Genomic DNA, 57671 nt, shown 5'->3' on the forward strand with positions numbered 1-57671 from the left:
GAAAATGATTTTTCAGCTACGATTGTTATAATTTCAGAAAATAATGAAAAGAGCACGAAAACATGGAAATCGATCATATTTTTATACGTGCAAAATACGGCGCACCTGAAGCAGAAGCATTGAAAGCATTTGGCTTAACTGAAGCAAGTTCAAATACTCATACAGGACAAGGCACAGCCAATCGTCGATTTTTCTTTCAGAATGCTTTTTTAGAGTTAATTTGGCTCAACGATGAAGCAGAAACAAAAAGTGAAATCACACGTCCGACCCAATTATATGAACGCTTAAGCGATCTTGATGTCGCTGTTTCACCTTTTGGCGTATGTTTTAGACCTTCAAATACCACGCAACACAACACTTTATTTCAAAGTTGGCAATATCGACCTGCTTATTTACCACCTCAGTTATATGTTGAGATTGCAAAGAATAATACGGTAAAAGAACCAATGTGGTTTTTTCTTGATTTTGCCTCAAGACCTGATCAAGCAAGTCCTGAACGTAGACAACCTTTTACTCATACAAGAGGATTATCGATGCTTACAGAAACACGGATCAGCATTCCTCAACTTAAGCAAAATTTAACAGTGAAAGCTATACAAGACATTAAAAACATCAGTTTGATTGATGCTGAAACACATTTACTCGAAATGACTTTTGATGATGGCAAACAAGGTTTAATTCATGATTTTAGACCACTGCTTCCACTGATTTTTTATTATTAGACTGAATCTATCATTCGCACATTGCTTAACTTTGCATTAGACTAAAATTCAGACAGGGAACACAGACAATAAAAATATGATGAAGCTCTCGAGCCAAATGCTTTTATTATTGCCTCTTGCGATGGGCATTGGCATTGCCATGACCTTTCAAACTGCACTGAATTCACAAGTACGAGAATATTTACACTCCCCGATTCAAGCTGCCCTTTTGTCCTTTTTAGTTGGTACAATAGTCCTCGCTATTTTTGTGTTTTTTCAGTCTGCGCCCAAACCCACATTGCAAAATTTGGGGCAAATTCCGTGGTATTTATGGCTGGGTGGATGTCTAGGTGTGTATGCCATCAGTATCAGCATTTACACCGCGCCCAAACTCGGCTTTTTAACCTTGTCGGGTCTGATTATTTTTGGGCAAATTTTGATGTCGATGGTTTTTGATCAATTTGGTTTACTCGGCGTCGAAAAAACACAACTCAATTGGCAACGTCTTTTAGGTGGCGTGGTGATTTTTATTGGTGTGCTTCTCACTCTACAACGCTAACCGTTTTTTATTCTAAGCACATTTAAAACGAGTAATTTCTGTGTCTGAATCCATAAAAGCCACAACTACCCGCTTTGAATTAAAGCAATTGTTTCACTTGATGCTCCCGATTTTGGTCACTCAGTTTGCCTACGCAGGTTTCGGACTAATTGACACCATCATGGCAGGACATATGTCTGCCGAAGACCTCGCCGCGATTGCTGTCGGTGTGGGCTTGTGGATTCCGATCATGTTGCTGTTCAGTGGCATCATGATTGCAACCACACCTTTGGTGGCTGAAGCCAACGGCGCACGTACACCTGAAAAAATTCCGAGTATCGTGCGCCAATCCCTGTGGGTGGCTTTGGTGCTTGGTATTATTGCCATGCTGATCTTACAAGCCATGCCCTTATTGCTGCCGCTGTTTGGTGTGCCTGACTCATTATTGCCTAAAGCAAGTCTGTTTTTACATGCCATTGCTTTTGGTATGCCTGCTGTCACCATGTATGCAGCGCTGCGTAATTATTCAGAAGCATTAGGTTATCCACGTCCTGTTACATTGCTCAGTCTGATGGCTTTGGTGGTACTGATTCCGCTGAATTTTATTTTTATGTATGGCATTGGCCCCATTCCACACTTAGGCAGTGCAGGCTGTGGTTTTGCTACCGCCATTTTACAGTGGCTGATGTTTATTGTTTTAGCCATCTATGTGTTTAAAGCCAAACGCTATCAAAAGACTCAACCACTCACGCATTTTGAAAAAATTAATCCTGTTTTAATCAAACGAATTTTAAAGTTGGGTTTCCCGATTGGACTTGCGATCTTTTTTGAAGTGAGTATTTTCAGTACAGGGGCTATTGTCCTGAGTACTTTGGGTGAGGTCACTATTGCAGCACATCAGATTGCAATTTCGGTGACATCACAACTGTTTATGATTCCGATGTCATTGGCACTTGCCTTAACGATTCGGATCGGAACCTATTATGGTGAAAAGAATTGGGTGGCTATGCGTAAGGTGCAAAAAGTCGGCATGTTGACTGCTACAGTATTTGCATTCATTACCATGTTACTCATGTGGTTGCTGCGCAATGAAATTGTGGCGGTCTACACCTCAGATTATGAAGTTGCTCAGATTGCAGTGTATTTAATTTTATTCGCAATTGCCTATCAACTGATGGATGCATGGCAAGTCAGTGCCGCAGGATGTTTACGTGGCATGCAAGACACTAAAGGTCCAATGTGGGTGACGATGCTTGCCTATTGGGTGATTGCTTTCCCTGTCGGAATTTATCTAGCACGTTATACCGAATTGGGTGCTGCAGGTGTATGGACGGGCTTAATTGTCGGTTTAAGTATCGCTTGTGTGTTATTGCTGATGCGTTTGTTTATGAATAATAAAAGACTCAGTCAGCAGACCCATTAAACTTGTAATATGATTCACTCTGTGTTGTCGGATGTGGTAGCAATTATAATTTTGCCATCGCATCCTTCAATCCTAGCGGAACTTCACTGTCATCCCCCACTTCTTTCACAATGGCTTGCCCAACAATCACATTCTGACCATTAAATGTCATGGTCGGTGAACCATACAGTTCATAACCCTCATTTAAAGCCTTGGTGACTCTGGCACAAAAATTCACATCATCCTGACCTGTTAAATAACGATAAACTTTCATAGTCACTCACCACATTTTCAACTAAAATCATTGTAACGCGAAACAAGGCGTACACAATGAAAAATCCAAGCAATGCTGCTTTTAGAAAAATAGCAAAGTAGAAACAATATCTTAACAATTTAAAGTAGGCAGTTTAAGAATAGTCGCCTATGATCAAAATGAGAAAAAACTTCATCAAAGTTTAAGGATTTGTCTGAATGTCTAAAAATTCAAGTACACCAGGTCGTCGTTTTATGAAACTTGCAGGGATGACCGCAAGTATTGCGACCAAAACTGTGTCCAATTCCATTCGCAACTTTAATGCTGATGAAGATCAAAAAAATGAAGCTCGCAGTAAACTGTTTCAAGACATTGGTTTACAAATTGCTGACACCTTAGGTGAAATGAAAGGTGCAGTCATGAAAGTTGGACAAATCGCCTCACAGTACAAAGATATTTTTCCACCTGAAGTGGCAAAAGCCATTGCAAAACTGCAACGCCAAGCCCCTGCCATGCCCTTTGCTGACATCAAAAAACAGGTCGAAAAAGAATTAGGCAAACCTTTAGAGCAAGTCTTTACAAGTTTCGAAGAACAACCTTTTGCCGCTGCATCTATTGGGCAAGTGCATAAAGCAACCCTACCGAATGGCACAGAAGTTGTGGTTAAAGTGCAATATCCGGGTGTAGATGAGGCTTGTGAAAGTGACTTAAAACAAGTCCGTTTGGCGCTGCGCTTAATGGGTGTGTTAAAAGTCGATAAAAAACTACAAGACCGTTTATTTAAAGAAATTCAAGACAGTTTGCATGAAGAACTGAACTATGAAATTGAGGCACAGAACTTACAAGTCTTTAAAACATTCCATCAAAGCTTAGACAACAAAATTATTATTCCTCATGTTTATCCTGAATATTCAAGTAGACGTATTCTGACGCTGAGCATGGAAAAAGGCGACAATATTGAAACTGCAAGTACATGGGACTTGGCGATTCGCAATGAAATCGGTGAACGTTTAATTCGTGCATTGGGACAGCAAATGTTCTTTTTAAAACGTTTTCACTGCGACCCACATCCTGGTAACTTTGCTTTCCGCGCCGATGGTAGCGTGATTATTTATGACTTTGGTGGCGTAAAAACCCTTTCTACAGAGATCATTAGCCATTTTAAAACTTTAGTGCGTGCAGGTCGTAAAGCCGATATTAGCACCATTGAAAATGAATTAATCGCTTTGGATGCCCTTTCTGAAAAAGGTAAATTCCCTGAAGATTTATATAAAGAGTGGCTTGAAGTGTTATTACGTCCACTGACTACACATTATGATTTTGCTGAAAACTCAGCACATCATGATGGCATGAAACTGGTGAAAAAATCACTGAAATATTGGGATGTTTTCAAGCCCTCACCCGATACACTCATGGTCAATCGCACAATTTCAGGACATTATTGGAACCTGATCCAACTCAAAGTCCATGATGATTTAAGCGATGTCTTTGAAGAATTAGTTCCTCAGTAAAATTAAGATTTTATTCATGTTTAGTTAATTATTTTTTAAGCAGCTCCTATTAAAGTAAAACCATATTTTGAAGTCTAAGCAAACTATCCTCCTGCTTAGACTTCTTTTTTTGCCTTATTTTTTGACCCATCTTTTCAATATGGTTTTTAACACACTTAGAATGCGCTTTACATTTCAATTGTTATGTTATAACATTTCTTTTATAAAAAATTCATTGGAGAATAATATGCGTCCTAACATCCATCCTGAATACCGCCAAGTTTTATTTCACGATACCAATGCCAATGCGTACTTTGTGATTGGCAGTACGATTCAGACCAAGCAAATACGTGAATACGAAGGGCAAGAATATCCTTATGTGGCCTTGGATATTTCAAGTGCTTCGCATCCGTTCTACACAGGTGAAGTCCGTCAAATCAACAATGAAGGACGTATTGCAAGCTTTAACAAACGTTTTGCACGTTTTAAACGCTAATTTTCACCCACATATTTGAGTTTAATTTATTCACTGTAGCCTAAAGCACTCCTCCCTTTAGGCTTTTTTTTATTTTCCATTTAACATCATTTGAAACAGATAAAAACCGATGGCTAAACAAATAAGACCAACAATGACGCTTGAAATGGTATATGCCAAAGCAAGTGGAAATTGTCCTTGACGAATGAGCTGAAATGTCTCCAAACCAAAGCTAGAAAATGTGGTAAAACCACCCAAAATTCCGACCATTAAAAAGAGACGCGTTTCTTGCTGTAAAATTGGATATTTCTGTGTAAATGCAAAAAACACCCCTGCTAAAAAGCAACCTAAGAGATTAATCGACCATGTTGCCCATGGAAATAAACTCTGGGGTTTAACAATGATGAGTCCTGCACCATAGCGTAAGCTTGCACCGATTGCCCCCCCACATGCGACCAATAACCAATTCATTTCAATCGTCCCACGTGTGTATAAATCCAATGTTATCCACAGAATAGCACTTGGCTCCTCAAGAATCTAATCAGGTTATTGGTTTAAAACCATGCAACTCAAACAATAAAAATCATTTAATTTTAAGCTGTCATACCCTTCTCATTATTTTTCTTTCTTTTTCATATCTACTGATGCATTGACCTTAGTTTCATTCGATATAGATTCAACAGGATTTTCGCCCAATACATGAAAATCTAAATGTGGAATAAAAAAGCATAAGGCTTTACTTTGAGCATCAATCCCAAACTCTGCAAGCAGTGGACAATCAATTTCTTGTATTTCTAATGGGCGAATTTGTGCAAAATCACTGACAATTTGAATATTGCCCTGAGAAAGCTGTTGTGGCTGATCAACACACTCTACCCAAACATGCTCTTGTGGCACAAAAAATTCTAAAGCGTCATCCCATGTTGGAAAAACATTAGCCCAATCCCCTTGTAACGGCTGCTCAACCGTATTTTTCAGTTTTACATCTAAGCAATAACGTTCATCCATATTGATTTTGGCATGAATCTTTAAATGCGCCTCTCCTTGCTCAACATGGTGTACAAAGTTTGGATCATATTGTGCGGGCATTGCATCACTCAACATACGCCCACCCATAACGTGCAACATTTTATCTACCACGATTTGCTCAAAAATCACTGTTTTAGGGAGTAAATCTGCTGCCAAATAAAAGCGCCAATTACTCTGATGTGGAGAAGGAAATATTTTCCGAGCAGGACCAAAACAATGTAAGCCAAAGTGATGGTGATGATAAAACAAAATACTAAAAATGGTTTTTCCTTGATGCTCCCATAAACGAATCGGCTCAGGAAAACGTTGCTTCACCAAATCAACATCCACCAACCATGACATATAAACGGTATCTGTTGCTTGGCTTTCTAAACGTAAAAACGGTGAAAAACACATTAAATAACGGCGTAAAATCAACAAAATCGGAGATTGCAATAATCGTGAAAATAAGCGGAAAAATATTTTTTCTTGTTTAAATTTAAATAAATGGCGATTCATAGGGTAATTTAAAATCTTATTTGAGCGATTGCTATCCTGTTTTGATATTAACAAAAAAAGCAACGTCTATTCATTTTAATCGCAGAGCATGTCGATTTTAATACATTTTCGCTATCATAGCGCAGTATTCAATTTTAGACCCTTTTGGAAATTAAAAAATGACCCACCCACTTTTGACACAACTTGCAGCAGGCGAAGCCCAATTTTCAGATGTATTGGCATTTATTGAAGCACGCTATACACACACCCCAACTGCCTTTCAAAATGGCCAACATCACAATGCTTCAACAGAAAACCAAGGCAGTGCAAAGGTCTTTTCATTTGCTCAGCTAAATGGATTGGATCAGGCACAAACCTTGAGTTTATTTGCTGAACATTATGCTGCTGTGTTGGCAAGCCCTGAAGCAACAGATCACCAAAACATTCGTCAGTTTATGCAAAATGGTTGGGAAGGCATCAAGTTTGAAGGTAACGCTTTAACTGCAAAATAACCCTACACAGGTTATTCCTCCCTTTTTAAAAGGCGAAAAACACTGCTTTGCAAGGGATGAATGTAATTAAAATAAATGATGATTATGATGTGATTTGACTCTTTAATTCACCCCATTAAGGTCGTTCATCATACTGTGGCAAACCATCACAAATCGTGTCCCACTCTGCTTTATAAGCAGCAAAAATGTGCATAGTCGGCTTATGCTCAAGTGGGGTATCTAACGTCCCAATTCTTAAACGATAAGTATCAGGCGTTTCGGCTTTAATGCTGATAATCGGTGAACCACACTCAGCACAAAAACAGCGTTCTGTGGTTGGTGTAGAAGCAAACTTTTTCAGTAAAGCTTCACCTTTGACAATTTTAAAATCAGCTTTTTGAATCGGGGCGTTGGTGGCAAAGGCTGTCCCATTGGCTTTACGGCAACGCTTGCAATGACACTCGATAAGGTCACCAATTTCACCATGAATTTCATAATGAATCCCGCCACACAAACAACTTCCTGTATATAATTTTTCAGCAGACATGCCTTTCTCTCTTCATATCAAACCATTTCAAAGTAGCATATATTTGGAAAGTTAATCTAAATTTAATCTTATACAATTGTTGCATCATGGCTTAAATATTGATGTACACCTTGCCCTGCTGCACGCCCTGTCGCAAAACAAGCCGTCAACAAATAGCCGCCTGTAGGTGCATCCCAATCCAACATTTCCCCACAACAAAATACAGATGAATTGGATTTGAGCTGTAAATACTCATTCAATCCCGTTTTTCTGACACCGCCAGCACAACTGATCGCTTCCTCAATGGGACGAAAACCTGACAGCTCAATTTTCAAATGCTTAATCTCATGCGCTAACGTTTCGACTTGATTCCACAATGATTTATCGACGATTTCACGCACTAAACTGGCTTTAGCAACATCCAAACCTGCTTTACGCCAAATATTCGCAGTAGATTGTTTTCTTGAGGGTTGTAATTTTTGTATCAATTGCGCAAGGCTTAAATCAGGCAATAAATCTAAATATAGTGTTAAAGCCTGCTCCTGCTTTTGTAAAGCACGCAAAGCCGGACCTTGTTTATAAATCAACCCACTTTCCAAACCATAATGGGTGATGACAATATCACCCTGCGTCTTAGACTGTCCTTTTACCCATGCTTCAACACGTTTCAACGGTTGTCCTAATACAGGTTGCATAAACGTCGACCATGCTCTTTCAACGCCCGCATTGCTTGCTTGAAAGGGTTCTATTTCATTCGCATCTAACCATTTTTGCCATGCACCGTCACTCCCTAGGCGTGACCATGACAGTGCGCCACAAGCAAGAACAATTGCATCAAAATCTTGTTCAAATATCTGTTCTGATTTTAAATTTTGAATGCTTAAAGTCTGGTGTTTTAAATCCAAAATTTGATGACGATAATGAAATTTAACCTTCTGTTCCATCAAACGTTTTAACCATGCTCGAAGCAAAGGTGCAGCTTTCATTTCAATCGGGAAGATCCGCCCTGACGTCCCGACATAAGACTCAATCCCTAAATCCTGCATCCATGCTTGAATCCAATTTGCATCCCATTGTTTGATCCAAGGACTTAACCATTGCACCTGATCATAACGTTGTAAAAATTGTGCTATAGGCTCGGCATGGGAAATATTCAGCCCTGTTTTCCCTGCCATCAAAAACTTACGTGCTGCTGAAGGCTTTTGCTCAAAGACATGCACGTCATAATCAAATGCACTGAGTACTTCCGCAGCCATTAAGCCTGCAGGTCCTGCCCCAACAATGGCAATTCGCTTATTCCCCATCGGTAAGCTCAGTCACTTGTACATTTTGACCTTGTAAAGGCTGAAAATCATCAAAGCGAGTGACATAATTTTCAGGCTTAGAAATGACCAACTGTTGACACAATTCACCACGCGCTAAATATTTCACTTCAAAATGCGTACGTGCTGAATCCTGTGCAATCACCTGTTTTTCATAAGGCAATTTCCAAATATCCTTGAGTTGTTGCTCTGCTTCTGCAATATATTCGGGAATATTACTTGCCAATGTCACTGTACCTTTATACTGCAAGCGTGAAATGAGAAATTCAAAAAATGGCATATTTAACCAACGCTGAGCAGGATTATGTGGCTCAGGATTCGGATATAAAATAAAGAATTGTTGTACTTGTTGTGGATACAAGGCATGTACCACCCACGGTAAAGCATCTGCATGAATTGTGGTTAAATTGGCTTGTCCTTCAAGCTGATGCTGTTTTTGCATGGCTAAAAATTTTTCTCGTGTCCTTTCAACCGCAATGAGTTTTAAATCAGGATGTTGTCCTGAAAACAGCAATGCATGTTTACCCTTGCCTGCGCCAATTTCTATACAAATAGGATTATTTTCAATCGGTTGAAAATCACGGGGAGCATGCATACGCTGCGCTTGAAATTGACGAATCGGCATAATCAGATCAAACTAAGAAAAATCGGCACAAGTCTAGCAAGTCTCACGCACTTTGCCTATTTCACTTTTCAAAATGAGGAACAAATCATGCCACGCACTTTTCCATGCCCACGTTGTGGTGAGCCAACGACTTGGGAAAATAATGAGTTTCGTCCATTTTGTTCAGATCGTTGTAAACTCATTGATCTGGGTGCTTGGGCTAGTGAAGATTATAAATTACCGACAGAAGATGCCCCGCAAGCTGAAGACTCATAAGTACGGGCAATATTTCATTACAATATAACAAGAGCAACTGATGCACTTTGTATTATAACTTAACCATATTTTCAAATTATTGCTGTTTTATTTTAAAAATAATGTGACTTCACTCGAGAAAAATTATGTCTTTCGTATTAAAAATTATTTTTATTCTTTCGCTTATTTTAAGTTTGCTTTTTATTGTCCTCGGCTTTTACGCTTCTGATGGACTCTTCTTTGTCATTGCCATACTTTTCATCATTGCAGCAGTTTTAATCGGCTTAGAGATTCGTAAAAAAAATTCCAACCCTTTTGAATAGCGTAATAGATGATAAAAAAGCTTTATTCACTCAAGGTTTATTACCAAAAGGAATAAAGCTTTTTTACGGCAAACGTAAAAGAAGAGTTTAACCTGCTTTACTTGCTACAAATGGATTATGCTGTTTTTCAAAACCAATTGTACTCATCGGTCCATGCCCAGAAATAAATTGGGTTTCATCAGGCAAACTAAAACATTCACGTTGAATCGAGTCTAATAACTGTTGATGATTGCCTTTCGGAAAATCTGTCCGCCCAATCGAACCTTTAAATAAAACATCACCCGTCCACAGTACGCCATACTTTGCATTGTAAAACATCACATGGCCGGGTGTATGTCCTGGTGCAAAGCGTACTTCAAATTCTTCTTCCCCTATTTTCAGCGTTTCACCACCTTCTAACCATTGATTGACCTGCACAAGTTCAGGGATAGGAAAACCATAGCGCGCTGATACTTCTTGAATCATATCCAACCAAAAAGCATCTTCTTTATGTGGACCAATCACAGGTACATTCCAATCTTTCACCAGAGCACCGACAGCGCCTGCATGATCTAAATGCCCGTGTGTCAGCCACAACGCTTTTACTGTTAGACCTAAAGCTTCGACTTCTTTCTTTAATTTTTCAGGCTCGCCACCTGCATCAATTAATACCGCTTCTTTAGTTTCAGAATCCCACACAATTGAGCAATTTTGAGCAAACGCAGTGACGGGTACAATTTTGACTTGTAACATATTTTTTCCTCAAATCGCTTTAAATGTGGTACTGAGTGGATCTAAATTTGCTTGTAACAATTCAGCTAAAAATTCAATATGGGCAGCATCACTATTTAATGCAGGAATATATTGATACGACTGCCCGCCTGCTTGCATAAATAATTCTGCATTTTGCAATGCCAATTCTTCTAAAGTTTCCAAACAGTCAGCTGAAAAAGCAGGACTCATAATTTGTACTGACTTCACGCCTTGTGCTGCCCAATCTTGTAATACTTGGTCGGTATAGGGTTTAACCCATTCTTGTTTACCAAAACGAGATTGGAAACTAATTTGCCATTGATCATCCGTTAAATTGAGAGCATCTGCAACGTTCTGTGCCGTCACACGACAACGCTCTGCATAGGGATCACCTTTATCTGCATAAGGCTGTGGAATACCATGAAAAGACATCAATAATTTTTCAGCGTAGCCATGCTCTTGTTGAAACCGAATGACGCTGTCTGCTAAAGCCTGAATATATGCAGGATGTTGATAATAATCACGAATAATGGTCAGTGCAGGCAAATTACGTTGTGTGGGGATCCATTTTGCAACAGCATCATACAAGGGTGCAGTCGATGTTGCTGAATATTGTGGAAAAAGTGGCAACAAAATAATTTGATCATATTTTTGCTGCTCGGCATCTTGCAGTACTTGCGTAATCCCAGGTTGACCATACGTCATCGCAGGAACAAGATGCAGATCAAGTGTTGGATTTTGTGCGATAAGTTGCTGCTTTAATAGGCTGGTTTGCTGTAACAAAATTTCTCGCATAGGAGAATCTTTTAGCCACACTTGTGCATAAGCATGCGCAACGCGTTTAGGACGAAATGGTAAGACAAAAGCATGTAAAATAATTTGCCAAATGAACTTGGGAATTTCAATCACACGCCCATCAGACAAAAACTGTTTTAGAAAGCGCCGAACAGCCACCTCAGTCGGCGCATCAGGCGTACCTAAATTTGCAACAATCACTAAAACTTTCGGTTTTGCAAGCTTCATTGTATTTTCAAATTAATTGACTTCACTATACCTTACCGAATATCTAAGCAAATGTCCTTAATTTTAGATAATCAAAGAACGTGCACCTAACATTTGTGAGTTTTCTAGAAGTCTTAAAGCTTTGCTAGTAATTTGCCATAACATACGCTGACGATCATCACGACCAATCGGTACAATCCAATCATTCTGCCGCATTTGCTGTTTAATGGTATGTAAAGCACGCACATTAATTTGCGCGCGTGCCACAGCATGTACTCTTGGCATCGAAACCTGAACATCAGCTAAACCAGATCGATTCAGATATTCATTTAATACTTTAGAAAAGCTATCTTCAGGGGTCTTTTGTCTAAACTCTACAGATAATACTTTTAAAATTTCAATCCATGTCATTTCACGGACGGGATTCATTTCTTTAAAATTGCCATCTTGATAAGCATGAACCCGATAGTCAAAATTAAACACATCATGAATAGACACTTTCGGTAGAGTCAAGAAAGGGTCTGCTTCTTTCGGCGCTTGACTGTGTTTTACCTGTGCCAATTGCGTTTTTAAACGATCAATTTCATCTTGCAACACTTGGATATTTTGTGGGCGCACCCATCCCACAACAGGATAACGTTCTAACATTTGTGGCATATAAGAACGTACGCTTAATTCTAAATCTCTTAAGGTTCTATACGTCACCACTTGTTCAACTTCTCTTTGCAACTGGTTTCGAAACTCATAAAACTTTTCTTTTAATTCTGCACGTGATTCCTGCAAAGTCGCATCACGTGACTCAGGCGCTTCATGCAAAAAGACAATTACAGGTTTTTGTTTGGTCACAGCATAAATATATTCTAAATGCATATAGCTGACACCTGACACGGACTGCTCTCCGTATTGGCTTCCTAAAAGCAATAAAACGTAATCACAATCATCAATCTGACGACGTGCAAATGCTGTGCTTAAAGGTGTACGTTGCTCTAAACCCCATGAAAAAAATCCCATTCCAATGAGTGTTTGTGACACGATCATTCGTTCTGGCTGCATTTCTTTGCCAGATGTTGTAATAAAGACTTGATAACGTTTGTCGAGCATAGGTTAACCCATCCTTCTCATATAGCTTAAATATTGATCTGCCCCAAACAAATCATGAAGTTATATGCCCTACACTTATAAATATAAATAAATAAAATTAAAGTTTTCTTAATTTTATATGTTGGACTGATCTTGCAGTTTATCAAATAACATCATGAATTGACCATGATATTTTTTCTGGAATTAAATATTTTAGGACGGGTTGTAAAGTATGTGCATTATGACCACTGACATTACACATCAACTGGATTTCATGTTGCAACGGGATTTCGGATAATAACCCATTTTTAATTAAAATTCTTGCCGTTTGTCGTGCAACTGCAAAACCAGAATCCACCAAAGTCAATTGATCTGCATAAATCTGCTGAATCGCTTCTTTTAAAAATGGGTAATGCGTACATCCCAATACCAAATAATCTGCATGTTGTGCGATCACAGGGTCTAAAACTTTTTTTAAGGCTTTTTTACACTGTTCACTATTTTGTAAACCTGCTTCCACAAAAGGTACAAGTTCTAAGCACGTGACTGTGATCACATCAACGCCTGAAGGCTCAGCAAAACGTTGCACGACATCTTTAATCAATTTACCCCGAAATGTCGCAGGGGTTGCCAACACAGCAACAACTTTAGATTTAGTTTGCAATACCGCAGGTTTTAATGCAGGCACTAAACCCACGATTGGAAAATTCTCCCCATAATGTTCACGTAAATAATCCAAACTAAAAGCTGAAGCAGTATTACACGCGACTACCGCAATTTTACAACCTTGGCGATATAACCATTCAATGGCATGAGCTGTAAGCTCACGAATATTTTGGTCATCACGCGCACCATACGGCACATGTGCGGTATCTGCATAATATAAAATACGCTCATTCGGTAAATAGTTGGCAATTTCTTGAGCAACCGACAACCCACCTATGCCCGAGTCAAAAATACCAATGGGGGCATCTGCAGATGCTTTGGGCATTGGATTTTCTAAAGGATATAAAGGAAGAATGGCGCTCATCTGATCCACTACGATATGAGTCAAAAAATTATAGACTAGCTTAAACCTCAAGTGCCCAATTGCAAGTGAAAATCACCACTTTGTAGCGATAAAATCGTATCACCTTGCGCATTTTCGAGCAATGTACCGTACTCAACGAGATGGAAAAATGCGTGACGTTGAATCAATGCATTTATTCCAAAGCGAATATGCACATAAGGTCTTAATTCACCTTGATATTGTCGCATAAAAATCGGATGTTCTGCATCGACCAAAACCACATCTTGATTGCTCGTTGTGACTTGTAAATATGTTTGTCCGCCAATCTCAACTTGATCGACTTGATTCACCAATAAAGGTTCATCTTCCACTTCAATTTCAATTTGCTCAACAGGGGTTTTTAAATAAAACTTCCCGTCTTCCTTCCACAGCACTGTACTGAACAGATCTAAGAGTGCTTGACGTTTGATCAATTGACCTTCGTGCCACCATTCTCCATTGGCTTTTACCTTTAAATCCATTTTGCCACAATGCTTTGGTTGCCATTGCTGTAAAGGGGGTATTGACCTTTTGTGACCCGACTGTACACCTTTTAAGTATTGTGCAATGCTGATTAAGTTTTTATTATCAGAATCAGGCTGATTTTGAGCCTCTGATGTTGAATTATTTTGATTTACCATGGTTTATGCCTTGCTGACTAAAAAATAATACGACTCAGCCAATTGGCTAGATCAAGGTTTATAACTATACTAGCGCAAAATATATTAATGATACGAGTCCTAATTCGTATCACGGAAGTTTAGAACACTCACGGCAGCACCGATTTATTGTTGTTCGATTTAAAATTAAAGCAATGATGCACACGGTTGCCACCCTTAGAAATATGAGGAGTCCTACATGGAACACATCGAACGTGAATCGATGGAGTTTGACGTAGTGATCGTAGGCGCAGGTCCTGCGGGTCTTTCTGCTGCGATTAAAATTCGTCAATTGGCTATTGAAAACAACCTCCCAGACCTTTCCGTCTGTGTTGTTGAAAAAGGCTCTGAAGTTGGTGCGCATATCCTTTCTGGTGCTGTACTTGAACCTCGTGCTATCAATGAGCTTTTCCCAAACTGGAAAGAAGAAGGCGCACCTTTAAACGTGCCTGTCACAGAAGACAAAACATTCTTCTTAATGTCGGCTGAAAAGTCTCAAGAAGCACCGCATTGGATGGTACCTAAAACCATGCACAATGACGGCAACTATGTCATCTCTTTAGGTAACGTGGTTCGTTGGTTAGGGACTAAAGCTGAAGAATTAGAAGTGTCTATTTTCCCAGGCTTTGCTGCTTCTGAAGTCCTTTATCATGAAGATGGTTCTGTAAAAGGCATTCAAACAGGTGATATGGGCATTGGTAAAGATGGCGAACCGACGCACAACTTTACCCCAGGTTATGAACTTCATGCCAAATACACCATTTTTGCGGAAGGCTGCCGTGGTCACTTAGGTAAACGTCTTATTGCAAAATACAACCTAGATCAAGATGCCGATCCACAACATTATGGTATTGGGATCAAAGAACTTTGGGAAATCGACCCTGCAAAACACAAGCCTGGTCTTGTCATGCACGGTTCAGGTTGGCCATTGGCTGAAACAGGTTCTTCAGGCGGTTGGTGGTTATACCATGCTGAAAATAACCAAGTGACTTTGGGGATGATCGTAGATTTATCTTACGAAAACCCACACATGTACCCATTTGCTGAAATGCAACGTTGGAAAACCCATCCACTGATCAAGCAATATCTTGAAGGTGGTAAGCGTATTTCATACGGCGCACGTGCAGTCGTAAAAGGTGGTTTAAACTCACTGCCTAAATTGACGTTCCCAGGCGGTTGCTTGATTGGTGATGATGCAGGTTTCTTAAACTTTGCAAAAATCAAAGGCTCGCATACCGCTATGAAGTCAGGCATGCTCTGTGGTGAAGCTGTATTTGAAGCGATTGCTGCGGGTGTTGAAAAAGGTGGTGAAGTTGGCTATGCACGTGTTGCTGAAGGCGAAGATTTCTTCATCAAAGAATTAACCTCTTATACAGACAAATTCAACAATAGTTGGTTGAAAGAAGAGTTACATCGTTCACGTAACTTTGGCCCTGCAATGCATAAATTCGGTTTATGGATGGGTGGTGCATTTAACTTTATCGATCAAAATATTTTTAAAGTGCCATTTACATTGCATGACTTAGTGCCTGATTTCAGTGCATTAAAAACTGTAGATGCGTCTACATTCAAACCGAACTATCCAAAACCAGATGGTAAGTTGACTTTTGACCGTTTGTCTTCTGTATTCGTTTCAAATACGGTTCATGAAGAAAATCAGCCTGCGCACTTGAAGTTAACGGATGCCTCTATTCCTGTAAATGTAAACTTACCAAAATGGGATGAGCCTGCTCAGCGCTACTGCCCTGCGGGTGTTTATGAAGTCATGGAAAATGATGACGGCTCTAAGCGTTTCCAAATCAACGCTGCGAACTGTGTTCACTGTAAGACTTGCGATATTAAAGACCCTTCACAAAACATCACTTGGGTAACACCTGAGGGTGGCGGTGGTCCTAATTACCCTAACATGTAATTTCTTTTTGAGATAAAGATAAACCCGCCGAGTGCGGGTTTATTTCTTTGTATATTTAATTTAATTCTAATAACCCAACATCAAATAAAGATTGAGTAAAATTATCCCAAAATTTCTCAAAATTTTTCGGAATATGCTTACTATCAGTAAATCCAAACTCACTTTTTTCAGCTTTCCATCGCTGAGATAATTCTCTTCGAGCATCAGCCAAAATCAATTTCTTCGGGCTTAAATAGTCTTCTAAAATGATTCCATCCCGCTCACACTCAGCTTTTAAAGTTTCAATTGTAGAGAGTTGTGAATTAATATTTTTAAAAGATGAGTGCTTTAACAAATAGGTTAAATCAAAAATATCTTTGAAACGAGGATTCACAATACATTGATGCAACTTCCATGCAATTTGTGTCGCTAAAGAAGGCGTTTGTGATAAGTTAAAATTCTTTCCAACCAATGGAATATATGTCAGATTGTACTGAAAATCAGAAATTTTTAAATTGAATGAAACATCAATATTAACATCAATTTTCTGCCCATTAATCCATGCAAGTATAGAAGTACTGACTGTTGGAAAATCATCAGACATCACATAATCTAATTCCCACCAATAGTGCTCTTTTGAAAATGCTTCATAGCGAATACCATCATTGAAATCAACGGTCGTTAAATAATTCATCCACTCATTTAAATGATCTTCTACAAAACTTCGATCTACAAGCGGTTTTAGACATACCCAATCTAAATCTTGAGGCTTCCGTTCAATATATGCAGGAAAATATTGTCGAGTTAAAAAACTACCTTTCAACATAAAAGGGAAATAGTGATGACTTTTAGCAAAACGTCGAATCAGCCCTTCACATGCAAGTTGTCTCATTTCATTCATTTTAGTCTTCTTTGTTATTCAAATACTGAGCCAACCTTGATCTAAAGCGATATTACTATCATAAATACAGCACTCTACTCTTTCTTTAATGAGTTTTCTATTTTGATTGTATAATTCCGCTTTTAATTGTATTAATCTTGCCAAAAAAATCGAGGCATCACCATATTCCCGCAAGGTTAAAAATCTATATTTTTCAAAATTTTTTAATGAATTATAAGACAAATGAACTCGATGAATTTCACAGAATATTTTTAATTCTAAAACATGTTTATATTCAATTTGTCCATGCCATTCATAATAATCGATTTTAAAATCATCGCTTACATCTTTAAAAAAAGGAATTTCATATTTTTTTCGAATGATGGCTATTTGATTTTGTTCAAAAAGATCAATCCAACGTTGTACGGCTTGATGTACTCGTGTTAATTGATTTTCTTGCATTTCCTTTGAAAGCATAATTTGACGTGGGTGATCACCTCTAGCAAGAATGATTTCAAGAGGCTTCGCATCCAATTCCAAACAAACTTTTTTAAATTTGAAAAATGATTCCTCATTTTTCAAATCAGCAGTCAGATGCACTTCTATTTTTTGTTTTTGCATCTATTTTCCTTAAAAAATCATCAGCCTTTTTGCACCAAATAATGAAATTCTTTATTGCCCTGCTCATCAAGTTTTTCTTCTTGCAAAAGTAGCTCATGTCCCAAATGCATACAAAACTTTGGAATATCCCAAGAGGTTGAATTATCCGTTGCAAAAACCTCAACAATATCACCTGATTTGGACTTACGAATCGCTTGATGCAACATCATCACAGGCTCAGGACAACGCAAACCACGAGTATTCAACTGTATGCTCGGTGTAGGCAACTGTTCAGACATATTCATTCTCAAAATCAGGAAAAGAGTGATCTGATTTTAACATAAACTTCCTTGATGAATCAGCACTGTCTCGTCTCTACAAAATGACGCATAGTTTCATCGTCTCAATGCATTTATTCGATAGACATCTGTATTTTCTAAGGTATGATAAAAATTCGATTATTTGATATTTAGAGTCTTTAGGAAAGATCATGCACGAGGAATCAGGCACGTCGTGGGGAATGCGTGGCTTACGCAAATGGTTAGGTACAGCACCCGAAACTCGCGATGAATTGCTAAAATTAGTACAAGATTCACGTCGTTTTTTAGAACCCGATACCGTTGCCATGTTAGAAGGCGTTTTAGACCTTCCTGCAACAAAAATTCGTGAAGTCATGACCCCACGAACTGCAATGGTTAGCTTACAAGAAGACGACCAATTACTTGATATTTTGCATGTTTTAATCGAATCTGCACATTCTCGTTTTCCTGTATTTTCAGCCGACCAACCTGAAAATGTTGTGGGTATTTTACTTGCAAAGGACTTATTACCTTACTTAACCGATCGCACCATTAAGGTTGATGTGCATAGCATTATGCGTCAGCCTCTGTTTGTCCCTGAAAGTGCGCGTTCTGACCAAGTTTTGCGTATGTTGAAAAATACGCAAACCCATATTGCCATTGTGATTGATGAATATGGTTCTACAGCAGGTTTGGTCACTTTAGAAGATATTTTAGAAGAGATCGTGGGTGAAATTGAGGATGAACATGACAATGTCGATGAAGAAGCTCAATTTATTCTCCCCGACCCTTCACATAACACAGCCAATGCGTGGATCGTACAAGCACTTACACCAATTGAACACTTTAACAATGTTTTAGATGCTGATTTTTCTGACGATGAAGTAGAAACTATGGGCGGTCTATTGCTTCAAGAAATGGGCTTAGTAAGTGACTTACAAGGACAAGTGATTGAACTTGAATCATGGCAATTTACCATTATTGAAGCAGATGCCCGCACTATTCATCTGATTCGAGCTGTACGTAAATGAGAGCCTATTTTGACAAATTACTAAATCCGTCAGAACAACAAAAGCAAATTCCTTTTATTATTCCACTTTTAATTTGTTTGATGTCAGGTGCGGTGTTTAGTCTCGCACTTGCTCCTTTTCACTGGTGGTGGCTGGCTATTTTATCGCCTGCACTTCTTTATGCGAGTCTTAAAGGACGTAATCCCAAACAAGCATTCATTTTGGGTTGGAGCTATGGTTTTGGTCTATGGTTCGTTGGTGCTTTTTGGCTCTATACATCCATTCATACTTATGGCGATACAAATGCAGTTCTAAGCGTCCTCATGATCATGATCATGGCGCTATTAATGGGTTTATTTACAGCCGTTCAAACATGGTTATATCGACGCTTCTTCCCAGAAACGCCTTTAACCTTTGCACCGCTTTGGGTCGCATTTGAATGGGCAAAAACATGGGTATTTACAGGCTTTCCGTGGTTATTTGCAGGTTATGCCTTCACTGAACGCTTCTTAGATGGCTATGCACCGTTATTTGGTGTCTTTGCAGTGTCATTTGTCGTGATTATTCTTGCTTGTGCACTCGTTGAGATTTTGCATAAAAAACTGATTTGGATCATTCCTTCAGCCATTTTATTACTGGGTGCTTGGGGTGCTTCATTTATTCATTTTGTGCAACCTAAAGCTGAGAAACCACTTTCTGTTTCACTCATTCAAGGCAATATTCCACAAGACTTAAAATGGCTGACTGAATATCAAATCAAGACCTTACAAATCTATGTAGAGTTAACCCGTAATGAATGGGGACGTGATCTGATTGTTTGGCCTGAGTCTTCTATTCCTTTATTCCAAAGTGATATTCCTGACTTTTTACACATGATGGATGAAAAAGCCAAGCAAACAGGTTCAGCATGGGTCACAGGGATTCCTTATTGGGACTTACAAGAGTCCAAACAAGTGGGACATCCCATGTATTACAATAGCATGATGGCTTCTGGTACAGATTCATCAGGTCTATATAAAAAGCAACGCCTTGTTCCTTTTGGTGAATACATTCCATTATCAGGTTTACTGAGTTGGGTGCTTCCTGCTCTACAAAATGACCCATCTATGAGTGGTTTCTCTCGTGGTGAAAGTGATCAAAAACCTTTTAAAATCAAAAATCATGAACTTGCAGCAGCAGTTTGTTATGAGGTGGCATATCCGAACTTGACACGTCGTAATGCGACCAATAGTGATTTTCTGGTGACTGTATCTAATGATGCGTGGTTTACAGGTACAGCAGGACCTCAACAGCATTTACAAATGGTACAAATGCGCGCCAAAGAAAATGGACGATGGTTTATTCGTGCGACGAACACAGGTGTTACTGCTTTTATTGACCATAATGGTCATATTGTGAAACAAGCACCTATGGATCAAAAGGCGGTTTTACGTGGTGATTTACCCGCAATGCAAGGTGAAACTTTGTATACACGCTTAAGTGATTGGCCAATTTTAATCTTCTCTTTGTTATTATTGGTTGTGGGTTGGATATATCGTCCACGTAAAGTTGATGTAAGTTTTAAGTCTAGACGTTGATTTCACTACATCAGCAACTTTATTTTAAAAATAAAAAAACCGAGCATCCAAGCTTGGTTTTTTACGTTATCGTCATCTTATTAAATTTGAGTTGCTAAATAAGACAACATACTCGCTAAAAATAGCATAGGCATATAACGATAAACTCGAACTAAAATGCCATCAAATTTAGATAAATGCTCAACATTTAATGTTGAAACTGTTGCATTTAAAGCGTGATAAAAACTAATGATTGCAACTGCGCTAAAGACGCTCAAACCTAAAAAGCCCATCATAATTTGGCTACTTGCATCTAGGTCTTGCCATACATTGAATAATACTCGACTCATCGGCAATAAACTCAAAATCAAAAGAACAGATTTGAGCATAGAACAATGAAATTGATTAATTTCATCTGACAAAAATAATGCTTTCATCTTATTCTCCTTGCAATTTAGTTGCCTTTAAAGAGCATTATGCAAGCTTTTAAATAAATAAAAAGTCTATTTTTATCCATGATTTAACTTTCTTGTAACTATTAAATATGGGAATAATTCTTATTATATATCTCAATAAAATAATTTATTTATTTTTAATATTTATCATCAAGTTACATTTAAACATATAATCAAGAAACATAATCACTTCACTTCATATTTATTCATTCAACTAAGTAAAGTGATTATTTCCGTCACAACAAAGCAATTTAATTAAGGTTGATAATAAATATCCGCATCATTGCCTTCACCACCTTGCTGACCATCTGCACCAAACGAATATAAATCGAATGGACGACCTTCAGAACCTGGAATCACATATTGCACATCATTTTCCCAACTGTCTTTTGGATAACCGCCTTTCAAATACCCCCCTGGCATCCAATTTTTCGCATTGGCAGGTTGATTCACTAAAGCATCTAAACCACCTTCTTGAGTATTAGGGAAATGTCCATTGTCCAATTTATATTGGTCTAAAGCACCCGCAACACCTTTTAAAGTAATTTTTGTGGTATCCACCTTGGCTTTTTCGCCACGTCCCATCACATTCGGTACGATCAGTGCAGCCAACACACCTAAAATTACAATCACCACCATCACTTCAATCAGTTTAAAACCCGATTGTTTATTTCTATTCATTTTCCGTTGCATTTACTTACTCTCTAAAATTATTTATAAAAATAATCAAAATATGTTGCTTAAATCATATTGTTCATATTGACGATTGGCAACATCACAGCGATCACAATCACCAAAACAATACCTGCCATAAACACCAACATCAAAGGTTCAAGCAGTGCCAATAATGTTGAAATAAACGTACTCACTTCACGATCTTGCATATCTGAAGCACGCTCTAACATACGATCTAACTCACCTGATGCTTCGCCACTTTTAATCATTTGCACCATCATCGGTGGGAAATAACCACAACGCTCTAATTGAGTTGCAAGATTTCCACCTTCCGTGACTTTTTCTGCAGCAATATTCACAGCATCACGAATGATCCAATTATTACTGACGGCTGCGCCAATTTTCAGCGCATCCACCAATGGAACCCCTGATTTGGTTAAAATGGACAAGGTACTGGCAAAACGTGCCGAATTTATACCACGGGATAATTTACCAAATAATGGCAACCTGAGTGCTAAACGATCAAAAGCATAATGACCTGCGGTTGTTTTTAAAAACCGTACTAACAAGAAAATCCCCATCACACTTGCAACCAACACAAAAGGCCATGAAGTACGAATAAAATCACTGGCTTTCATCAATGCGACCGTAATCCAAGGTAAGGCTTGTTTACTTTGATCAAAGGTTTTAACAATGTCAGGGACTACATAAGTCATCAATCCCATGACGATGCCAAACGACATGAGCATCAAAATGATGGGATAGATCATGGCACCTTGTACTTTCTTTTGCATGGCAAAACGGTTTTCGGTGTAATCTGACAATTGATCTAAAATTAAATCCAAATGCCCTGAACGCTCACCCGCAGCAACTGTGGCAATGTATAAGTCTGGAAAACTTCCCGATTGTTGCATCGCTTGTGCCAAAGAATGCCCTTCAAGCACTTTAGAGCGCACAGCTAACAGTAAGTTTTGTACATGTGTTTTTTCACTTTGTTTGGCAACAGCACGTAAAGCCTCTTCAAGTGGAATAGATGCCGCAACCAACACTGATAACTGACGCGTCATCAGTGCCAACTCATAGGCTGAAAATTTCTTTTGAAATAATCCCGTACTTTTACTTTTATCCTTTTGCTCGACAGCGTCAACGGTCACTGGAATCCATTCTTTATCCCGCAATTGTTGTCGAATTTGGCGTGCTGAATCTCCCTCTAACACACCTTTTTGTTGCTTTCCTGAAGCATCAATAGCAGTAAATTGATATGCTGGCATTATAATGCTCTAGTTTTCCCAAATTCTTGTCTCTTAGCAGTTGCATAAGACCCTTAAAATCATTCATATTCTAAGACATTATTCAAAGATCATCATGACTGCTACACTCTATCATACGCTCAACGCTACACGATACTTTTTCATTCAAGTGTAATTCATCATTTATGCCAAACTCTGTAAATGCCACCTCGCCTGTATCCGAACCCACCATCTACCGTGTACGCGTTGCTGTACCCGTATTTTTATATGACCACTTTGACTATAAAGTAACGGCAGAGCAATATGCTCAAGCAGATGTAGGTATGCGTGTCGCTGTGTCTTTTGGACGGCAAAAGCTTGTTGCCATTATTACTGAAAAATTAGCAATAGATGAACCACTTGACCCTCGTTTTCAACTTAAATTTGTCACTGAATTTTTAGATGATCGTCCAATTCTAAATGAAAAAGTTTTAAGTTTGTTGACATGGGCAGCACAATATTACCAATTTCCAATTGGTGAAGTCATGCACACGGCTTTGCCGACATTATTGCGCCAAGGTAAACCGTACAACTTACTCGCACGTGTTTGGAAAGTATTAGATTTACATGCCGAAGATAAAGTTAAACGCTCTGAAAAACAGCAAGATGCTTATAAAATTTTAAAATTACACCCTCAAGGCACACAAGAAAATATTTTAAATCTGAGCGGTATAGAAACGGCAACCTTAAAAGCGTTGGAAAAGAAAGAAATCATTGTCTGTGATTTAGAGTCACAAAACTTTAAACCTGAGCCTGTTCGTTTGGCACAAATGCCACTCACAGCAAATGATGAGCAGAAAAAAGCCATTCAAACCATTTTAAAAGCTCAAAAAAAATATCAAGCATTTTTACTCGATGGTTTGACAGGCAGTGGGAAAACTGAAGTCTATCTGCAAGTTATGCAAGAGGTCTTAAAGCAAGGCAAACAAGTACTCGTATTAGTGCCCGAAATCGGTTTAACACCGCAAACCGTCAGCCGTTTCCAATCTCGTTTTCACTGCAATATTGCGCTGTTACACTCAGGTTTAAATGATAGTAAACGCTTACAAGCATGGCAGCACACTGAAACAGGAAAAGCCTCGATTATTCTAGGAACACGTTCTGCAATTTTCACCCCCATGCCCAATCTGGGTTTGATTATTCTGGATGAAGAGCATGATCTTTCCTTCAAGCAACAAGAAGGTTTTCGTTATCACGCCCGAGATGTTGCCTTGTATCGTGCACATTTGGAAAATTGTCCGATTATTTTAGGCTCTGCGACACCAAGCATTGACAGTTATTGTTTAGTCCAACAAGGCAAACTCACTCGCTTAGAGTTAAATCAACGTGCAGGTACAGCAGTCATGCCTAAAATGCACGTCATTGATTTAAAAATCAGTAAAAAAACCGCAGGTTTAAGCGAGCAATTGATCAGTGAAATTGGTAAACGTCTAGAGAAAAAAGAACAAGTTTTAATTTTTTTAAATCGACGTGGCTATGCTCCTGTCCTGATTTGTGAAAGTTGTGGATGGCAAGCCAATTGTCCACATTGTGATGCACATTTCACCCTGCATTTAAAACCTTATTCGCATTTACATTGTCACCATTGTGGGACGATTAATCGCTTACCTGATGCTTGTCCTGAATGTCAGCAAGAGACCTTAAAACCGATTGGCATGGGTACAGCCAAAGTGGAAGAAGCACTTAATGAGCTATTCCCTAAATATCCTGTACTCCGTGTCGATCGTGATTCGACGAGTCGAGTTGGCAGTTGGCAAAAAATCTATGATCAGATCCAAAAAAGTGAACCCACCATTTTATTAGGCACACAAATGTTGGCAAAAGGACATCATTTTCCTTATGTCACTTTAGTGGCGATTTTGGACATCGATGCAGGTTTATTGAGTGTTGATTTTCGTGCTACAGAACGCACAGCGCAGTTAATTGTACAAGTGGCAGGACGTTCGGGACGTGGTGAGAAAAAGGGCGATGTTTATTTACAAACATTAAGACCTGAGCATCCACTATTAAATATATTATTGAATGAAAATTATCGGGCTTTTGCCAAACAAACATTGGCAGACCGAAAAATTGCTCAAATGCCGCCCTATCGTTACGCGATTTTGATCCGTTGTGAGTCAAGAGTTCAACAGGATAATCAAAGCTTTTTAACGGAAATGACCCAACAATTAAGACAACAGTCAGCGGAAAATTTAATCGATATTTGGGGACCTATTCCTGCCCCTATGGAGCGTAAAGCAGGTCGTTATCAAGCTCATGTTGTTTTACTCTCGCATGACCGTGCCAAAATGCACTTTTATGTTCGTCAATGGTGGCAATATGTACTTCAACAAAAACCTTCTCAAATGAAACTGACCATTGATGTCGACCCACAAGAGTTAAGCTAATGTTGATTTGCACACTATATAGGGTAGAGCAACAAGATAACGTTCAGCTTTATCAAGTCTAATATCTTTATGGCCATCATGTTAGAAATTTTTTTGTTACTTCTGCCCTATGAAAAATAAATTATGACCGCTCCCTCTCTCAATTGTTCAATAACATATGGGTGCTATGCCAAAAAGCCATAATTAATTTTATAGAATGATGCAAAAATACAGTACAGGTAAAACATGCAGTCTCAGTAAAACTACTGAGTGCATTTAAAAATCAAGGTACAATTTCTAAAGTAAAAAAATCAGGACAGGTCAATGTCACCGTTATTACAAATAACGCTTTTTCTAGGTGCAGCATTAATACTCGTACCTTTAGGTAAAAAATTTGGGATCGCTACAGTTCTCGGCTATCTCTTTACAGGAATCTTACTCGGCCCTAGCGTTTTTAATATTGCCAGTGATCCCGAAGAAATTATGCACCTTGCCGAATTTGGCGTGATTTTACTGATGTTTCTCATCGGGCTAGAACTACGCCCACAGCGTTTATGGGAAATGCGTCAATCCATTTTTGTCATGGGTAGCTTGCAAGTTGTTGTGACAGGTATCGTGCTCATGGGAACCGTGTTTTTACTGTTACAACAATCACTTTCTGCAAGTTTTGTCATTGGTTTTGCGCTAGCCCTGTCTTCCACAGCTTTCGTTCTACAGCTTTTATCAGAAAAACAACAACTCAATACCACACATGGTCAGCAATCTTTTTCTATTTTACTGTTCCAAGATATTGCAGCGATTCCCTTACTTGCAGTAATACCACTGCTCTCAGGGAATGAATCTACCCATCATGGTATTGCTTATTTTGCAGCGATTATTGCAACCTTTACAGGACTGTTTTTATTTAGTCGCTATGTCATGCGCCCTTTTTTCAGATTTGTGGCAAAAAGTGGCGCCACTGAACTACTGACTGCTGTGGGTTTATTTATTGTCCTTGCAGTCGTTTTACTCATGGATACGCTTGGCATCAGCACGACGCTAGGTGCATTTTTAACAGGTGTGCTGTTGGCTGATTCAGAATTTCGTCATGAAATTGAAGCCAGTATTTCTCCATTTAAAGGGCTGCTTTTAGGTTTGTTTTTTATGACCGTGGGCATGACTACGCAATTAAATTTGCTGGTGGAACATCCTCTACAAATTATCGGTGCTGCCCTGCTCTTAATCATTATTAAAATGATTGCCATGACCGCAATCGCTCGTTTTAAAAAAATGAATTGGCAAAATAGTTTGATGGTTGCAACCTGTCTTGCTCAAGGCGGTGAATTCGCTTTTGTTGTGTTAAATGTTGCCAAAAGTGAAAAAGTCATTCAGGCGGCCATTTCAGAGCCAATTACATTGGTCGTAACCTTGTCGATGGTCTTTACGCCTATCGTGTTTTGGTTGGTTTCAACATGGGTTTTACCTTTATTTAATAAAGATCAAACACCTGAATATGACGATATTCCAAATCAGCATCCACCGTTAATTATTGCGGGCTTTGGTCGTGTTGGGCAAATTGTGGCTCGTTTAGCCCATATGCAACATTTTCCTTTTACAGCCATTGACCATAACTTACAAAAAATAGACTTTGTACGGCGCTATGGCGGTACATTGTATTATGGTGATGTGACTTTGCCTGATTTATTACGTTCGGCAGGCATTGAACAAGCAAAAGTATTTGTGCTTGCCATTGATGACGTAGAAGATTCAATGAATGTGGCACGCCATATCCGTTTAAATTATCCAAATTTAACGTTATTGGTCCGTGCACGTGACCGTTATCATATGCACTTATTACGTGATTTAGGTGTTAAGCATATTTGGCGCGAAACCTATTTAACGTCTTTAGGCATAGGGTACCGTACTTTATGTGAATTGGGTTTAGACAAGTCAACTGCTTATGACAGCGTTGAGTTATTTAGAAATTATGATGAAGAACTCTTAGCACGCCAACAACGTATTTACACAGATGAACAGAAAGTATATGAAAGTTATCGTGATTTCATATCAGAACTTGAGCATTTATTTGAAAGCGATGCGCAAATCACACAACATGATGCAGACCAATTTGAAGACAATCCTGATATTGATGAGTCAGGTTTAGAACGCAAAGAGGTATTAAAACACACCGATGATCGTATCAATGTAACCCGTGATCATCAAAACTAAGCGGATATTTCTAAAAAAGTATGCTTGTGATTTACAATATCGTCACCATTTAAACAGGGATTTGGAGAATTTTATGTCTGATTTACGTCAACGTTTTTATATTGAAGATAGCCCTGTTCGTGGTGAAGTTGTGCATTTAGAAAATGCTCTACAGGCAATTTTGGCACAACGTCAATATGCACCAGCAATTCAAATACTATTAGGTGAAATGCTCAGTGCAACCGCTTTGCTTGCAAGCACATTAAAAATTAAAGGGCGTATCAGCTTACAAATCCAAGCACAAGGCAGCTTTAAGTGGGCAATGGCTGAATGTAATCATTTAGGCGAAATCCGTGCGCTGGCAGATTATGAAGAAGATCCACGTTTTGCTGATGCAAAAGACAGTAGTACCGTACTCGCTACGCTCACTTCACCTGTATTATTTATTAATATCGAGCCTGAACATGGTGAACGTTATCAAGGAATTATCGCATTAGATCAACCTACTTTGGCAGGTTGCTTGATGCAATATTATGACCTGTCTGCACAAATCCCCACCCGTATTGTTTTAGCAAGTACCGCAGAGCGTTCGGGCGGCTTACTCATTCAACTCTTACCTCGTAATGATGATGAAGAACAACAATGGGTCGATGAAGACTTGTGGCCACGCCTCACCATGTTAACTGAAACACTAAAACATGATGAACTGACTGACTTAACAGCGCAAGATATCCTCTATCGTCTCTATAATGAAGAAGAAGTTCGTTTACCTGAAGCTGAGCAACTCAAGTTTTCATGTACTTGTTCACGTGAAAAATGTGCAAACGCACTGATTCAAATTGGTTTAGAAGCAGTAAAAGAAACCTTAGAAGTCAACAACCCAATCGATATGGATTGTCAATTTTGCAATAAACGCTATCAATTTACTGCAAAAGAAGCCCTCAGCTTATTTGGTGAACATTTAAGTTAGTAAAAATAAAAAATAAATTAAGTGACACTAAGTAATTTAATTTATTCAGAAAATGTGTCTTGCCTTTCTTTAAAAAAAGAGTAAATCTAGATTTACTCTTTTTTAATTATAAGATTAGGGGACACAATAATGCTAACAAAATCACTTATTCTATCAAGTCTCATTTTTTCCACACTCTGTTTTGCAGCGCCTGATTTGACGGGAAAATGGCGAACGGTAGATGATAAAACAGGTTATTCCAGAGCAGATGTAGAAATTACCAAGAACAATCAAGGAGTTTATACTGGTAAAATTATTGAGATCCGCCCAATTCCAAATAAACCTTTAGAAGAAAATTGTAGTCATTGCAAAGGCACTTTAAAAAATGTGCCTTATATGAATTTGGAAATTTTAAGTGGTTTTCGTCAATCACTTAAAGAGCCGCTGTTATTTACAGATGGTCAAGTTTTAGATCCACTTTCAGGCAATGTCTATCATGGAAAGATTAAACTCAATGCCAAAGGTACACGCTTAACGATGCGTGGCTATATTGGTATTTCATTACTCGGGCGCTCTGCAACTTGGATTCGCTTAACAGAATAGAAGTCAGCGTGTCGTCACAAAATGCCTTTTCTTTTTCCTAAATATATGCACTAAGCTAGTCATTTTTATCATGATTAGCTTTAATCTATAAAAATACACATCAACCCATTGTTTTGAATATCACATTTAAACAATAAAATCATATAGATATAAAATAAAGAATATCGAATCACATATTATCATCTTTATTTTGACAGTTTTTGAAACAATATCTTAACCAAGTAACCCTTTTAACTTTGCTCAAAATGGCATATTAATGAATGAAATCAAGATCAAAAATGATATCCAAATATGGCAAAAAATTATTATGAAGAACTTGGTGTTGCAAGAGATGCAACAGCAGACCAAATCAAAAAAGCATACCGAAAATTAGCACGTAAATACCATCCTGATGTCAGCAAAGAAACGAATGCTGAAGAAAAGATGCAAGCCATCAATGTCGCATATGACACGCTAAGCAACGAAGAAAAGAAAAAACAATATGACTTTGAACTTGACCATCCACAAGGCTTTACAGGGGGTGGTTTTGGTGGTCAAGCAGGTACTCAAGGCTTCGATGGCAGTCAATTTTATCGTAGCAGCAGCACAGGTGATGCACAAGATTTTAGTGGTTTTGAAGATTTGTTTGGACGCTTTGGTGGCGGCTTCGGCGGTGGTCATCAACAAGATTTTGGGCAACGCCAATCTCGTCAACAGCGCAGTTATCGAGGTGAAGATCAACACGCAAGTATAGAAGTCCCCATTCAAGTGGCTTATGAAGGTTCAACACAAACTATCACCCTACAAATTCCAACCTATAATGCTTATGGTGAACCTGAAGTTCAACGTAAAACCTTACAAGTTAAAATTCCTAAAGGAATGAAAGAAGGTCAGCAAATTCGTCTGTCTAAACAAGGACAAGCTGGCATCAATGGGGGTGAAAATGGTGACTTATATATCGAAATATTGTACCAAGACACTGACCGCGTTCGTGTTGAAGATGCTGATATTTATTACACTATAGATATTACACCTTGGGAAGCAGCATTAGGAAAAAGTGTAGAAATCAATACACCTGCTGGTAAAGTTCAAGTGAATATTCCTAAAAATAGTAAACAAAGCCAACAATTACGTTTAAAAGATAAAGGAATACCAAGTAAAACTGCAGGACATTTATATCTTATTTTGAATATTGTTTATCCTAAAGCGGATACCCCTCAAGAGCAACAAGCATATCAAGACTATGCCGATGCTTTTCCAAACTTTAAAGTACGATAAGCTTGCGAGATCCTAAAGGAGCACATTCATGACTACTATACATTATCGGGAAATTATCTGTAATGGCTGTCAAGACGTTGAGATCGTTGATGAACGATTGTGTTTTGATTTAACTCACTTTGCTCAAGCATGCGGTCAAAGCCCTGAATGGGTACTGCAACTTCTTGAATATGATATTTTACCAGCAAGACCACAAGACCGCATTCATCAATTTTTTGGTGAAGATGTCACTCGTGCACGCCGTGCATACCGACTTCAACGTGATTTTGAAGCGAGCTTCTCAGCTGTTGCAATGATGATGGATTTAATTGATGAAGTTCAACAATTACGCAAGCAAGTCAAACATGTTCACCATTAATTGGATTAATTCATTTCAAATTGTTAAATAAGGATGACAGGTGAAGATTTAACCTGTCATCATAGTCTTCTTATCAAATCAAAACTGGTATTAAGAGGTTATTTGCACCGATGAATTCCAAAATTATGAATAAGAAAATCAAACACATGTTTCCTGAACACAGTGAACTTGTAAATACGCTTAAAGATGAGAATCCACGATTTGCCAAGCTCTTTGAAGAGCATGATGAATTAGACAGAACCATCACGCATCTAGAGCTCGACCCAATTAATCATGTACATGATGATATCGAAGTTCTAAAGCGTAAAAAGCTTAAAATTAAAGATGAACTCTATCTACTTTTACAAAAAGCATCTGTAGTGACACCTAAATAATCTTATCGTGGCTTATTTCAGTTTCGTGATTTTTTCAACTTCTTTCATGGTTTGTTTAATCGGCTCATAGTCCAAAAACCATAACAGATTGACGTGTTGATTTTTATGTTGTTGCGCCAACATGTCAATCACACTTCTTTCACCACGTCCCACCAAATGTCTACGATAAAAATAAACTAGCAATGCAACAGTACAAATCAACATGGCAGAAAGCATCAACCAAAAACCGATCGGACTTTTTAAGCCTGGAATAAACTCAAAGTTCATTCCATACACCCCTGTCAGCAATGTTAATGGTGCAAAAACAGCGGTAATAATCGCCAAAATACGCATATTTTCATTGGTTTGGTTGGATATCGCTGAAAAATGTAAATTAATTGCTGCTTGTATTGCACTGCTTAAACGTGATGTATATTTTTGAATTCGCTCTACATGGCTACTTAAATCATCAACGCGTACTAACATTAAATCTTGTTTATCTGATTTTTTCTTGCCTTTAAAATGGGAATAATTATCCACGATCTCATCGCGTAACTCCTGTAAAGCATCCATTTGTTCTTCACATAAATTTTCAATCTGTTGAAAAACCATCATTTCTTGAAAAAGCTGATGCCATTTAGAAAAACGTCGATTACCCTGTAACAAATCTTGTTGCCAATACTCAACCCGTCGCGTCAGTGGCTTTCTTAAATCTAAATAGCCATCAATCATACTATTGAGTAAACGCAATGCTAAATCTAAAGGCGTCGCAGGTAGTTTTCTAGGTTTATTTTGTTCCTCAAAATCTTTAGTCATAATATTCATAATACGGTTTAAATAACTTTCAAAAGCATAGTTACCCTTTTCATGAATACTGACCAACACATGCGGTGTAATGACAAAACTGATCGGAGAAGATGTTAATCCAAATACACTTTCATGCTGTTCAACCGCGGCTTCCCCACTCAAAATATGGTCATCTGGCGTAATAAGTTTACGAAAAATCAATAAATCATAATCTTCCATAGCATCAAAAGCACATGGATGCTCAAGATTTAAAATGTCACGAATATGATATTCATTTAAATGAATCCCTGTTAATTCAAAAATCTCTTTTTGCCAATCCTCACTGCGATTCACCACATCTTCACGCGTACAATCAATCCAAATAAATTGTTGCTCTGCCAAAGAGACAGGCTGATTTTGAATACAAATATAGCTTTGTTCTAAAGGTTGAAAAAAATAAAAAGTTTGCATAAATCATATTCTCAAACACAATTTTATTGACAAAAATTGGCGCTATTTTTAGAAAATTAATTCGCATATCTTACTGTAAATTAAACACTGACTTTATGCTGAATCCATGATTTTTTGTAGAGCAATAGTGCATGTTATAAAGGTTAAAAATACAGATACCTTAAAAATCTAGACGAATCCGCCATAATCCCATAATATATTTATGGGATAAAGGAAATCTGAAACCCACTCCAACATTCAGTCCATACGCGTCAGGCACAATCAAAAACAGAACAATATTTTTAAACCTAAGAGGACGATATATGTTTCCAGAATACCGCAATTTAATTAGTCAACTTAAGCAAGATGATGCCCATTTCTCTAGAATTTTTGATGAGCATAATAAGTTAGATCATGAAATCATTCGCTTAGAACAAGATCCTATCACTCAAGGAATTGATACGATTGATGTTTTAAAAAGAAAGAAACTCAAACTTAAAGAGGAATTATATGAAATTTTACAAAAAGCAGATCAAAATTAATTTTTTGAGATAAATTTTAAAAAATAAAAAGTCCGCATCAAGCGGACTTTTTATTCAACTTACACATTAAGCTTGTGCAATGTCTTTCATTGTTAATTTGATACGACCACGATTGTCTACATCAGCAACTTGTACTTTGATTTCTTGACCTTCAGCAAGAACATCTGACACATTAGCGACACGTTCATTTGAAATTTGAGAAATGTGAAGTAAACCGTCAGTACCTGGAAGGATATTCACGAACGCACCGAATTCAACGATACGAATCACTTTACCTGTATAAATTGTACCTGGTTCAACTTCAGCAGTCAGTGCTTGGATCTTAGCAATCGCAGCTTGTGCAGCAGCTTTAGATTCACCAAATACACGTACTGTACCGTTATCTTCGATATCGATTGCAGCTTTCGTTTCTTCAGTGATTTGACGAATGGTCGCACCACCTTTACCGATCACATCACGGATCTTATCAGGATTGATGTTGATTACTTGGAATGTTGGAGCAAACATTGAAATTTCAGGACGCGCACGTGAAATCACTTGGTTCATTGCATTGAGGATGTGCATACGACCTGCATACGCTTGATTCAATGCAACTTCCATGATCTCTTCAGTAATACCTTCGATCTTGATATCCATTTGAAGTGCAGTAATACCGTTTGCAGAACCTGCCACTTTAAAGTCCATGTCACCAAGGTGGTCTTCATCACCTAAGATGTCAGAAAGAACTGCGAAACGTTCGCCTTCTTTCACTAGACCCATTGCGATACCTGCAACCGGTGCTTTCAATGGAACACCTGCATCCATAAGTGATAGAGAAGCACCACATACAGAAGCCATTGAAGATGAACCGTTAGATTCAGTGATGTCAGACACGATACGAATCACGTACGGGAAGCGATCAGCTGCTGGAAGAACAGCTTGAACGCCACGACGTGCTAGACGGCCATGACCAATTTCACGACGCTTAGGACCTGACTCACGACCTGTTTCACCTACAGAGTATGCAGGGAAGTTATAGTGAAGCATGAAGTTATCAGTTTTCGTACCTGCAAGGGTATCGACCATCAACGCATCACGTGTATTACCTAATGTCGTTGTCACTAATGCTTGAGTTTCACCACGAGTGAACAATGCAGAACCGTGTGCACGATCTAACACGCCAACTTGTACGTCAAGTGCACGAACAGTTTTCGTGTCACGACCATCGATACGTGGCTTACCTGACAAGATATTGTCACGTACTGTACGGTATTTAAGATCTTCGAATAATTCGTTTAATTCATCTGCAATACCAGTTTCGTCACCTTCTGGAACGAACTGAGCTACTGCTTCAGCATGAAGCGCATCAAGTGCAGCATAACGGTCTTGTTTCACTGCAATGGTGTAGGCTTCTGAGATTTTCGCTTCAAATGCTTCTTTTAATTTTGCACGAAGTTCTTCGTTTTTCGCTGGAGCAACCCAGTCAGATTCTTTCGCGCCAGCTGCTGCAGCAAATTCTTTAATCGCTTGAATCGCGATTTGCATTTCGTCATGACCGAAAAGTACTGCGCCAAGCATTTGGTCTTCTGAAAGTTCTTTCGCTTCAGATTCAACCATCAATACTGCAGATTCTGTACCTGCAACAACTAAATCTAAATCCGATTGAGCTTGTTGTTCAAAGTTCGGGTTAAGAACATATTCACCGTTGATTAAACCAACACGTGCCGCACCGATTGGACCACGGAAAGGAGTACCTGCAATGGCAAGTGCAGCAGAAGTACCTAACATTGCAGCAATGTCAGCTTCCATAGATTTGTCAGAAGACACTACAGTTGCAGTCACTTGAATTTCGTTATAGTAACCTTCTGGAAACAATGGACGAATTGGACGGTCAATCAAACGAGAGATTAAAGTTTCAGCTTCTGAAGCACGACCTTCACGCTTACCATAACCGCCCGGGATACGACCCGCAGCATATTGTTTTTCTTGGTAGTTTACTGTAAGTGGGAAGAAGTCTTGACCTGCTTTTGCAGTCGGTTGAGCAACAACAGCAACTAAAACGGTTACGCCCCCCATAGTAATGACAACAGTATTTGCTTGACGCGCAACACGACCCGTTTCTAGTACAACATTGTACTGACCATATTGAAATTCTTTACGAACGATATTAAACATTGACATGTATTTTTGTTTCCTGGTTCTTTTGAACAGTTATTCTAGTGGAGACCCCTAAGGTTTGGCATTCACACCACCTCAACAGCTGGCAAATGACAAAGCTTAGAAGCCGACCTCACTAGACAATCATTTTATAAAACTTACGTTTTAGACACGAAGAAGGAGCGAATATTCGCCCCTTCCATTATCTAGCCAAAGCTAGACAGACTTTAGTTTTCAGCAATACAGCATTGCTCATGCAATAATCCGAAAATAAAAGTTTAAATCGAATTAACGACGTAAACCTAAAGCAGCAATCAAATCGCTGTAACGTGTAGTATCTTTACCTTTAAGGTAGTCAAGAAGTTTACGACGTTGGTTAACCATACGGATCAAACCACGACGGCTGTGATGATCGTGTTTGTGATCTTTGAAGTGACCTTGTAAATCATTGATTTGAGCAGTCAATAAAGCAACTTGTACTTCAGGTGAACCAGTGTCATTTTCTGCACGAGCGAATTTTGCAATGATTTCTGCGCGATCTGCGTTTGTTAAAGCCATTCGATTTCTCCGAGATGCTTAAATAAGTATTTGATAAAAATCAATTTAATATTAAAAATTAAATTTGACTGCCGTGCATCACTACAGCAGTCGACTATTTTAAAGGAACTGCCCTGAGATTGCAAAATTATCGTCAGGATATTTCAGTTTTATCACGTTCTCTTTGCACATTTATGACAAGGTTAAGGCAGTTCGGACACTGACAATAATGGCACACAAAGGCAGACTAAACGTTAGAAAAATAAAATGGATCCAGTCGTGAAAACATTTTCAACCAACACCTGTTATGTACCCAAAGATTTAGGCCAAATTATACAGTCCAAATATGAGGTCTCAGCCGAACTCGGTGGTATGACCGAAAAGCAAGTCGATAAAATTTGGTCAAGTATTGAATCCCTTTATAAAACAGGTAATCACCCCTTGATCAGTATATGCCTTCGACGTAATGGACAAGTCATGCTCAATCGCAGCATTGGTTACGCACAAGGCAGCACAGCTCAAGGTTTGGCTGAAAATGCCATCATTGCCACACCAGACACACCAATCTGCCTATTTTCAGCATCGAAAATGATCACAGCAATGTTGATTCATATGTTAGATGAAACAGGTGAAATCAATTTACTTGATCCGATTAGTTACTATATTCCCGAATACGCTCAAAATGGCAAACGCCGTGCCACTATTTTTCACTTATTATCACATCGTGGTGGTATTCCTCGAGTAGAAGCCGAGGTCACTCCTGAGTTACTCTTTGATAAAGAAAAAATTTTACAACAGCTCTATGCATCGAAACCGATTTCACCAGCAGGTGCACACCTTGCTTATCATGCCGTGACCGCTGGCTATATTTTAGGTGAGCTGATTGAACGAGTAACAGGACAAGATATTCGACAATTTTTACATGAGAAAATTGAAAAACCGATGGATATGCCCTTTTTCAATTATGGCTTAAAACCAGAATTTCGTGATCAAGTTGCCCTCAATAGTGCAACAGGTATCCATCCAAAATTTGGAACTGACTTATATTTGAATCATGTTTTAGGTGGCGGTTTAGAATTAGCGGTGAATGTCACCAATGATCATCGTTTTATGGACACTGTTTGTCCTGCTGGCAATATTTATACCAATGCCGAGCAAGCCAATCGTTTTTTTGAAATGCTACTCAATGGCGGACAATATCGTGGTAAACAGATCATGAGCCCACGCACAGTTTTCCGTGCCACGCTACCGACATCCACGACAACCATTGATCGTACGATTTTAGCTCCCATGCGCTATGCACTCGGTCCTATGCTAGGCAGTAATCCTGTGGGAATTTTTGGGCCACATACTGGACAAGCATTTGGACACCTCGGTTTTTCAAATATCTTATGCTGGGCAGACCCTGAACGTGACATTAGTGTCAGTATTTTAAATACTGGCAAATCTGTGGTGGGTACTCATTTGGCGGCGCTTGCTAATGTACTGTTTCAAGTTTCTACACAATGCCCAAAAATTCGCAAAGAACAACGCCGTGGTTTGTTTGGGACAGATGCAACAGAAACGGATCAGGTCTAAAGTACAAATTCATGTGAATATTTTATTGAAAAAATATGAGAGCTTATTCATTACATCTAAATGATTTAAACTTCAATTAAGAAAAAGCCCTTAGATTACTCTAAGGGCTTTTTTTGCGCTGTAGTTTCTTATTTTGTCTTTCTTGTTTTTTTATTTATTTTTATAGTGATCTCATTTCACTTATAACTATATAGTGAGTCCTTTTGTTTATATATTTCCTTATGTACATATAATGCCACAATCAAAAATATGATGAAAGTCGCATTTATCTTATATTTTTGTAAGATATAACGTACATTGTGTATGTTTTATAACATTATTGTAAATACAGAAGATATAAAAAAGCCCTGTAGTCTCTCCCAAAACTACAAGGCTTAGCGGCTGTAAGTTTCCTCTTTTATACTTACATCATGTAAGTTCGCAGTCTCTCGACTTTAAATTATTGTTATTGTGCAATTTTGCTTAGTGTTCCTTACCAAGCTTCTTTATGTAACCATCATCTCAAAAACTTTGATCTAGCTCTATGCGTCAATCTCTTGAATTAGTGTAAGCAATTTCTTACAAAACCAACATTATTTAATTAAGATTAATAATTAATATAAATTTTTAATTTTTTTAATCAACCCACTCTGTCTTTGTGTTGCTACAGTTAATGCTTGATGAAAAGCACCTGCCTCGACTAATAAGCTCACTACTGATTTTGCACGGGTAATGGCGGTATAAAGCAATTCTTGACTTAACGTTTTTTGTGCTGCGGCATCCAAAATGACCATCGTATGCTGAAACTCAGAACCTTGTGATTTATGAATGGTTAAAGCAAATGCTGTTTGAATTGATTTTGGTAAACGTGAAGCGACAATCCATTTATCTAGACTTGGAAAATACACTTCAAACTGCTCCAGGTCCTGACGATGTTTAAAGCAGATCCCAATATCACCATTAGATAAGCCCAATTGATAATCATTGTAATCCATCATCACAGGTCGACCTACATACCAGTCCCCTTGTCTATAAATCTGTGGAATGGCAGACAATAAGGTATTTTCCATTTCAGCATTAATGGCTTTCAAACCAAGACCACCATGGCGAACTGCAGTTAAAATACGATACTGATCAAAAGCTTGAATTACTTTTTCTATTTGTTGAGGTGATTCAATATCCTCTAAATATGCCTTTAAACTATTAAAATAATCTTGAAAACCAAGTGCTAACTTTTGGTAATACGCCATATATAAATCATGGGAAATCTGTTCAGGTAAGTATTCCAATTGCACCACATCACGCATCTGTGCACTGAGTTCAATTTTTTGTATCGGCTTTTGAGTCACAATATGCTGCTCAAAATCTTGTAAAAGTTGTGATTGAGAGTGTTCTACAAGGTGACTTTGTTGAATAAAATGCGCAAATTTTCCAATGGCTGCATCTTGTTTAAAACGGTGTGTGGTCACTAAATTTACCCGATTGTCTTGTAACATCGGAACACGTTGTAAATCCGCCAAGACTGAGCCAACATCGACAGAAGCTAATTGATTAGCATCTCCCAATAAAATCAAACGACAATTTTCAGGTACGGCTTCAAAGAGCATTGTTGCGAGATTTAAATCCAACATAGATGCTTCATCAACCACAATCACATCATAAGGTAAAGGCTGCGTTAAATGAAAACGTGGCATATGTTGATTGCCCAACCCCAATAATCGATGAATGGTGACAGGCTTAAACACGTCTAAACTCAACCCAAACCCTTGTAGTTTTGGATCACTCAAAGATTTTTGTAAGGCTTCGCCCATACGTTGTGCTGCTTTTCCTGTAGGGGCTGCCATTGCAATGCGAATATTGGGCAAGGCCTGATGTAAAACAGCAATAATACGTGCCAGTGTGTAAGTTTTACCTGTCCCAGGACCACCCGTAATAATATTAAATGCATTTTGCGAAACCATATTTAACGCATTTTTTTGATGTAAATCACTCAATAAATGATCAAAATCTTGCGTTGAAATCTGCTCAATATGTTGCTGTTTTAAGCGAATCACTTGCTGCGCTAAACGCTTTTCAAGTTGCCAATAACGGTACAAATACAAATATTCATCATCAAATACAAAAGGTGCAACATGCTGTTGTTGCTGATTTTTATCATGAATTTTATTTTCATCTATAAATAGTGGTGTGAGGTTGTCTACATTTTGCCTCTCGCGTTTTAGACAACTGTCTCCTTGTAAAGAAGTCATTAAGATTTCACTGATGATTTTAAATGAATCTTCATGTAATTTCTCATTATTTAAATACTGTTGTAACAGATAATTTGTCCAGTTGCTAACCCATTGAGGTAATTCATTTTCTAAATTTTGACTATTTTCCACACAGTTATCCTCAGAGTTATCTACAGAGTTTTCAACAAATTTATCCACAACATAGTTCATTGTTTATACAGAAATTCATCTAAATATTCATGCAATATTGCCAAGTTTATCCTCAGCAAAATAACCCAATATCGCGTCAAGCCTAAGAATAAATTCTGAATCAGGTCGCCAATAATAGTACCCTTGCCCAACTTCACCATTCATGCCACGTAGGTATAAATAACTTGCGCCACCTAAATGTTGATCAATCTGATAATGCTCAAGTTTAATGCTTAAGTAACGATGTAAGGCCACCAGATACAATGCCGCTTGTAACCAATAACTTGCGGAACTCATACTATTTTGAATAGCATCAGCGTTATAGTGCTGTTGGTCTGTACCTAAAAAATTACTTTTATAATCGGCAATGTGATAACGCTGACCATCAAAAAATACAAGGTCGATTGAACCATTCAAATATCGTGCTGAATTTGCACGATTAAATTCAGGCATTTGAATCTTTTGGGTATCTTTATATTCATCAAATAAGTCATAAATACGTTGAATGGCCAAGACCCGATCTGACAGTGCCAAATAAAATGGAAACTCCGCTAAATGTTCATGTGCTTGCAATTGTCCTAAACAAAAATGATCCAATAGGGGCGTATTCAAAACATCCTGTAACCATGCCATAACCCATTGAATGAGGGTATCTTCATGCTGCTGTTGCAACGCTTCACTCGGAAATGCCTGTTGATATTTTTCAATCAGCTCCGCCCATAATCCTGCATAGTCATTTTTAAAACGGCGGTGAATTTCTAAATGCCAAAATTGTCGGTTCTGAAAATCGATATGCTCAAAAATTTCATGTAAGAAATTCCCTGCGACTGTACCTTTGGGAAAATTAGCTTTGATCCATGCAATGGGTTGCACTGGCTGTGATGGATTGGCTGGATTGTTTTGCCATCCAAAATTTGCTTTTTCAGATTGTACTTCATCCGCAGCACGGTCTTGCCCATGTTCAAACACTGCCAAATGATCCTGCGCTTTTTGTCGTACTGAATGCTGAGCCAAAGCACTGAAACTGGTTTTTCCTCGTGGATAAAAACGTTGACTTGGAAAAGCTTGGGCAACAATGACAGGCTGAATCTCTGTTTCGATCTTTTTTAAACGTGGTGGACATTCTGTCAGTAAGGGTTCAACAACACTGCCGCAATGTTCAAAAGCTGCAGCAGGATGCCCACGCCAAAACGCAAGTCCTGTGGTCGATTTGGTTTTTAATTTGCCCTTTTTATCATATTGATCAAGATCATTACGCATCACGGCATAGACACGGTGACTTGCCCGCGTCAGTGCGACATACCATAAACGGTGATGTTCAGCTAAAGCGCGCTCTTTATGATGTTGTTTTGCTAAGCTTTTGTCATCTTTATCTTCGGTATTTAAAGAAATGACTCGATGTTTTTCAATTTGATGATTGTCGTGATTCAATTGTTCAGTATGGGTAAAAATCAAAGAATTATCACTATTGAGGGCTTTGTCTGCACCCAATAAAAAGACCACATTAAACTCTAAACCTTTAGAAGCATGAATGGTCATCAACCTGATCCCTGCTGCATTGGACAATTTACGTTCTAACTCCCATTCTCGCTCCATTGGTGAAGTCAGTTGTTTTAAATACCAATGATAAAGATTTTGTGCACCTTGATATTCCTCACTATGTTGACTCAGCAGCTCAGTCAAATGACGTAAATTGACCACCACACGTTCATTATCACGGCTGCGTGTTGCGACTAATTTCGTCCACACGGAAAATTGATGCAGCGTATATTGCCATGCTGTTAAAAAGCCTTGATTCAGCCACATTTCACGAATTAAATCGAACTGTTCAATATATTGACTCAAGCCATCAGCATGTTGTTCCAATTTAATCAAATCAGACAATTGAAAACCCAATAAACGACTCAGCAAAGCACGTTTTACTTTCGCCTCGTCATAAGGGTGCATAATCGCTGTCAATACAGCCCCAACATCACGGGCGATTTGACTGTCAAATACGCTCTGTTTAGATTCTCTATTGCATAAAATGCCATAAAACTGCAATGCGTTTTGCGCTGCATCTAAGTCACTTTTGCTCGGTGCTAAAATTGCAATATCGCTTTCATCTAAAGGGCGTTGTTGTCCTTTTTCCTGAAAATATAATGTCCCTTGAATACTTTGATTGAGTAAATCTCGAATCTTCCAAGCCACTTGCTCTGCTTCTTGTTCAGGCTTTTCCAATTGTAGCCAGCGTAAAGGCTGTAAATTTTCACTTTCACCTTGCATAAGTGCAGGATGCGGACGACTACCCGCTTGTACAGGTGGGTAAATCACCTGTTCTCCAAAATCCATTTGTCGTTGAAATAAGGCATCTACTGTTTCAACTAAGGGTTTGACCGAACGATGGTTATAAATCAGGTTATATTCATGCCCGTCTTTACCAAAGACATCTTGATGTGCCTTTAAGAACGTCAACATATCACCACCACGGAAACCATAAATAGCCTGTTTACGGTCACCGACCATGATCATACAGCCTTGTTTGACACGACTGGGATGGCGCCAAATTTGTGCCAACATATCATCCTGATCTTGGTTGGTGTCTTGAAATTCATCCACTAAAATTAAGGGATAACGTGCATGTACAAAAGTCGCAAAACGTTGTCCCTGCTCACCTTGCAACGCTTCAGCCAGTGTCCGAATTTGCTGTGCAAAGGTAGTTTCACCTTTTTGTTGTAAAACTTGTGGTAAGCGTTTTTTAACTTCCTGAACCAAATGGATATTTAACTGTTCTTCTACTTTGGTTAAAGCACCTTTAAACGCATGATAAATTTCAAAAAAAATAGTGAATGCACGAATGACAGGATGAAAATTAAAATCATCATACACTTGCTGTGGAATTTTTTTGGTTTTTGCAGTACTTAACGTTTTTTGGGTTAATTTTTCTAAAAGACTGAGGGTTTGACTGTATTTTTCATCAAAAAGTACCGCATAACCGTTTTCTTTGAGTTTTTCGATCAAGAGTGGCAAGTCGTTAAACAATAAAGACTTCATCACACCTGGCTCGCTCCAAGGTTTAAGGAACTTATCCGCTGAAATACTCTCTAACTCATAATAAGGTGAAAGCTTCGAAATAGTACTCAAATCCACTGCGACCAAATCAGCAACAGCTTGTTTTAACTCATTAAAATCAATATTAACATCTTGAGATTGCAATATTTTTGCATTGGTAAAATTAAGCGTTTTATCGACAAGATCAATGTAGCCATCTTGAGATTTTAGCTTTTTATTGACGACTAAATAATCCACCACTTCTTGTGGTTGTGCTTGAATCCATTCTCGTAGCACATCGTGAATGAGTTGATGACTATAACTTTTTGCATCATCGGTAATTTCAGCCCGTTCAATCTTGCCACTTTCAAAGGCAAATTCACGCAATAACTTTTGACTAAAACTGTCCAATGTCCCCACAAATAATTCATCTAACTGATCAATAACCAATTTCAAACGCTCACAAGCATAGGCAACTTGTGTCGCAAAAGTCAGTAATAATTTGGCAAATAATGGATCTTTTTCCTGTTGTGCTTTAAGCAATATTTCTTGTTCGCTCAAATCACGACAGGCGTCAAAATAACGATACGTTTCCTGTAAACGTGCACGAATACGGCTCTTTAACTCCGCTGCCGCTTTACGGGTAAATGTCGTCGCAATCACTTGGCGAGGAAGATATTTTTCAAGAAAAATCCGCACCATTAGACTCGATAAGGTATAGGTTTTCCCTGTCCCTGCCGATGCTTCAATCCAATGCAAACCTGAAAAATGCAAATCTGCAATTGGTTCATTCGAAATCTTTTTATTCAGCATACTGGTCTTTATAAAACTCTGATGAACAACAGTGTTGGCAGAAGTGTGCTCAGTCATGATTATTCCTCTGCAACTTTTTGATGTTGATAAATCGGTTGATATAAGTCGTAGGCAAACAGATCACAAGCATGTTGCAGCAAAGCTGTTGCGTCTTGTTCCTGTAAAATAAACTGCCAGTCTCTGTGTTTTTTACTCGACTCTGTTCGATCCAAACTATACGTCAGGAACGCATCGCTTTTATTCCATTCTTTTAATACAGCATCAATGCTATTCAACACCCATTGCCCTGCTTCATTCTGAGTCCATTCCACTTCCTTCTCTGCATTCATCACCAATAAATCTTGGCTATTTGCTTTCTTCGTCATCAATAATTCAGCAGGTAAAACCAAAGGTTCAGCCTGACCATAAACATAGGCTTTAAACCATGCCAATAAATGCGCCTTAGCTTGCGCCGAAGTTAAGCCTGTGTTGACAATGGTGGCATCACTAAATATTGCAATACGTTGTAAACCCTGTGCTTGTTCACCTGCTAAATTTAAATAGCTCAGCCATAGCAAATATTCAAGCCATACTTTGGTACGCCGTGTACCCCGTGCACTTGCAGCATCCAAACTGATCCAATGCCCAGCATGTTGTTTCGGCACCGTGATATTCATCACCACATTATTTTCAAGACGCCATTGCCGTTGCGTAGTCGCTGTTACTTCAGCTGCATACAGATGCAAACGTTCTTTTAAACGCTCCTGTTCAACCAAACTCATTTGCCATGCACTGTATTGCACTTTACCAATCGGCAATTGATCTTGTAATAATCCAATATCAGCCATTAAATTTGATTCACAATCAGCATGGTCTGCATGCACTGCATTCTGTTTTTGTAGAAAATGTCGAATTTGATATTTTGCCAAACCATCAAGCACCAAGGGTTCATTTAATGCAGGGATATCTTCCGCGCGTAGATTTTCCACACCCAAAGTTTTCAGATATAACCGTGCAGGGAATGTAACATCCTGAATCCATTGTGCTGCATCCAACACCGTGATGTTTTCTTGCACCATAGGATAAGGTGTATTCACCCAAGCTTCTCGCGGTGACAAATTTGCCGTTTGCTGAATTTTTTGTGCCACTGCAAACCATTGATCTTGATAACGTAACTGATCTGTAGAGGTAAAACCACTTGGATCAAACGGTTGTAAGTGATGTACATGATATAAAGACTGAATTTGTTCAGGAATTTCAATACCTTCTTTTTCAATCATCCGATCAGCACGCTCAAGGGATGGTTTGTCAGATGGATCATGCCTCATATCATCAGGCGATTGTGCAATCAATGCGATATGATTGATCAATTCTTGTAATACGCTCGATGGATCACGTACTTCACCATCACTGACGTCAAAGCCATTGTAAAATAACCACAGATTTTCTTGCGCAAGCAATAAAGCATCTAAAAATGCGCCTTGATCATCATCCAAACGTGAACGATCACCCAATTGTGGTTTTAAAATTTCCATTAAATCAAAAGGTAAATGAGTATTTCGATTTGGAAATTTGCCACTATCCAAATTCAACATCACAATCAATTTATAAGGTAATGGTCGAATTTGCCCAATTTGGCTAAAAGTAATCTGTCCTGTCGGTAAAGCCTGATCAAATTGTCCTTCCAACACATTTTGAATTTCATGCAACAAATAAGGCAAAGGTAGATCGATATTACGCAGCACTGCTATATCTTGCGCATCATGCTGTGGTGCATTACGCTGATCATAATAATTTGCCAAAGTCAGCATACGTTCTTGTTTTTTGACAATTTCACGCACCGATTTTAAAGCCTCAACCCCACATTGCTCAAACTCAACAATGTCTTGCATCAAACGTTTTAACCATGATTCAACATGGATTTTTTGCTGAGATAAAGTAGACGTTTCATGTGCAATCATCCACTCACGGCGCGCGGCAAAATCCTGATAAATCTCGATCAAGGTCGCAATCAGTTCAAAATCACTCGGCAATACTTGCGCATAACTTAATGTATCGCCCTGTGGATGAGAAAAAATGGTATGTTCAGGAATAGCAACACCCAATGCCAAACGATCTAGCGCATATTTAAAACTAAAGCGATAATCGGTATCGTCAGCACTTAAAGTACGCTGTAAATGTACTGCATCCAAACCACGTTTAAAGCCTGCATTGATCAATAACGCCACCATACGTTCAGTATTGGAAATGTCCAAGCCATAACGCAATTGAGTGGCATTCAAACTGAGCCAATCCGCGAAATCTTCAACACTGAAACGCCCTTGCACCAACTGAATCCGCCCCAACACTGCTCGCCATGCATTGACTGCATCAAGCTGTGTAACCCCTGCAATTTTGACAGGTAAATAAACACTATCTTGATTGGGAATATGCGGAAAGATACTACGAACCAGTGGTTCAATTTGTTTTAAATCAGGTGCTAGCACCAAAATATCACTTGGACGATGTGGGTTGTCCGCTGAGCCCTGCGCTAACCAATGGATGAGCTGATCTTTCAATACTTCCAACTGACGCAATGCCGAATGACAAACATGAATTTGAATCGAATCATCCTCTTTAGCAATCGGATAAGCATGTGGTTCAGGTTCAACCAAATACAAAATATCGGACTGTAATTTGGTCAGTAAATTTTTCGGTTCTTCATCGACAAATGCATCAATCCACTGTCCTTCTTCACCTGAAGACAAATTGGAAAGAATCGAGAAATGGTCACGCGCTTGCTTACCAAAACGAGTCAGCAACGGATGACGAGACTCACGAATTTCAGCATTAAAATTTAACGTAAATTCATCAAAAAACTTTTGAATATCGGCATCTGTGGCTTTGGGATATTTGGCAATAAAACGTTCTTTAACCCTTAAATCGTATTGTTTTTTCCAATTCGGATCGACACTGTCTGCCCAATATTCTTGTGAGGGGTTGTAGTGCAAAATCACCACATCCACATATTGCCCCAAACGTCTTAAAAACTGCAACTGACTGGGTGGTAAGTCCAATAAGGTAAACACAATCAACTGGTCAGGTAATTTTTTCAGGGCTTGTGGTCGTTTCGCGGGATCATCCATAACTTGCCAAAAATCCGCATCAATCCCTTGCATTTCAACAAAGTCTTCATGAAAGGTGTGTTGCCACAACCAGCGCTGCCAATGTTCCAACTCTTGGGCTTGATTTAACGTAAAAGCCGAAACTTGTTGCTGAGTCTTAAAAAATTGTTGTTCTAAATCAAGTTCCTGACCACGCCCCCATTGCCCTAACCAATTGCTTGGACAATGACATAACTCACCGCAGCCTCGCTGACAATCCCCTCGATATTGCATATAGTTAATGAACAATTTCGAGACTTGTTCTGCAGTCCAATACAACATACTTTGTTTTTTCAGTTGTTTTTCCAAACCATGGTCCAGCTGTGCAGCTGCATCATAAATCCGTTGAATAATCCCAAATAATGGATGATCTTCTGCAAGTGTATTGTCCTCGGCAACAATAAAGCCTTTTAGGGTTTGATAAATACGCCACTTCATAATCAAACGGGGAATATTGGCTTTACGGACTTTATCTTTATCCTCCAAAACTTGCTGGTATGCAAACCACTGAAAGCCACGAATACGCTGATGAAAGATGGTATTGGCACTCATGCCTTGCTGTTCTGCCATCTTTTGGCTCAGCCATTCTTCAATTGCAGGACTAGGAACAATAAAATGTTGTGGCTTTAGGACAGAAAAAGGGTCATTTGAGACAACATGGGTGCTTTTTAAAACCCCCTGAACCAAGACCTCTATTGATTGGCTTTGAATAACATGAATTGCCATAATCCCTCAACCATTTTGCTACTTATTGTTCTGTTTATGCACAAAAACATAAACATTCGCCACTATACAACTGCATCATACTATGGCATTTTTACTGCATTATTTGGAAATAACTTTATTATTTCAAGCTAAAATAATGCAACCGCATAAATACGATAAATAGTTTGAATTACAGGTAGATATTTTATGAAAATTGATAAAATCCCAAACTCCATTGACCCAAGTCTAAACCTAGAAACTGTTCGAAATGAATGTTTAGAACTCGTCAAAAAACGTGCTTATTTTTCAGCAGGTGCCGCAATTATTCCCGTACCATTTTTTGATGTCGTGATCGACGTGGGAATTTTGTCGCAATTAATCCCTGAAATTAATGCCCGTTTTGGTTTAGCCCCTGAGCAAATCAGTGTATATGATCCAAAAACCAAACAGATTCATTGGAATGAACTACGTAAACGTGGCTTTGAGTTTTCAGGTCTAGTGGTGGCACGTACTGCGGTTAAATCCTCACTCAATAATGTTGCAGCCAAAGTCATTACCAAACAAGTGACCAAATTTATTCCTTTGGGTGGTTCAATCATTGCGGCAAGTTTGGGTTATATCGTGATGAAAAAAGTGGCTGAAGCCCATGTAGATGAATGTTATAAATTAGCAAAAGGCATTCAAAACAAACAAAAAGAAAAGATTGTGCAATATTCTTAATGTCTTAATTGAAAAAGCGGATGATTAATCCGCTTTTTTTTGCATGAGATAAAGTGTTATTCAACAGTATATTTGGCAATAGTACGATAAATATACTAGATTCAAAAATGCCTACCTAGCTCTCAATCTGCTTTCAATTGCTTTAAAATGGTCTTTAAAATTTCAATACGTGCTGTGTATTTATCATTGGTTGAAATCACATGCCACGGTGCATAAAACGTATGTGTGCGTTGCAACATATCTGCTGCGGCATTCAAATAATCATCCCAATGGCTACGATTGCGCCAATCATCTTCTGTAATTTTAAAACGCTTATGTGGTGTTTCTTCTCGTGCTTTAAAACGTGCTTCTTGTTCATCTTTGCTAATGGCAAGCCAAAACTTCACAATGACATATTGATTATCAGTTAAGTCTTTTTCAAAACGATTAATTTCATCATAGGCACGTTGCCACTCAACAGGTGTGGCAAAACCTTCGATGCGTTCGACCAAGACACGCCCGTACCATGTACGGTCAAAAATCGAGATCTTTTCATCTTCCAATAATTTCGTCCAAAAGCGCCATAAATAAGGACGTGCTAATTCATATTTTTCAGGTGCTGCAATGGTATAAATGCCGTATTCTCGTGGGTCTAACTTTTTAACAATCCGCTTAATTGCCCCACCTTTACCCGCGGCATCCATCCCCTCAAAGGTAATAATCACTTTACGCCCATCAAAACGCATGGCTTCCGCGACTTTCTTGGTCAGCTTTTTTAACTCGTTTTGATAGTCTGACTCATCCATTGCATCACTTGAAACATCAAGTAATGCTTTAGGCACTTCTGCTTGCTGCCATTTTTCTTTGACTTGTGTGGCATAGCTTGGCAAATGCTGCAAGTTTTTTAAAATATATTGCGCAAACTGCTGATCCCGCATTTCTTCATTTTCACAGTCGATCACCATCCAATCATCGGTAAAACGCTGACGTAATTTTTGCACATTGTCATATTGTTTTTTATTGCGCCAATCTAAACCGTGTAATTTGTGCCAACGTTGGTCTTCAGCATCCATTTTATCTAAGCGTTTTTGTAATGATTTCCATGACAAATCAAACCAAACTTTGATGACATCAACATGATTATTTTTTAAATCCTGTTCAAAGGCATTCATTTGTGACACATAAGCATCGAACAAGGTATCATCCATGGGTGCAGAAACATGCAAAGCTGTGGACAATAAGTCACTGTACCAATTCCCAAACATCACTAAAATCTGCCCTTCGGCAGGAATATAACGTGCGTATGGCTGCCAAAAGGCTTGATCTTTTTGCATCATATACGGAGGATCAGCTTTGACTCGTAAATATCGAGGATCAACCCACTCACGCAGTTGTTTCACTGCCTCGCCCTTACCTGCAAGTTCAATACCACTGACCAAAATCACCAAACTTTTCGCATTTTTTTGTCCACGCGTATTTTTCAAAGCGTATTGTGCTTCGATCAGATCCAAAGACAGTTGATTGGGATCAACCAATTCACATGCGGATTCAGTTATTTTCATAAATAGGCTCTTTTCTTATGTTTTCATTATACTTTTTTAAGTTTACAAAGATTTGCTCTGCCTGCACACATTTTTTGTATCAGTTTTTATAGCAAAATATGCCTCTTATATTTTCAATTACACTCTAAATCAAGCACCAACTGACTTAATTTCAGTCATTTTCATGTCATATCGTCATGGTTGTTCAGATAAACTGTGATTATGATTTTCTTGAATATATAGAAATTGAGTTCACACATGTCTAAACTCGCAGCACTTGACCAACTTTTAGAAGAATATAAGCAGTTAAATTATCATCAAAATCCTGTACTTAAAAAACGTTTGCATGAAGCACAAGATTGGTTAAAAGCACGTATTTTAGCAACCCATACTGAGTTATTTAACCGCAAAGAAAATAAACTCATGGCAGACTATTTTATTCACCGTCTCTACGGCGGTCCTGATTTTGATGATTTAGCCATACAAATTGAACGTTTGTTAAAATATGCACACAAAGCGGAAAAAATCATTCCTGAAAATGCCATCCAAACAGGTTTAAAATCAGTTGGTTTGGCTGTATTAGCAATGCGACTTGATGAGCAAGTTGCAGCGCAACTGTTACAAGATTATCCCATAGATCAATCGATTGATGATGAAATGATGCGCTTAACCTTAATCAAGCTTGATCAACATGATGCCCGTTTACAACAATTGGACTTATTGGATGATTTAGGAGCTGCATTGGACAAATACATGCGTTCATTTATCATGCATACTGCTTTTAAAATGTGTAAAGGCACCGCACATAAGTATCAATTTGATTTGATGTATGACTTTATTGGTGAAGGTTTTACTGCAATGAAACCAATGAAATCTGCGGCTGATTTTATTCATGCATTTACAGTCAAAGAACGTGAAATTGTCAATAATGTACATTCAGGACAAGCCAATCCTTTTAGAATATGATAAGGTTTTATGATCGAATTGACGACATAAACGCCATATTTTCTATAATATTATTTGGGGTTTAACATTAACCTTAAATTTTGCATGATCGGCACTGTAAAAAATCACAGAATCTGTCATCATGCAAAATATGGCAAGATTTCTTATTTTTGTGTTCAGGAGTGACTCACGTGTCGGATGAAAACCAAAAGCCAAGCCAAGCAGCTGAATCGGCAACAAATACAGACAAAGTCAGTCCATTCTTAACAGAACCATTACCGCAAGGTGCGCCACAAGGTCAGCAACAATCTTTACAACAACAGTTGACCGATACCCCTGTTTCAGGAACAGTACCCAAATATAATCTGCCACGTGGTGCCAATACAGGCAATGTCGGTGCAACCACGCATTTCGGGTATCAAACCGTCAACAGTGAAGATAAAGCACAAAAAGTGGCTGAAGTATTCCATTCTGTTGCAGCCAAATACGACATCATGAATGACTTAATGTCATTTGGTATTCACCGTTTATGGAAACGCTTTGCGATCAATATGTCTGGTGTGCGCCGTGGTCAGCGCGTGCTTGATATCGCAGGCGGTACTGGTGACTTGGCTAAAGTATTTAGCCGTGAAGTCGGTCCTACCGGTCATGTGGTTCTATCAGATATTAATGAATCCATGCTCAATGTCGGTCGTGACCGTCTGATTGATGCAGGTTGTACCAATGTCGATTTTGTCTTGGCAAATGCTGAAACCTTAGAGCCATTTGAAGACAATAGTTTTGACTTACTCACTATCAGTTTTGGTCTACGTAATGTGACCGATAAAGATGCAGCCCTTGCAGCCATGTACCGTGTGCTTAAGCCGGGTGGTCGTTTACTGATTTTAGAATTCTCTAAACCTGTGTTTGAGCCATTCTCAAAATTGTATGATCTGTACTCATTCACTGCATTGCCAATCATGGGTAAAATCGTGGCGAATGACTCAGAAAGCTATAAATATTTAGCTGAATCCATCCGTATGCACCCTGACCAACGTACCTTAAAAGGCATGATGGAAAATGCAGGCTTCCAAAATACCGATTACCATAACTTAACGGGTGGAATTGTTGCAGTACACCGTGGCTTCAAACTCTAAGTTTTCTCCAAAATAGCATAAAGGTTGAATTATGTGGTCCATTCTGGCACTGGGTGCAGTTGAACGACTCATCAATCAATTTATCAATCTGGATGCGATCACTCGCATTCAGTTCAATCAATTACAAGACAAGTTGCTGCGTGTAGTGATTGACTCCCCACAACTGTCTGTAGATGTCTTTTTTGATGAAAATAAAGTCCGTTTAGAACCGACTGTGACAGGTAAAAGTGAAACACCTTCGGTTTTTGAGCAACGTCCTTTTGATCAAAATACGGTCATCACGGAAGCAACTGCAACCTTGCATGTAAAAAGCATCGTTGAATTGGCAAAGCTATTTTTAGCTGATGATATTGGCAATATTCCATTGCAAGGTGATTATCACGTATTGCAGGATATTCAACGTATTCTCCAAGAGGCTGAGCCTGATTTAGCGTCACATTTAAGCCCGTGGATTGGCCCTGCATTGGCACATGAAATTGCCAAAATTCAGCTTGCACCGAAGCATTTAAAGCGTTCCCTGCAAAGTCATTTATTCTTTGCCGAGGATTTTTTAAAAGAAGACACAGGCTTATTTGCACCACGTTGGCAAATGGACGATCTGCAACAAGATACCCGTCAACTCAATCAAAATATTGATCGACTTGAAGCTAAAATTCAGCAGCTACAGCAACAACTCAACCCCACTACTCCCTCTTAAGATCAGGTAATGTAATTTATGATTCCGCATATTAGCCGTTTACTCGAACTTTGGCGCATCGCCGCGCACTATAGACTCGACACACTGGTTCCTGCGGAAGAATTACCTGAAAAAGCCCGCCATGCTTTGTCGCTTATTCGTATGCACCCTGCAGCATGGTCAAGTAAAGAGAAAAAGAATCCACTCAAGCTCAAAGAAGCTTTGGAGCAAATGGGTCCTTTGGCAATTAAAATGGGGCAGTTACTGTCAACACGCCGTGATTTAATTCCACCTGAAATTTTACAGCAATTGGTTTTATTACAAGATCGAGTGAAACCATTCGGTGTTGATGTTGCCAAAACCCGTATTGAAGAATCCTTAAAAGCCAATATTACGACACTTTTTGCTCGTTTTGATGAACAGCCTTTGGCGGCGGCGTCTATTGCTCAAGTGCATACTGCGGCTTTGCATGATGGTCGTGAAGTGGTGGTCAAAGTCACCCGTCCTGACATTCGCAGTCAAATTTTAGAAGATTTTGAAATTTTAAGATGGCTCGGTGCAAGCTTAGAAAAACGTTTGGAAGCTGCACGTGCTGTGCATATTTCCGAAATTATTGAGAACTATCGTCAAGTCATTTTAAATGAACTGGATTTGACTTTAGAAGCGGATAACACACGCCGTATGCGCCATTACTTCACAGGCTCAAGCATGATGTATGTGCCTGAAGTGTATATGGACAGCAAAGATGTGATGGTGGCTGAACGCATTACAGGCGTACCGATTTCGGATATTGCAACCTTTGAAAAACTTGGTATGGATCGTAAAGATTTAGCTGAAAAAGGTTTAACGATTTTCTTTACTCAAGTATTCCGTGACAACTTTTTCCATGCCGACATGCATCCGGGAAATGTCTTTGTTGAAACCCTGAATCCGAGCAAACCTCGTTATATTGCACTCGACTGTGCAATTATGGGTGAGTTGTCTAAGTCCGATCAGATGACCGTTGCCCGTATGTTACTTGCGGTCATGAACAGCGATTTCATGCAACTGATTCAGATTGTACATCAAGCAGGTTGGATTCCACCGGGAACCGATCAAGATGCTTTAGCCCGTGAAATGCGTCGTACAGTTGGACCTATGGTGTCCAAACCGATGCATGAATTGGACTTTGCTGGCATCCTGATTCAGGTCATGGATATTGCACGTCGTTTCCATTTGGAAATCCCACCACAACTGATGTTATTACTGAAAACTTTAGTCCATGTAGAAGGTTTAGGCACAGACCTTTATCCTGATTTGGACATTTGGAGTCTGGCAAAACCGATTCTAACCGAATGGGTTAAAGCGCAAATGAATCCACAGAAAAACTTAAAAGAATTGGGACAAAAAATTCCTGATTTACTTTTAGGGGCGCAGGATTTCCCAACCTTAATGATCGATAGTTTAAATGGTTTAAAAAATCAGTCGGCATGGCATGCTAAACAGCTACATGAATTACAAATGATGCGTTTGGAAGTGGAACATCAACAAAAACGTAGTTGGATGTTCGGCAGTATCATGGCGATTTTCTTATCTATTGCGATTATTGCACCGTGGTATATTTCTATTGTGTTGATTGTATTGGCAAGTGTTTTAGCCGTTTGGCGGATTGCAAAGTAAATTAAGAAAAGCATCAAAAATCACATCAAAACTGGTGTGATTTTTAAATCAGAAATACAAAGATAATATAATATGGCTACTCATTCTAAAATAAGCATTCTCCATCCTTCCATCCAAACTATCTTAGATGAAATAAAAAAATTTTATAAAGTTACTGACCAACTCAGTTTACCTGTTGTTCAAGAATGGTATTTTCACGACTACGATAAAAAGACTGATACTATTATCGTTTCATGCAACTACAGTATTCATTGGGTTGATATTGTCTTTAATTATCATGATTTAACAGATCCTCTCATTTTTGATTTTTTAATCTATTTATCAAAAAAATATAAGACCATAATTTTACTTGGTTATCTACAAACTACTAGCGCAGATGCACAATTTATAATACTTGAAAATGGAATTATCCAATACAATATTGCACAGTATTTAATTGAAGATAAAATTGTCATGACTCAAAAATTTGGCTTAGAAAATTCTAATCATATTTTTAGGTCGGACTTACCTGAAGTTGGTCAGGCATTTAATTCAGAAATACAAGAATTCTTAGATTTAGATGATTGGAATAACTTTTTTGACAGCTGTAATCGTGAATATACTTTTGACTATTCAACCCATCTCGAAGAATATTTGCATTTATGTTGGTATAAAGAAAGCCCATGACTCCCAAGTCACCTACTGAAACCTATCGCCATTGTCCTGTCACGGCTTATTCCTAAAATACTCACATCCGTTTGAGTGAGTGAAACCATGACCCAAATTTTACAAAAACGCCCTGCTGCATTAACAATTCAAGCAGGCTCACTTGCCAAACAACTCATAGAAAAAGAAGGACTACAAGCACATCATGTCGACATGATTCCCGGTGCGGCAGGTGGTCCAAAAGGCATTGGTTTAATGGGTCTCGACCAAGCCATCTTTGGTGAGTTTCTTCCACAAGCCAAACAACGCCGCTTTTTAATTGGCTCATCTGTGGGTGCATGGCGTTTTGCAGGAATTGTAGCGCAAGGTGAAAAACTTGGACCTGAAAAATTGGCTGAGTTATATATCAATTTGCCCTTAAAAAAAGGTATGAAAATTGCGGATATCGAAAAAATATCACGTGATATGTTGCATGGTATTTTAGGCGATCAAACGCAAAGATTGGTTGATCATCCTGATTATCATTTGACGATCATTGCGGCTAAAGCTGAGCATCTGTTTCAAAGTGACCACAAATTTGCGCTATATAGTTCCTTGCTTGGAATTATCGGTAGCAATGCGATTTCACGTGATCATTTAAATAAATTTATGCAACGTGTCATTTGTCAGCCGACTGATTTTCCACAATTTAAAATTCAGGATGATGCGTTTAAAACCCATTATATTAACTTTAATACCGACAATGTCGCCGATTGGCTCATGGCTTCGGGTTCCATTCCTGCGGTCACCCCTGCAGTGAAAAATATTGCTGACGCACCTAAAGGGGCTTATCGTGATGGGGGTTTAATTGACTATCACATTGACCTACCTTTTGAGAGTAAAGGCATTGTTTTATATCCCCATTTTACCGACAGCATCACCCCTGGCTGGTTCGACAAGATGTTTAAATCGCGCAGAGCCAATCCACAAAATCAGGCACGTACTTTGCTGATTTCTCCTTCTCAGGATTATCTAAATTCATTGCCTTTAGGTCGTTTACCTGACCGTAAAGACTTTGTTTTAAAAGGCTTGTCTGATGCTGAGCGTAAAAAATTATGGACGCAATCTGTCGCAGAAAGTCAGCGCATGGGCGATGAGTTTTTAGAGTTGCTTGAAAAGCAGAATTTTACGGAAGTAATGCAGGGTTTATAATTCAAAAATAAAGAATTTATGATTATACAAAGCTTTGGCAGACTTACCATCAACATCGTCAATGCTCTACTGCTTTTTATCACTTTTAAGTCATCTACTGACACTGTTATATCAATCTGATCATTGGTGGGCGTGTGATTTGATCTTACAGGCCCACATTGAAAATATAGATTCAAAACTTATTCTGACTTTACCACTCTTTAGATCATAAGCTGATTAAATAATTTCCAAGATTTCCCGCAAATCACTCCAAATCACGTAAACTATAGACCTCTACGTTAAAAGCGTAGCGCTCAAACCTTTTAAATTAGTAACTTGGTGAAATCCTATGAACAACTTGCAATGGCTCGATGAAGTAAAATTTAACGAACAAGGACTTATTCCTGCTATTGCACAGCATCATCAAACAGGACGTATTTTGATGGTGGCATGGATGAACCGTGAAGCACTCCAACTCACCGCGGAAAAAATGCGTGGCGTTTACTTCTCACGTTCACGCAATAAACTCTGGTTTAAAGGCGAAGAGTCAGGACATTTTCAAACCGTTTATGAAATCCGTTTAGACTGCGATGCAGATGTAATCGTGCTTCAAATTGAACAAGAAGGTGGAATTGCTTGCCATACAGGTCGTGAGTCTTGTTTTTACCGCAAACTTACGCCAAATGGTTGGGAAATTGTCGATGCTCAGCTCAAAGATCCGAACGCCATTTATGGTGGCAAGTCTGAAGAGAAGTCATCTAACCCACATACATTGGCAATGAATGCTTCCAATGCCCAAGCTGAACAAGTTGAAGTTTTGGGTTATTTGGGCAAAATGATGGCAGAACGTAAAAAAGCCGATCCTGAATCTTCTTATGTGGCAAAACTTTATCATAAAGGTTTAAATAAAATCTTAGAAAAAGTCGGTGAAGAAAGCTTTGAAACTGTGATTGCTGCAAAAGAATATCAAGCACATGACAATGAAGACAATAAAAATGACCTCATTTATGAAGTGGCAGATGTTTGGTTTCATACCATTGTCATGCTAGGTTATTTCGACCTAGATGTACAATTGGTACTTAATGAATTGGCACGTCGTCAAGGTTTATCGGGGTTGGTTGAAAAGGCCAATCGCCAACACTAAAGTTTTCCAATAAAAATAAGCGCAGAATGCGCTTATTTTTATTAACTTAATCTTTTAAAGCTAAAGCTTAACGTTTTTGTTCAATCGCAGCACCTGCACCACCACCGATTGCACCACCAATCGCAGCACCTGCATTGCCACCGAATACGCCTTTACCAATTGCTGAACCAATCGCGCCACCTACACCACTATAGGTTGCATTACGGTTAGAACCATTTTGGGTTTTACTGCCCACTGCAGCACCTGCACCACCGCCAAGCGCAGCACCTGTACCGCCACCCACGTTATTCCCCACACCACCACCAATTGCACCACCTAAAGCAGCTGATGCAACACGTTTATCATTACTTGACATATTTTCACAACCTGCCAACAGCATAGTTGAAAGTGATGCAACTGCCAAAACTGTAATAACCTTTTTCATATTCATCTCCATCAGTCCTTTTTTAACTCTTGCCATCTTAATCTTATTTCATGAATTGAATCTTTATAGTGTGTTAAAAAACGCAACTTTTCATGCATATTTTGTAAATCCATAGCACATAAAAAAAGACGCCCTCGGGCGTCTTCTTCATTTCAAATTCTAAATGAATTTCTTAGAAAGAATCTTCATTTAAAGCTTGTGAAAATGCTTGGTCAACTTCAGAGAAGTCATTTACAAGTTCATGTTCAGCAGCTTCTGCTTCTTGACGACGACGTTCTAAGTGGTAAGCCAAACCTGTACCCGCTGGGATCAGACGACCTACAACCACGTTCTCTTTCAAGCCACGTAATTCATCTTCTTTACCTGTTACAGCCGCTTCAGTTAACACACGTGTTGTTT

General features: G+C 38.7%; 53 protein-coding genes (1 of these 53 running past the window's edge). 27 read left to right on the forward strand and 26 right to left on the reverse strand.

Going from position 1 to position 57671, the window contains the following annotated elements; genetic code table 11:
* Positions 1 to 62 precede the first annotated feature (62 nt).
* The 3 genes from HUV91_RS11035 (at position 63) to HUV91_RS11045 (ending at position 2662) form a co-directional block, all read left to right on the forward strand.
* Entirely contained in the window at positions 63 to 722 is a 660-nt protein-coding gene (locus HUV91_RS11035; RefSeq protein ID WP_174493396.1) for a VOC family protein, read from the forward strand.
* A 76-nt stretch (positions 723 to 798) separates the two neighbouring features.
* Positions 799 to 1260 (forward strand): DMT family transporter, encoded by a 462-nt coding sequence (locus HUV91_RS11040; protein WP_174493397.1) that lies wholly within the window; start codon positions 799 to 801, stop codon positions 1258 to 1260.
* 100 nt (positions 1261 to 1360) lie between these two features.
* Positions 1361 to 2662, forward strand: coding sequence for an MATE family efflux transporter (locus HUV91_RS11045; protein WP_174493635.1), 1302 nt, complete (start codon positions 1361 to 1363; stop codon positions 2660 to 2662).
* A 43-nt stretch (positions 2663 to 2705) separates the two neighbouring features.
* Here the strand turns inward: HUV91_RS11045 and HUV91_RS11050 are convergent, their stop codons facing one another.
* Positions 2706 to 2915, reverse strand: a complete 210-nt coding sequence (locus HUV91_RS11050; RefSeq protein WP_130074304.1) for a DUF1737 domain-containing protein — start codon at positions 2913 to 2915, stop codon at positions 2706 to 2708.
* A 197-nt stretch (positions 2916 to 3112) separates the two neighbouring features.
* Between HUV91_RS11050 and HUV91_RS11055 the strand changes: the two genes are divergently transcribed.
* Positions 3113 to 4405, forward strand: a complete 1293-nt coding sequence (locus HUV91_RS11055; RefSeq protein ID WP_174493398.1) for an ABC1 kinase family protein — start codon at positions 3113 to 3115, stop codon at positions 4403 to 4405.
* Positions 4406 to 4631: 226 nt separating this feature from the next.
* Positions 4632 to 4880, forward strand: coding sequence for a type B 50S ribosomal protein L31 (locus HUV91_RS11060; RefSeq protein ID WP_130074302.1), 249 nt, complete (start codon positions 4632 to 4634; stop codon positions 4878 to 4880).
* Between the two features lie 69 nt (positions 4881 to 4949).
* Here HUV91_RS11060 and crcB read toward each other — a convergent pair whose 3' ends face one another.
* Both crcB and HUV91_RS11070 read right to left on the reverse strand, forming a co-directional pair.
* Entirely contained in the window at positions 4950 to 5330 is a 381-nt protein-coding gene (gene crcB / locus HUV91_RS11065; protein WP_130074404.1) for a fluoride efflux transporter CrcB, read from the reverse strand.
* Positions 5331 to 5474: 144 nt separating this feature from the next.
* Positions 5475 to 6386: a DUF2071 domain-containing protein gene (locus HUV91_RS11070; protein WP_174493399.1), complete on the reverse strand. Its 912-nt coding sequence runs from the start codon at positions 6384 to 6386 to the stop codon at positions 5475 to 5477.
* 158 nt (positions 6387 to 6544) lie between these two features.
* On the opposite strand from HUV91_RS11070, the gene HUV91_RS11075 reads away from it, so the two are divergent.
* Positions 6545 to 6877, forward strand: a complete 333-nt coding sequence (locus tag HUV91_RS11075; protein WP_130074300.1) for a HopJ type III effector protein — start codon at positions 6545 to 6547, stop codon at positions 6875 to 6877.
* A gap of 115 nt (positions 6878 to 6992) precedes the next feature.
* On the opposite strand, the gene HUV91_RS11080 is transcribed toward HUV91_RS11075, so the two are convergent.
* The 3 genes from HUV91_RS11080 to HUV91_RS11090 all read right to left on the reverse strand — a co-directional run bounded on the left by HUV91_RS11080 (position 6993) and on the right by HUV91_RS11090 (position 9335).
* A complete protein-coding gene (locus tag HUV91_RS11080) occupies positions 6993 to 7403 on the reverse strand; it encodes a GFA family protein (RefSeq protein ID WP_130074299.1) in 411 nt (136 codons plus the stop codon).
* Positions 7404 to 7471: 68 nt separating this feature from the next.
* The gene (locus tag HUV91_RS11085; protein ID WP_174493400.1) at positions 7472 to 8686 is read right to left on the reverse strand and encodes a TIGR03862 family flavoprotein; all 1215 of its coding nucleotides are present in this window, start codon (positions 8684 to 8686) and stop codon (positions 7472 to 7474) included.
* Positions 8676 to 9335, reverse strand: coding sequence for an SAM-dependent methyltransferase (locus HUV91_RS11090; RefSeq protein ID WP_174493636.1), 660 nt, complete (start codon positions 9333 to 9335; stop codon positions 8676 to 8678). The genes HUV91_RS11085 and HUV91_RS11090 overlap by 11 nt, the downstream gene beginning before the upstream one ends.
* Before the next feature lie 81 nt (positions 9336 to 9416).
* On the opposite strand from HUV91_RS11090, the gene HUV91_RS11095 reads away from it, so the two are divergent.
* Positions 9417 to 9584 carry a DNA gyrase inhibitor YacG gene (locus HUV91_RS11095; protein ID WP_130074296.1) on the forward strand — a complete coding sequence of 56 codons (168 nt, stop codon included), beginning with the start codon at positions 9417 to 9419 and terminating at the stop codon, positions 9582 to 9584.
* Between the two features lie 389 nt (positions 9585 to 9973).
* Here HUV91_RS11095 and HUV91_RS11100 read toward each other — a convergent pair whose 3' ends face one another.
* The 5 genes from HUV91_RS11100 to HUV91_RS11120 all read right to left on the reverse strand — a co-directional run bounded on the left by HUV91_RS11100 (position 9974) and on the right by HUV91_RS11120 (position 14389).
* Complete coding sequence (locus HUV91_RS11100) at positions 9974 to 10618, reverse strand: MBL fold metallo-hydrolase (RefSeq protein WP_174493401.1); 645 nt, start codon at positions 10616 to 10618, stop codon at positions 9974 to 9976.
* Positions 10619 to 10627: 9 nt separating this feature from the next.
* Complete coding sequence (gene hemH / locus HUV91_RS11105; RefSeq protein ID WP_174493402.1) at positions 10628 to 11641, reverse strand: ferrochelatase; 1014 nt, start codon at positions 11639 to 11641, stop codon at positions 10628 to 10630.
* Positions 11642 to 11704: 63 nt separating this feature from the next.
* Positions 11705 to 12721, reverse strand: coding sequence for a DUF4062 domain-containing protein (locus tag HUV91_RS11110; RefSeq protein ID WP_174493403.1), 1017 nt, complete (start codon positions 12719 to 12721; stop codon positions 11705 to 11707).
* A 142-nt stretch (positions 12722 to 12863) separates the two neighbouring features.
* Entirely contained in the window at positions 12864 to 13730 is an 867-nt protein-coding gene (murI, locus tag HUV91_RS11115) for a glutamate racemase (RefSeq protein ID WP_130074292.1), read from the reverse strand.
* Between the two features lie 47 nt (positions 13731 to 13777).
* Positions 13778 to 14389: a DUF1285 domain-containing protein gene (locus HUV91_RS11120; protein ID WP_130074291.1), complete on the reverse strand. Its 612-nt coding sequence runs from the start codon at positions 14387 to 14389 to the stop codon at positions 13778 to 13780.
* 217 nt (positions 14390 to 14606) lie between these two features.
* Here HUV91_RS11120 and HUV91_RS11125 point away from each other — a divergent pair, with 217 nt between their 5' ends.
* The gene (locus HUV91_RS11125; RefSeq protein ID WP_130074290.1) at positions 14607 to 16319 is read left to right on the forward strand and encodes an electron transfer flavoprotein-ubiquinone oxidoreductase; all 1713 of its coding nucleotides are present in this window, start codon (positions 14607 to 14609) and stop codon (positions 16317 to 16319) included.
* Between the two features lie 55 nt (positions 16320 to 16374).
* On the opposite strand, the gene HUV91_RS11130 is transcribed toward HUV91_RS11125, so the two are convergent.
* Genes HUV91_RS11130 through tusA form a run of 3 tightly spaced genes read right to left on the reverse strand, consistent with a single transcriptional unit; the run spans position 16375 to position 18077 of the window.
* Entirely contained in the window at positions 16375 to 17199 is an 825-nt protein-coding gene (locus tag HUV91_RS11130; RefSeq protein ID WP_174493404.1) for a nucleotidyl transferase AbiEii/AbiGii toxin family protein, read from the reverse strand.
* An 18-nt stretch (positions 17200 to 17217) separates the two neighbouring features.
* Entirely contained in the window at positions 17218 to 17799 is a 582-nt protein-coding gene (locus tag HUV91_RS11135) for a hypothetical protein (RefSeq protein WP_174493405.1), read from the reverse strand.
* A gap of 20 nt (positions 17800 to 17819) precedes the next feature.
* Positions 17820 to 18077: a sulfurtransferase TusA gene (tusA, locus tag HUV91_RS11140; protein ID WP_130074287.1), complete on the reverse strand. Its 258-nt coding sequence runs from the start codon at positions 18075 to 18077 to the stop codon at positions 17820 to 17822.
* A 191-nt stretch (positions 18078 to 18268) separates the two neighbouring features.
* Between tusA and HUV91_RS11145 the strand changes: the two genes are divergently transcribed.
* A complete protein-coding gene (locus HUV91_RS11145; RefSeq protein WP_217431197.1) occupies positions 18269 to 19108 on the forward strand; it encodes an HlyC/CorC family transporter in 840 nt (279 codons plus the stop codon).
* The gene (gene lnt / locus HUV91_RS11150) at positions 19105 to 20664 is read left to right on the forward strand and encodes an apolipoprotein N-acyltransferase (protein WP_174493406.1); all 1560 of its coding nucleotides are present in this window, start codon (positions 19105 to 19107) and stop codon (positions 20662 to 20664) included. Before HUV91_RS11145 ends, lnt begins: the two co-directional genes overlap by 4 nt.
* Positions 20665 to 20744: 80 nt before the next feature.
* On the opposite strand, the gene HUV91_RS11155 is transcribed toward lnt, so the two are convergent.
* From HUV91_RS11155 to gspF, 3 genes are all read right to left on the reverse strand, one after another.
* Positions 20745 to 21080, reverse strand: coding sequence for a hypothetical protein (locus tag HUV91_RS11155; protein WP_174493407.1), 336 nt, complete (start codon positions 21078 to 21080; stop codon positions 20745 to 20747).
* Between the two features lie 273 nt (positions 21081 to 21353).
* Positions 21354 to 21791 (reverse strand): type II secretion system major pseudopilin GspG, encoded by a 438-nt coding sequence (gspG, locus tag HUV91_RS11160; protein WP_174493408.1) that lies wholly within the window; start codon positions 21789 to 21791, stop codon positions 21354 to 21356.
* Between the two features lie 47 nt (positions 21792 to 21838).
* Entirely contained in the window at positions 21839 to 23044 is a 1206-nt protein-coding gene (gspF, locus tag HUV91_RS11165; protein WP_174493409.1) for a type II secretion system inner membrane protein GspF, read from the reverse strand.
* A 164-nt stretch (positions 23045 to 23208) separates the two neighbouring features.
* On the opposite strand from gspF, the gene HUV91_RS11170 reads away from it, so the two are divergent.
* The 7 genes from HUV91_RS11170 (at position 23209) to HUV91_RS11200 (ending at position 31156) form a co-directional block, all read left to right on the forward strand.
* Positions 23209 to 25449: a primosomal protein N' gene (locus HUV91_RS11170; RefSeq protein ID WP_174493410.1), complete on the forward strand. Its 2241-nt coding sequence runs from the start codon at positions 23209 to 23211 to the stop codon at positions 25447 to 25449.
* 303 nt (positions 25450 to 25752) lie between these two features.
* A complete protein-coding gene (locus HUV91_RS11175) occupies positions 25753 to 27636 on the forward strand; it encodes a monovalent cation:proton antiporter-2 (CPA2) family protein (RefSeq protein ID WP_174493411.1) in 1884 nt (627 codons plus the stop codon).
* Positions 27637 to 27709: 73 nt separating this feature from the next.
* The gene (locus HUV91_RS11180; protein ID WP_174493412.1) at positions 27710 to 28585 is read left to right on the forward strand and encodes an Hsp33 family molecular chaperone HslO; all 876 of its coding nucleotides are present in this window, start codon (positions 27710 to 27712) and stop codon (positions 28583 to 28585) included.
* Positions 28586 to 28714: 129 nt separating this feature from the next.
* Entirely contained in the window at positions 28715 to 29167 is a 453-nt protein-coding gene (locus tag HUV91_RS11185; protein WP_174493413.1) for a DUF2147 domain-containing protein, read from the forward strand.
* Between the two features lie 291 nt (positions 29168 to 29458).
* The gene (locus HUV91_RS11190) at positions 29459 to 30424 is read left to right on the forward strand and encodes a DnaJ C-terminal domain-containing protein (protein ID WP_174493414.1); all 966 of its coding nucleotides are present in this window, start codon (positions 29459 to 29461) and stop codon (positions 30422 to 30424) included.
* Positions 30425 to 30452: 28 nt separating this feature from the next.
* Positions 30453 to 30782, forward strand: a complete 330-nt coding sequence (locus tag HUV91_RS11195; protein ID WP_130074276.1) for a chaperone modulator CbpM — start codon at positions 30453 to 30455, stop codon at positions 30780 to 30782.
* Positions 30783 to 30892: 110 nt separating this feature from the next.
* On the forward strand, positions 30893 to 31156 hold the full coding sequence (locus HUV91_RS11200) for a YdcH family protein (protein WP_174493415.1): 264 nt from the start codon (positions 30893 to 30895) through the stop codon (positions 31154 to 31156).
* 12 nt (positions 31157 to 31168) lie between these two features.
* On the opposite strand, the gene HUV91_RS11205 is transcribed toward HUV91_RS11200, so the two are convergent.
* On the reverse strand, positions 31169 to 32392 hold the full coding sequence (locus HUV91_RS11205) for a magnesium transporter CorA family protein (protein WP_174493416.1): 1224 nt from the start codon (positions 32390 to 32392) through the stop codon (positions 31169 to 31171).
* 302 nt (positions 32393 to 32694) lie between these two features.
* Between HUV91_RS11205 and HUV91_RS11210 the strand changes: the two genes are divergently transcribed.
* Positions 32695 to 32913, forward strand: a complete 219-nt coding sequence (locus HUV91_RS11210; RefSeq protein WP_174493417.1) for a YdcH family protein — start codon at positions 32695 to 32697, stop codon at positions 32911 to 32913.
* Between the two features lie 66 nt (positions 32914 to 32979).
* Here HUV91_RS11210 and pnp read toward each other — a convergent pair whose 3' ends face one another.
* Together pnp and rpsO are read right to left on the reverse strand one after the other, a co-directional pair.
* Positions 32980 to 35067, reverse strand: a complete 2088-nt coding sequence (gene pnp / locus HUV91_RS11215) for a polyribonucleotide nucleotidyltransferase (protein WP_174493638.1) — start codon at positions 35065 to 35067, stop codon at positions 32980 to 32982.
* A 270-nt stretch (positions 35068 to 35337) separates the two neighbouring features.
* Complete coding sequence (rpsO, locus tag HUV91_RS11220) at positions 35338 to 35607, reverse strand: 30S ribosomal protein S15 (protein WP_130074271.1); 270 nt, start codon at positions 35605 to 35607, stop codon at positions 35338 to 35340.
* A gap of 258 nt (positions 35608 to 35865) precedes the next feature.
* Here rpsO and HUV91_RS11225 point away from each other — a divergent pair, with 258 nt between their 5' ends.
* Positions 35866 to 37164 carry a serine hydrolase domain-containing protein gene (locus tag HUV91_RS11225; RefSeq protein ID WP_174493418.1) on the forward strand — a complete coding sequence of 433 codons (1299 nt, stop codon included), beginning with the start codon at positions 35866 to 35868 and terminating at the stop codon, positions 37162 to 37164.
* 593 nt (positions 37165 to 37757) lie between these two features.
* On the opposite strand, the gene recD is transcribed toward HUV91_RS11225, so the two are convergent.
* The 3 genes from recD to HUV91_RS11240 form a co-directional block, all read right to left on the reverse strand.
* On the reverse strand, positions 37758 to 39524 hold the full coding sequence (gene recD, locus HUV91_RS11230) for an exodeoxyribonuclease V subunit alpha (protein ID WP_228721870.1): 1767 nt from the start codon (positions 39522 to 39524) through the stop codon (positions 37758 to 37760).
* Between the two features lie 87 nt (positions 39525 to 39611).
* The gene (locus tag HUV91_RS11235) at positions 39612 to 43406 is read right to left on the reverse strand and encodes a UvrD-helicase domain-containing protein (RefSeq protein WP_174493639.1); all 3795 of its coding nucleotides are present in this window, start codon (positions 43404 to 43406) and stop codon (positions 39612 to 39614) included.
* A 59-nt stretch (positions 43407 to 43465) separates the two neighbouring features.
* A complete protein-coding gene (locus HUV91_RS11240; protein ID WP_174493420.1) occupies positions 43466 to 47254 on the reverse strand; it encodes an exodeoxyribonuclease V subunit gamma in 3789 nt (1262 codons plus the stop codon).
* A 186-nt stretch (positions 47255 to 47440) separates the two neighbouring features.
* On the opposite strand from HUV91_RS11240, the gene HUV91_RS11245 reads away from it, so the two are divergent.
* Positions 47441 to 47953 (forward strand): hypothetical protein, encoded by a 513-nt coding sequence (locus HUV91_RS11245; RefSeq protein ID WP_174493421.1) that lies wholly within the window; start codon positions 47441 to 47443, stop codon positions 47951 to 47953.
* A 122-nt stretch (positions 47954 to 48075) separates the two neighbouring features.
* Here the strand turns inward: HUV91_RS11245 and HUV91_RS11250 are convergent, their stop codons facing one another.
* The gene (locus HUV91_RS11250; protein WP_174493422.1) at positions 48076 to 49494 is read right to left on the reverse strand and encodes a phosphate--AMP phosphotransferase; all 1419 of its coding nucleotides are present in this window, start codon (positions 49492 to 49494) and stop codon (positions 48076 to 48078) included.
* A 237-nt stretch (positions 49495 to 49731) separates the two neighbouring features.
* On the opposite strand from HUV91_RS11250, the gene HUV91_RS11255 reads away from it, so the two are divergent.
* From HUV91_RS11255 to hisIE, 7 genes are all read left to right on the forward strand, one after another.
* Positions 49732 to 50439, forward strand: coding sequence for an FFLEELY motif protein (locus HUV91_RS11255; RefSeq protein ID WP_174493423.1), 708 nt, complete (start codon positions 49732 to 49734; stop codon positions 50437 to 50439).
* Positions 50440 to 50609: 170 nt separating this feature from the next.
* Complete coding sequence (gene ubiE, locus HUV91_RS11260) at positions 50610 to 51554, forward strand: bifunctional demethylmenaquinone methyltransferase/2-methoxy-6-polyprenyl-1,4-benzoquinol methylase UbiE (RefSeq protein WP_130074264.1); 945 nt, start codon at positions 50610 to 50612, stop codon at positions 51552 to 51554.
* 31 nt (positions 51555 to 51585) lie between these two features.
* Positions 51586 to 52251 (forward strand): ubiquinone biosynthesis accessory factor UbiJ, encoded by a 666-nt coding sequence (locus tag HUV91_RS11265; RefSeq protein ID WP_174493424.1) that lies wholly within the window; start codon positions 51586 to 51588, stop codon positions 52249 to 52251.
* Between the two features lie 18 nt (positions 52252 to 52269).
* Positions 52270 to 53889: an ABC1 kinase family protein gene (locus HUV91_RS11270; RefSeq protein ID WP_174493425.1), complete on the forward strand. Its 1620-nt coding sequence runs from the start codon at positions 52270 to 52272 to the stop codon at positions 53887 to 53889.
* Positions 53890 to 53961: 72 nt separating this feature from the next.
* The gene (locus HUV91_RS11275; RefSeq protein ID WP_130074261.1) at positions 53962 to 54555 is read left to right on the forward strand and encodes a hypothetical protein; all 594 of its coding nucleotides are present in this window, start codon (positions 53962 to 53964) and stop codon (positions 54553 to 54555) included.
* Positions 54556 to 54642: 87 nt separating this feature from the next.
* The gene (locus HUV91_RS11280; protein WP_174493426.1) at positions 54643 to 55725 is read left to right on the forward strand and encodes a patatin-like phospholipase family protein; all 1083 of its coding nucleotides are present in this window, start codon (positions 54643 to 54645) and stop codon (positions 55723 to 55725) included.
* 328 nt (positions 55726 to 56053) lie between these two features.
* Positions 56054 to 56848 (forward strand): bifunctional phosphoribosyl-AMP cyclohydrolase/phosphoribosyl-ATP diphosphatase HisIE, encoded by a 795-nt coding sequence (hisIE, locus tag HUV91_RS11285; RefSeq protein ID WP_130074259.1) that lies wholly within the window; start codon positions 56054 to 56056, stop codon positions 56846 to 56848.
* A gap of 67 nt (positions 56849 to 56915) precedes the next feature.
* Here the strand turns inward: hisIE and HUV91_RS11290 are convergent, their stop codons facing one another.
* Both HUV91_RS11290 and rpoC read right to left on the reverse strand, forming a co-directional pair.
* Positions 56916 to 57272 carry a DNA transfer protein p32 gene (locus HUV91_RS11290; protein ID WP_130074258.1) on the reverse strand — a complete coding sequence of 119 codons (357 nt, stop codon included), beginning with the start codon at positions 57270 to 57272 and terminating at the stop codon, positions 56916 to 56918.
* A 172-nt stretch (positions 57273 to 57444) separates the two neighbouring features.
* On the reverse strand, positions 57445 to 57671 hold the 3' end of the coding sequence (gene rpoC, locus HUV91_RS11295; protein WP_130074257.1) for a DNA-directed RNA polymerase subunit beta'. The gene runs 3967 nt beyond the window's last position; 227 of the gene's 4194 nt are visible here — the last part of the coding sequence; its start codon lies beyond the right edge, outside the window — the gene reads right to left on this strand; its stop codon occupies positions 57445 to 57447.

The sequence above is a fragment of the Acinetobacter sp. Marseille-Q1623 genome (genome assembly GCF_902809895.1).
Taxonomy (GTDB): domain Bacteria; phylum Pseudomonadota; class Gammaproteobacteria; order Pseudomonadales; family Moraxellaceae; genus Acinetobacter; species Acinetobacter piscicola_A.

Excerpts from the sequence above, each read along its gene's own strand:
- HUV91_RS11035 (WP_174493396.1), top strand. The coding sequence starts at position 63 with ATGGAAATCGATCATATTTTTATACGTGCAAAATACGGCGCACCTGAA.
- HUV91_RS11040 (WP_174493397.1), top strand. The coding sequence starts at position 799 with ATGATGAAGCTCTCGAGCCAAATGCTTTTATTATTGCCTCTTGCGATG.
- HUV91_RS11045 (WP_174493635.1), top strand. The coding sequence starts at position 1,361 with ATGCTCCCGATTTTGGTCACTCAGTTTGCCTACGCAGGTTTCGGACTA.
- HUV91_RS11050 (WP_130074304.1), bottom strand. The coding sequence starts at position 2,915 with ATGAAAGTTTATCGTTATTTAACAGGTCAGGATGATGTGAATTTTTGT.
- HUV91_RS11055 (WP_174493398.1), top strand. The coding sequence starts at position 3,113 with ATGTCTAAAAATTCAAGTACACCAGGTCGTCGTTTTATGAAACTTGCA.
- HUV91_RS11060 (WP_130074302.1), top strand. The coding sequence starts at position 4,632 with ATGCGTCCTAACATCCATCCTGAATACCGCCAAGTTTTATTTCACGAT.
- crcB (WP_130074404.1), bottom strand. The coding sequence starts at position 5,330 with ATGAATTGGTTATTGGTCGCATGTGGGGGGGCAATCGGTGCAAGCTTA.
- HUV91_RS11070 (WP_174493399.1), bottom strand. The coding sequence starts at position 6,386 with ATGAATCGCCATTTATTTAAATTTAAACAAGAAAAAATATTTTTCCGC.
- HUV91_RS11075 (WP_130074300.1), top strand. The coding sequence starts at position 6,545 with ATGACCCACCCACTTTTGACACAACTTGCAGCAGGCGAAGCCCAATTT.
- HUV91_RS11080 (WP_130074299.1), bottom strand. The coding sequence starts at position 7,403 with ATGTCTGCTGAAAAATTATATACAGGAAGTTGTTTGTGTGGCGGGATT.
- HUV91_RS11085 (WP_174493400.1), bottom strand. The coding sequence starts at position 8,686 with ATGGGGAATAAGCGAATTGCCATTGTTGGGGCAGGACCTGCAGGCTTA.
- HUV91_RS11095 (WP_130074296.1), top strand. The coding sequence starts at position 9,417 with ATGCCACGCACTTTTCCATGCCCACGTTGTGGTGAGCCAACGACTTGG.
- HUV91_RS11100 (WP_174493401.1), bottom strand. The coding sequence starts at position 10,618 with ATGTTACAAGTCAAAATTGTACCCGTCACTGCGTTTGCTCAAAATTGC.
- hemH (WP_174493402.1), bottom strand. The coding sequence starts at position 11,641 with ATGAAGCTTGCAAAACCGAAAGTTTTAGTGATTGTTGCAAATTTAGGT.
- HUV91_RS11110 (WP_174493403.1), bottom strand. The coding sequence starts at position 12,721 with ATGCTCGACAAACGTTATCAAGTCTTTATTACAACATCTGGCAAAGAA.
- murI (WP_130074292.1), bottom strand. The coding sequence starts at position 13,730 with ATGAGCGCCATTCTTCCTTTATATCCTTTAGAAAATCCAATGCCCAAA.
- HUV91_RS11120 (WP_130074291.1), bottom strand. The coding sequence starts at position 14,389 with ATGGTAAATCAAAATAATTCAACATCAGAGGCTCAAAATCAGCCTGAT.
- HUV91_RS11125 (WP_130074290.1), top strand. The coding sequence starts at position 14,607 with ATGGAACACATCGAACGTGAATCGATGGAGTTTGACGTAGTGATCGTA.
- HUV91_RS11130 (WP_174493404.1), bottom strand. The coding sequence starts at position 17,199 with ATGAATGAAATGAGACAACTTGCATGTGAAGGGCTGATTCGACGTTTT.
- HUV91_RS11135 (WP_174493405.1), bottom strand. The coding sequence starts at position 17,799 with ATGCAAAAACAAAAAATAGAAGTGCATCTGACTGCTGATTTGAAAAAT.
- tusA (WP_130074287.1), bottom strand. The coding sequence starts at position 18,077 with ATGTCTGAACAGTTGCCTACACCGAGCATACAGTTGAATACTCGTGGT.
- HUV91_RS11145 (WP_217431197.1), top strand. The coding sequence starts at position 18,269 with ATGCACGAGGAATCAGGCACGTCGTGGGGAATGCGTGGCTTACGCAAA.
- lnt (WP_174493406.1), top strand. The coding sequence starts at position 19,105 with ATGAGAGCCTATTTTGACAAATTACTAAATCCGTCAGAACAACAAAAG.
- HUV91_RS11155 (WP_174493407.1), bottom strand. The coding sequence starts at position 21,080 with ATGAAAGCATTATTTTTGTCAGATGAAATTAATCAATTTCATTGTTCT.
- gspG (WP_174493408.1), bottom strand. The coding sequence starts at position 21,791 with ATGCAACGGAAAATGAATAGAAATAAACAATCGGGTTTTAAACTGATT.
- gspF (WP_174493409.1), bottom strand. The coding sequence starts at position 23,044 with ATGCCAGCATATCAATTTACTGCTATTGATGCTTCAGGAAAGCAACAA.
- HUV91_RS11170 (WP_174493410.1), top strand. The coding sequence starts at position 23,209 with ATGCCAAACTCTGTAAATGCCACCTCGCCTGTATCCGAACCCACCATC.
- HUV91_RS11175 (WP_174493411.1), top strand. The coding sequence starts at position 25,753 with ATGTCACCGTTATTACAAATAACGCTTTTTCTAGGTGCAGCATTAATA.
- HUV91_RS11180 (WP_174493412.1), top strand. The coding sequence starts at position 27,710 with ATGTCTGATTTACGTCAACGTTTTTATATTGAAGATAGCCCTGTTCGT.
- HUV91_RS11185 (WP_174493413.1), top strand. The coding sequence starts at position 28,715 with ATGCTAACAAAATCACTTATTCTATCAAGTCTCATTTTTTCCACACTC.
- HUV91_RS11190 (WP_174493414.1), top strand. The coding sequence starts at position 29,459 with ATGGCAAAAAATTATTATGAAGAACTTGGTGTTGCAAGAGATGCAACA.
- HUV91_RS11195 (WP_130074276.1), top strand. The coding sequence starts at position 30,453 with ATGACTACTATACATTATCGGGAAATTATCTGTAATGGCTGTCAAGAC.
- HUV91_RS11200 (WP_174493415.1), top strand. The coding sequence starts at position 30,893 with ATGAATTCCAAAATTATGAATAAGAAAATCAAACACATGTTTCCTGAA.
- HUV91_RS11205 (WP_174493416.1), bottom strand. The coding sequence starts at position 32,392 with ATGCAAACTTTTTATTTTTTTCAACCTTTAGAACAAAGCTATATTTGT.
- HUV91_RS11210 (WP_174493417.1), top strand. The coding sequence starts at position 32,695 with ATGTTTCCAGAATACCGCAATTTAATTAGTCAACTTAAGCAAGATGAT.
- pnp (WP_174493638.1), bottom strand. The coding sequence starts at position 35,067 with ATGTTTAATATCGTTCGTAAAGAATTTCAATATGGTCAGTACAATGTT.
- rpsO (WP_130074271.1), bottom strand. The coding sequence starts at position 35,607 with ATGGCTTTAACAAACGCAGATCGCGCAGAAATCATTGCAAAATTCGCT.
- HUV91_RS11235 (WP_174493639.1), bottom strand. The coding sequence starts at position 43,406 with ATGCTGAATAAAAAGATTTCGAATGAACCAATTGCAGATTTGCATTTT.
- HUV91_RS11240 (WP_174493420.1), bottom strand. The coding sequence starts at position 47,254 with ATGGCAATTCATGTTATTCAAAGCCAATCAATAGAGGTCTTGGTTCAG.
- HUV91_RS11245 (WP_174493421.1), top strand. The coding sequence starts at position 47,441 with ATGAAAATTGATAAAATCCCAAACTCCATTGACCCAAGTCTAAACCTA.
- HUV91_RS11250 (WP_174493422.1), bottom strand. The coding sequence starts at position 49,494 with ATGAAAATAACTGAATCCGCATGTGAATTGGTTGATCCCAATCAACTG.
- HUV91_RS11255 (WP_174493423.1), top strand. The coding sequence starts at position 49,732 with ATGTCTAAACTCGCAGCACTTGACCAACTTTTAGAAGAATATAAGCAG.
- HUV91_RS11265 (WP_174493424.1), top strand. The coding sequence starts at position 51,586 with ATGTGGTCCATTCTGGCACTGGGTGCAGTTGAACGACTCATCAATCAA.
- HUV91_RS11270 (WP_174493425.1), top strand. The coding sequence starts at position 52,270 with ATGATTCCGCATATTAGCCGTTTACTCGAACTTTGGCGCATCGCCGCG.
- HUV91_RS11275 (WP_130074261.1), top strand. The coding sequence starts at position 53,962 with ATGGCTACTCATTCTAAAATAAGCATTCTCCATCCTTCCATCCAAACT.
- HUV91_RS11280 (WP_174493426.1), top strand. The coding sequence starts at position 54,643 with ATGACCCAAATTTTACAAAAACGCCCTGCTGCATTAACAATTCAAGCA.
- hisIE (WP_130074259.1), top strand. The coding sequence starts at position 56,054 with ATGAACAACTTGCAATGGCTCGATGAAGTAAAATTTAACGAACAAGGA.
- HUV91_RS11290 (WP_130074258.1), bottom strand. The coding sequence starts at position 57,272 with ATGAAAAAGGTTATTACAGTTTTGGCAGTTGCATCACTTTCAACTATG.